This window comes from Corynebacterium mucifaciens (assembly GCF_012396315.1).
GTDB lineage: Bacteria > Actinomycetota > Actinomycetes > Mycobacteriales > Mycobacteriaceae > Corynebacterium > Corynebacterium mucifaciens.
In genome coordinates this window covers 165480-223150 of sequence record NZ_JAAXPF010000001.1, presented here as the reverse complement: position 1 = coordinate 223150, position 57671 = coordinate 165480, and the positions used below count along the sequence as shown (strand labels likewise).

Here is a 57671-nt window from a genome sequence, read left to right as displayed (position 1 = left end):
CTCGGCTGGATGGTGGAGACGGGAATCTCCATGATTGTGGGGTTGATCGTGGGCTTCATCGTCCTCGGCGTAGTGCAGCTGGTGAAGAAGCTGCGTTAGCAGCTGCTTACAATTCGCCCTATGGCAGCCAAGCAGTATCCCCTCGCTCCGTCCACGTGGGGCGCCGGCGTGGAAGTCCCCGTGGACCACGTCTCGCAGGCCGCCCTTTTCGCGGATCTCGCCGGGCTGCGGGGCACCATCTACGTCGACGTGGTGCTGGAGGCCAACCCCCTGAACCGCTCGTGGCGCGTGCGCCGCGGCGGCACCGGCGACCTGCCTGGCCCGGTGCTCGGTGAGATCGCACCCGAGTGGCGCTCCCACTTCCCCGACGTTGAGCGCGTCCACTCCTCGTTTCTGCAGCCGACCACCGTAGCGGCGGTGCAACTGGACCGCGAAGCCGAGCGCTTCGACGTCCGCGTGGTCTTGCCCGAGCCGCAGCTCGCCGTTCCCCGCAACAACGCCCCCGAAGCGGCTGCCGTGCTGCGCCCCGGGGACATGCTGGTCCTGGACACCTCAGTGGGCGAGTTCAGCGCCGCCGAGCTCGAGGCATGCTCCCCCGGCCAGTGGTTTGTGGGGCTCGTGCCTCTCGACGGCGCTACGCTGGCCACCCTCGGCGGGCGCGTCCTGGGCGCGATAGCCGGGGACGACGCTGTTGCAGCCCGCTCCTGGTTCGACGGGATCGCACCGGGTGGTCTGTGGGCCCGCGCAGTCATTTTGAACGGCATGGCCGCCTTGGACGCTGCCGGCCCGGACGAGGGCACCGAACGAGTCCCCGCGTTAGCCGTGGCGCCCGCGCGCCGCTCGGAGCCGTGGCAGCTCATCGAGTTCCCCAGCGGGGACTGGGGTGTGACGGTCGAGCGCGACTTTGCCACCGACCCGGACGACGAGGTCAAGCCGCGGCACACCGCCCGCTACGTGTCGCTGCACGGCAACGGGCGCCCGGAGGCGCTGGGTGCGCCGACCGAGATGTTCGGCCGTGTCGACGAGCTGGCGGAACCGCTGCAGCGGCCCGCACTGACGCCGGTGGCGGCGCAGCACGCCGACGGGGGTTACCTCACCGAGGTTGAAAAGGTGCAGCTCAGGCGGAAGCATCGGGGGCGGAAGCGGGGCGGACGCCACCGTCGATAAGCAAAAGCCCCTAGGCTCGGTGGTGGACCAACCCCATCGACCGAGGAGGCGTTATGGCTGACAACGGACCGAACCCGTACGTAGTGGACATTGAGCGCGCGACGCTCGACAACGAGGCGTTCCGCGACACGCTGTGGACCGGCAAGAACCTGCAGCTGACCGTGATGACTATTCCGGCCGGCGGCGAGATCGGCGCCGAAATCCACGACGACCACGACCAGTTCCTCCGCCTGGAAGAAGGCGAGCTGCGCGCGAAGATCGGCCCGTCCGAGGACGAGCTGGACGTCGACGAGGTCATCACCGCGGACTGGGCGGCGTTCGTGCCGGCCGGCAAGTGGCACAACTTTGTCAACGAGTCCGACGCGCCAGCGAAGCTGTATTCCATCTACGCCCCGCCGGAGCACGAGCCGGGCACCCGCCACGAAACGAAGGCTGACGCGGACAACGACCCGCACGAGACTGACGGCGTGTAACACCTGCGATTCGCTTTCGGCCCGGGAACGATGCCCCGTTCCCGGGCCTTTCCTATTGCCGGTCACGCCATGTGGCAGGTGCTACAGTGCTCGCTGGCTTGCACCTGCCGCACCACTACTGACCTCGAAGGCGACCGCCATGCGCACCCCATCCATTCCATCTTCGCCCGTTGGCGCTGGCATCGCCGGCGCACTTATGCTTACCGCGGCCTCTGTTCCTGCGGCGCACGCGCAAACGGATCCGAGCCCCTGGCCCCTGTCGTCTGTGGGTACGCCAGCGACAAAGGCCGCGGCAACACCCTGGGTGCCAGAGGAACCGCCGTCAAAGCACGCGTCCGACCCAGTGCGGCTGTCAAACGGCGTCACCGTCCAGATCATGGACGATGTCCTCGGTCCGTACTCCGCGCACACCGGCTTCCGCTCGGGCGACCTCGGCGCCATGGCGCCGATCAACAACGACGGCGAGTTCGCGATGATCTTCGGGGACTCGTTCCGCGGCGACTTCGGCGACGGATGGATGAGCCCGGTCGGCGTGGTGGCTTCGATGAGCGACGACGGCTTTCTCACCGTGGACCGGCCGATCGATGGCACCTCGCAGGTCAACAGCATGATGTCCTACGACCGGGTGAATAGCAAAACACTAATCCCCTCCGACGTGATCAATATCGACGGGGTGCTCTACATGCACGGCACGTGGCACGAACCATTCGGCACCGTGACCTCAGCCCAGGTGTGGCGGTCCTACGACCAGGGCAAGACGTGGAAGGCAATCGGTCGCATTCCGGGCAACGACCACAACGGGATGACGCAGCTGCTCAGCTGGGACAAGGGCCCGGACGGCTACGTCTATGCCGTGTCCACCAAGTTCGGGCGCGACTCGCCCGTGTACATGTTCCGCTTCAAACCTGAACACATTGCCACGCCAGGCAACTGGGAGAGCTACAGCTCGCAGGGCTGGGGCACCGACGCCGAGCCGATCCTGGCTGAGAAGGTCAAGGCCGGCGAGCTCAACTTGCGCTACATTGACGGCCACTGGGTGCTGGTGATGTTTAACCTGGCCACCGAGGCGGTGGAGGTGCGGATCTCCGACAAACTGGAGACCGATTGGGAGCAGGTTTCTGTCGCCACAATCGCGAAGAACGGGCCGTGGGCGGACCCGCAGACCCCGATGAACTGGTCCCAGCCATACGGCGGTTACATCGTGCCCGGCTCGCACCTGGACAACATGGACGTCGTCATCTCCCAGTGGAATACCGGCGACAACAGCCGTTATATGTCTACGCAGTTCAACGTGAAAGGCCTGGATGAGCTGTACGACATCGACGTGGATCAGGTCCGCCAGGACATCGAGGTCACGGTGCTGGACCCGGAGACCGCCCAGAGGCTTGCGGCAGAAGACGCCGCGAGCGAGACCAACACGGCAGGAGGTGCGGCAGGGGGCGCGGCGGGCGGCCTTGCCAGCGCGCTGGCGTTCGTGGTCAGCGCGCTGGCGGTCCTCGGTGCCGTCGGGCTCGCGGCGCTGCCCCTGTTCCGCGACATGCTGCCGCCACAGATCCAGGCATTGCTCCCGTAATAGCCCCTCCCTAGCACTGTCGTTGAAGCGCAGTATCATTTCCCCGGTGCAGCAAACTTCAACGCGCTCGCCGTGGCCAGCCCTCTGGTCGATGATGCTGGGCTTTTTCATGATTTTGGTGGATTCCACCATCGTCTCGGTGGCCATCCCCGCCATTTCTGAGGGGCTGGGCGCCTCGTACAACGAGGTTATCTGGGTCAACTCCGCCTACCTCTTGGCGTACGCGGTGCCTCTGCTGATCACAGGGCGCCTCGGTGACCGCTTCGGCCCCCGCACGATCTACCTCATCGGGTTGGCCCTCTTTACCGCTTCGTCGCTCGCGTGCGGCCTGGCCAGCTCCTCCACCGCGCTCATTACCGCGCGTGCCTTCCAGGGGCTGGGCGGGGCGATGGTCACCCCGCAGACGATGTCGGTGATGATCCGCACGTTCTCCCCGAAGGAGCGCGGCGGCGCCATGGGTGTCTGGGGTGCCACTGCCGGCCTCGCCACGGTCACCGGCCCGCTGTTGGGCGGCGTGCTTGTCGACGCCTCCGGGTGGCCCTGGATCTTCTTTGTCAACGTGCCCGTCGGTGTCCTCGGCCTGATCTTGGCCTGGATCTATGTGCCGCGTTTGGAGAAGACGAACCGCCACTTCGACTGGGTTGGTGTTGTTCTGAGCTCGGTGAGCATGTTCTGCCTCGTCTTCGGCATCCAGGAGGCGCAGCATTTCGGCTGGGATTGGCGCGTGTGGGCCCTGCTGGTGGTCGGCGCCGTCACCATGGCGTTGTTCTTCCGCTGGCAATCGCGGCAGGGCGACCGTGCGCTCGTGCCGGTGGCCCTGTTCTATGACCGCAACTTCTCGCTCGCCGGCGCCACCATTTCCACCGTGGGGTTTGCTATTTCCACCTACATCATCCCGTGGATGATCTACGTGCAGACGGTGCAGGGCTTCTCCCCCACCAAAGCTGCGCTGCTCGTGCTGCCGTCTGGCCTGATCTCCGGGTTCCTCTCCCCGTACATTGGCAAGCTGACCAACACGCATGACCCGAAGCCCTTCGCCATTGCCGGGCTCACGCTCGCGGCGGTATCCATGGCCGCTTCCGCGTTGATCACCACTCCGGATGTGGACCCGCAGTGGATGTACGCCGTCTCGGCCCTCTACGGCGTGGCCAACTCTATGATGTGGGGCCCGCTTTCCATGATTGCCACACGCAACCTGGACCCGCGGCTCGCCGGCGCGGGCTCGAGCGTGTACAACACCACCCGCCAGATCGGCGCCGTGATCGGCTCGGCGGCCATCGCTGCGATGATGTCGTCCCAGCTGGCCGCAAAGCTCGGCGGCGATGCCGGTGAGATGGCCACCGCCGGTCAGACCACCGGCGTGCTACCCGCCCCGCTGCACGAGCCCTTCGCCCAGGCGATGAGCAATTCGATCTGGCTGCCCAGCGCCGTGATTGCGGCGGGCGCCGTCGCGGCCTGCTTCTTTGCCAAGACGAAGTCCTGGAGCGACTAAGGGTTCACCGTGTCCCGCACCCGGAAACCCCGCGCCCCGAAACGGCGCATCGAGGGCACCTACTCCATCGACACCGGCACCGCGGCCATCGTCGCGGACCCCGACCGCGACGGAGCGTTCGTGCTTGAGGTGAACCGGGTGCCGTCCTCCTACGTGGTGCCCGGCGCGCCCGAGGTGCTGGAGTACGAGTACATGCAGTGGATCGCAGAGTTCATCGCGGCCGCTGAGCTGGCGCAGCCGTTCACCGCGGTGCACCTGGGCGCGGCCGGGTGCGCGCTGCCGAGCTACGTCCACCACCGGTGGGGCAGCCACAACATCGCCGTGGAGTTGGACCGTGGGCTGGCGCGCCTCGTGCGCGACACCTTCGACCCACCGGTGGAGATCGCCGTGGCCGAAGCCCGCGCGTTCACGCACGCGCTTGCGCCCGGTTCTGTGGACGTGATTGTCCGCGACGTCTTCGCGGGCCCGGACACGCCCCGCCCGCTCACCACCGTGGAATTCTTCCGCGCCGCGCACCGGGCGCTGTCCCCCGGCGGGTTGTTCGTGGCCAACATCGGGGACCGCGAAGGTCTACCGCGCAGCCGCGCCGAGCTCGCCGGGCTGCAACAGGTGTTTTCGCACACCGCCGCGATATTCGCCGGCCGCGGCTACGGCAACGTCGTCGTCGCGGCCTCCGACCGCCCGCTCCGCACAGGGTCGCAGCTGCCTCTCGACGCCGCTTCGCCCCTGCACGACCGAGCCGTTTAAAGCACCAACTCGGTGCCCAAGCTCGGCTGGTAGAACGCCGCCGAGGCGGCCATGAGCTCGGTCAGGTGCGGGGACGTGACCTCCGCAAGTGCCGCGATATAGTCCGGCACAACCGCCTTGGGCAGCCGCAGGCCCATGGTTACGTGCGGGACCCAGCGCTCCCCGCGCCCTTCCGGGTTGGATGCGCTGACGGCGCGCGCAGCCCGCTCAAGGTCCTCCGGCACCTCGAGCAACCAGGCCACCGTCTGTTTGGACTTCGTGCCAAAGACGACCACGCCCGACCGGCGCAGGGTGGCGGGCAACAGCGGCGGCAGAAGGTCCGCGGCCGCCGCAATCGCGCGGCGGTGCATTGCCGGGGCGAAGGTGACGGAGATGTGCGGGCGCTGGTGCTGGGGCGGGAAGCCCCGCTGAGCGAGCGCCGCGTAGATCTCCCGGACAGTCTGCTCCTGGGCTTCGGGCAAGCGCAGCAGAATGTTCTCGGGCGACACCGGATCGAGCGTACCCGGCTTTGGGCGTACCATCGTGGCAATACGCTATCGACGAAAGGAAGCGACCCATGCAGAACGACCCCGCGAAGCCCGGCTACACCACCCAGGGCAGCACGAACAAGCCGGTCGACCACGACGACGACCAGTTTGCGCAGGACACCGGCTCCGCACTCGGCTACGGCGAGGAGGCGGAGAACTCCACCGAGGAGGCGCAGCTGGAGTACAACGTCTCCGAGCGCGACGAGGCGGAAGATCCAACACTGGAGGATTAGCAGCTAGACCTCCCAGCGCACCTCGCTGGGATCTTTCTCCTCGCGCCAGCCTCGCCACGAGGCCTGGCGCACTTTTTTCTCCGCGGTGGCCCCTGCGAGCCGCACTTCCGCCACGTACTTCGGCGTGACCCACCATGCGTCGCGCGCATCCTCGGCGGGCACGTCCACTGGCGGCGTCGCGCGCTGGATGCGGCGCAGCTTCGCCCCGATGTCGGCGAGCTGCGCGTTGGAAAAGCCCGTGCCCACGCGGCCGGCGTAGCGCAGCTCGCCTTCGTCGTCGGGCACCGCGACGAGCAGGGATGCGATGTCGCGCTTGCCCGTGCGCACGCCGACAACCACCACCTCTTGGTGCAGTGCCCGTTTGATCTTCAACCACGCGCTGCTGCGCTCCCCCGGCGCGTACGCCGAGTCGGTGCGTTTGGCCACCACTCCCTCCAGCCCCAGCTCTTCGGCGGCGCGCCACGCGTGGTCGAAGCTGCCGGTGTACGCGGGCGGGATCACCACGTGCTCGGTGTCGCCCATTTGGTCCAGCAGCTCGCGCCGGGTGGACCACGGCTCCGCGGTCAGGTCGCGGTCCCCCAGGCGGAGGAGATCGAAGACCATGTACCGCAGGTGCGCTCGCGCGCCGTTGCGGTCGGCCTTATGCAGCAGCGAGAAGTCGGGCCGTCCGTCGGGCCCGAGGGCGACCAGTTCGCCGTCGACGCAGCCGCCGTCGGCAAGCATCTGCGTAAGCTCGCTCGCGTGCGGGAAGAGGTGGGTGTAGTCCTTGCCGCCGCGGCTGACTAGGCGGACGTTGCGGCCGACGTCCGCGAGGATCCGGTAGCCGTCCCACTTCATTTCGAACGCGAACGTGGCGCCCTCGTGTTGGCCGAGCGTGATGTCGCCGCGTGTGGCCATGGTGGGAAGCATGGGAGCAAGCGGGCGCGCGGGCAAAGGCTGGTCGCGCATGAGCTTGAGCAGCCAGTTCTTTCCTTCGGTGCGAATGAGCGCGTAGCGGCGCGGGATGCCGCCCAGGCCCCCATCGCCGCGGCCGTGCAGCACGACGATGATCTCGTTTGCGCGCCACTTTTCAACCTCGCACGTGCCGATGTCCCAGATTTTCACCGTGCCGGCGCCGTACTGGCCCTTCGGGATGGTGCCTTCGAATTCGGCGTACTCAATCGGGTGGTCCTCGGTCTGCACGGCGAGGCGGTTCTTGTCGGGCTCCAGCGGCGGACCCTTCGGCACGGCCCAGGAGACGAGCACGCCGTCGTGCTCCAGCCGGAAATCCCAGTGCAGGTGCGAGGCGTCGTGCTCTCCGATGACGAAGATGGGTTCGCCCTCGCGTGGCTGCGGCGCGGCGTCGGGCACCGGCTCGCCGGTCTTACGCTTGTCGCGCATGGAGCGGTACGTGGCCAGCTTGTCGTCCCGGTGGGTACCGAGGTCCGCCATCGGATCGAGCCCGTCCGCGACCCGTTCCATGACCTCCTCGAACTCGAGTTGGCGCACCTGCGGGTCTTCAATTTCGTCCCACCTCCGGGGCGCGGCGACGGTGGGCCGCTGCCGCCCCCGCAGCGAGTACGGGCAGATGGTGGTCTTCTTCCCGTTGTTTTGGCTCCAGTCCAAAAAGACTTTCCCTTTGCGCCGCGCTTTCGACATGTCGGCGGTCACCCGGTCTGGGTGGGTGCGCTCAAGATGCTGCGCCAGCGTCTTTGCCACCTTGGACACGGCGTCTGCCTCGCTTGCCCCGTCTAGGCCCGCGTAGAGGTGAATGCCCTTGGACCCGGACGTCACCGGGACGCAGGTCAGTCCCATGTCCTCGAGGATCTCGCGGCACCACAGTGCTACCTCGGCGGTGTCGCGCAGCTCTACGCCAGGCCCGGGGTCGAGGTCCAGCACCAGCCGGTCCGGGTTGCGGGGTGCCCCGTCCTCGCCGAAGCGCCACTGCGGGGTGTGCAGCTCTAGGGCGGCGACTTGGGCCAGCCAGGCGAGGGTGGCGGAGCCGTCGATAAGCGGGTACGCGTTGACGCTCGTGGTGTGCTGGATGGTGCCGGTGGCTATCCACTCGGGCGCGGAATCTTCGAGGTCTTTGCGGAAGAAGCTTTGCTTCTCGACGCCTTCGGGCCACCGCTTCCGGGTCACCGGCCGCCGCCACACCTGCGCGACTAGCGGGTCGGCGACGGCCTGGTAGTACCGCATCACGTCGGCCTTGGTCATGCCCGTCGCCGGGTAAAGCACCTTGTCGAGGTTGCTCACTGTGAGCTCGCGGCCGCCGACGCGGACCTTCTGGTCGTTCGCCATGGTCCCACTGTAGATGCGTGCGTAGAGTGTGGCCCATGCGCGCAACTTGGTCCGGCTCTGTCACCTTCGGCCTCGTCAACGTCCCCGTGAAGGCCTACGGGGCCACCGAGGACCACGACCTGTCGTTCCACCAAGTCCACGACAAGGACGGTGGACGCATCCGCTACGAGCGGCGCTGCGAGGTGTGCGGAGAAAAAGTGGAGTACAAGCACATCGCCAAGGCCTTCGAGGAGGACGGCGACACAGTCGTGCTCACCGACGACGACTTCGACTCCCTGCCCGAGGCGGACAACGACGAAATTGAGGTCGTGCAGTTCGTGCCCGCGGACCAGATTGATCCGCTCATGCTGGAAAAGTCCTACTACCTCGCACCGGAAGGCAAGACACCGAAGTCGTACCTGCTGCTGCGACAGACACTGCAGGATTCGGACCTGATCGCGGTGGTGCGCTTTGCGCTGCGGCAAAAGACCCGGTTGGGGGTGCTTCGCGTAGTAAACAAGGTCATCGTGCTGCAGGGGCTGATGTGGGCCGACGAGGTGCGGGAGCTCGACTTCGCCGGCGAGTTCAAGGGCACAAAGTCCCGGGCGAAGATCGGCGAAAAGGAGCTGAAGCTGTCGAAGCAACTGGTGGAGTCCTACGCCTCCGACTTCACACCGGAAGAGTTCGAGGACGACTACCAGGCGGAGCTTCGCAAACTCATCGACGCCAAATTCGAAGAGGGCGACACGCTCGACACCGACGCCACCTTCGGCGAGCAACCGGATGACGACGATGCAGACGACGACAACGTGGTCGACCTCATGGCCGCGCTGAAGGCGTCGTTGGACAAGCGCGGCAAGAGCGCCTAGCCGGCGGAGTGCTTAGTTGCCGGTGAGCTTTTTCAGCCGGTCGATGTGCTCGGAGGCCTGGGCCTTGGTCAAGTTCGCAGGGATCTGTTCCCCCGCCTGCTTGGCCAGCGAGTCAATGTAGGACTTCTGCGCCTCGGTGGCAGGGTCGTCCCCGGAGACCCAGTCGGACGGGTCTTTTTCCAGGTTGCCGTCCTGGGCGTCGCCGGTCGCGCCGAGCATTTCCTGCCCGTCGCCTTGCGGGGCCTGCTCGTTGACGGGCGGCGCTTGGTCGTACTCCGGGTCGAACGGTGGCTCCTGCGCAACCTGGTTGCGGGGATCATTCTCTGGAGTGGTCATGGTTTCCTCCTATTGTGTCGGCGTCCGCGTCGGCGTCCGCATGGACGTCCGCGAGCGCGGGACGCGAAAGTGACGCCATCGTACCCAAAAACCGGGGCCACCCTTCGGCCGATACGCGCTGCGTGCGACGTGGTCCCTCCACCCCCACCGCAACCCCTTCTTGACTGCAGCTTAGGCTTACCTTACATTCCCAGTCGTTCCTATAACTTAGCTCAGGCTAACACGATGAATAAAGGGGAAAGTGGTGAAGCTTTCACACCGCATAGGCGTCTTCGGCGTCGCGGTTGCAACCGCGCTTGGACTGACCGCGTGCGCTGACAACGGCAGCGAAGCCGACACGACACACGCGGGCACCTCCGAAACGGCGTCCGCGCAGTCCGGGACCTCTCAGGCGCGGACCGCAGAAGGTGCAGTCACCGTAACCGACGCCGCTGGGCGCACGCTGCAGTTCAACGAGCTGCCGGAGCGCATCGTGCTGGCGGAGGGGCGCGCCGCCTACGCCACTGCCCTGCTGCAGGACGAGCCGCTGCACAACGTCGTGGCGTACGGCCAGGACTTGGAAAAGGCCGCAGGCGCGTTCCGCGACAAACTCTTCGAGCTGCAGCCCGAGGCCAAGGACATGCCCACCATCGGCATGATCCAAAAGGGTGACGTCACGGTGGAGAACCTGCTGGCGCAGAAGCCGGACGTGGTGATCATGACGCTGGACCAGAAGAAGGCGGTGGAGGAAAGCGGGTTCCTCTCCGATATGGACGCCGCAGGACTGAAGTACGCATTCATCGACTTCCGCCAGAAGCCGCTGGAAAACACCACCGTTTCCATGCAGCTCTTGGGCGACCTGCTGGGGCAAAGCGAGCGCGCCGAGAAGTACAACGAGTTCTACAACGCCAAGGTCAAGGAGATCACCGACCGGGTCGCCGAAACCGCCGACCGGCCCGGCGTGCTCATCTGGATGGCCGCCGGATTCAACGACTGCTGCGCCGTCGCGGGCGATTCCAACCTGGGCACGCTGGTCACCGCCGCCGGTGGGCACAACCTCGGCCCCGAGGTACTCGGTGCGGACAGCACGACCATCACGGCGGAAAAGCTCATCGAGCTCAACCCGGACAAGCTCATCGTCACCGGCGGCGAGTGGGCGCGCGACCCGAACCGCACGGACGCCATCCGCCACGTGGAGCTGGGGTACCAGTCCAGCCCAGAGCTGGCGTTACAGACCTGCGACGGCCCGCTCAGCCAAGCTGGCATGGATCAGCTCGACGCAACCAAGAACGGCAACTACTTCGCGGTCTACCACCAGTTCTACGACAACCCCTACAACGTGTTCGCGCTCGAAGCGTTTGCGAAGTGGATCCACCCGGAGCAGTTCGCAGACCTCAACCCCACCCAGGACTTCAAGGACTTTCACAAGGAATGGCTGCCCTTTGAGTACAGCGGCGCGTTCTTCATCGACCCGGCCAACCCGGAGGAAAACTAGACCATGACAACCAAGGTATCCGCGGAAGCTGGAGTGGCTGTGGATGCTCGCCAAGCCGCAATCGACAGCTACCGCCGGCGTGGGCGCAAGAAGGCGTTCGCGATCGTCGGGCTCACCGCCGCGGCTGCCGCAAGCTTTCTCATCGCGGTCATCGTCGGCCCGCTCGACATCTCGGTCGCCGATGTTGTGAACGCAGTGTTCCGCCCGGAGCAGGTGGACGAAGAGACCCGCGTGGTGATCCGGAATCTGCGCCTCCCGGCGGCCGTCATGGCGGTGCTGTGCGGCGCGGCCCTCGGCCTGGCCGGCGGGCAAATGCAGACCATTTTGGACAACCCGCTGGCCGAGCCATTCACGCTCGGGATCTCGGCCGCCGCCGCGTTCGGCGCGGCCGTGTCCATCGTCATGGGCTGGACGCTCATTGCCAACCCGCAATTCAACCTCGCGCTCATGGCCGCGCTGGCCGCGCTCATCGCGGTGGGCATCGTCGCCGGCGCGTCAGTGTGGCGTGGCGCCACCGCGGAATCGATGATCCTGCTCGGCATCGCGCTGTCCTTCTTCTTCCAGGCCCTGCTGTCGCTGCTGCAGTACGGCGCCAACGTGGAGGCCCTCCAGCAGATCGTCTTCTGGACCATGGGTTCCATGCAACGCGCGAACTGGACTGCCAACATCATCCTGGCCGTCGTGCTGGCGGCCGCGGTGCCGTTCTGCATCGCCAACGTCTGGCGGCTCACCGCGTTGCGCCTCGGCGACGACCGCGCGGCCGCCCTTGGCATCGACGTCAAGCGCCTGCGGCTGTCTACCCTGCTGGTCGCGTCGTTCCTCGCAGCCGCCTCTGTGGCGTTCACCGGCATTATCGGGTTCATCGGGCTCGTCGGCCCCCACATCGCGCGGATACTGGTCGGCGAGGACCAGAAGTTCTTCCTCCCCGCCGCCGCAGCCGCGGGAGCCATGCTGCTGAGCATGGCCTACGCGGTGTCCCTGTCCATCATCCCCGGTGTGGCGATCCCGATCGGCATCATCACCTCGCTGGTCGGCGTACCGTTCTTCGTCTTCCTCATCTTCACCCGGGCCCGCCGAAGGAGTGCGTAAACCATGGCAATTCGCGCCGAAAACCTCACCGTTTCCTACGGCCGGACCACCATTTTGCACTCGCTGTCGTTCGGCCCCCTCGAGCCAGGAAAAGTCGTCGGCCTCATCGGGCCGAACGCGGCCGGCAAGTCTACGTTGGTGAAAACCATCGCAGGGATCAAGGAACCCGCTGAGGGGTCGGTGACGCTCAGCGTCGATGGCGCGGAGCTCGTCGGCAAGCAGAAGGTGCAAGCCGTCGGCTACGTCCCCCAGGATCTGCTCAGCAGCGCGTCGCTGACAGCGTTTGAATCCATCATGGTGTCTGCCCGCCGCCGCGGGGACGCGACGTGGAATCCGCTAGACCGCAGTGCGGCCGTGATGGAGCGGCTGGGCATCGGGCACCTCGCGGACCGTCTCGTGTCCGACATGTCCGGCGGGCAGCGTCAGCTCGTCGCCATGGCGCAGATGCTCGTGCGCGAGCCCGACATCATGCTTCTCGACGAGCCCACTTCCGCCCTCGACCTGCGCCACCAAGTGGAACTGCTGCAGATCGTTTGCGAAGAGGTGCACGGCTCGAACCTGCTGGCCCTCGTAGCCATCCACGACTTGAATCTGGCCGCCCGCTACTGCGACGAGCTGCTCGTGGTCAAGGCTGGCCGCGTGGTCGCCCACGACACACCGCACGCGGTGCTGCAGCCCGACCTTCTGGAGGAGGTCTACGGCATCCGCGCACGCGTGCTCGACGACGGCGGCGTGCCGGTGGTGTGCCCGGTGTAACTGCGGGCGAGGGTGGCACAATTACACCCATGGATGACCGGATGGAAGACACTGTCGCTCAGTCACGTCCCGCTGAAGACCTCGAGATGGCCCAGCAAGTTCGGCCGATCATTGAGCAGATGCTTGGCGACGGCCATTCGGTCATCGAGCCAGCTGCGAAAATTTGGACCGTGCAGGCGACGGAGGAACTGCGCCACCGGATAGCAGACAACCCGCTGGAGGGCAGCGAAACCCAGTGGTCGAAGCTGGAGAAGCAGCTCGCAGGTGCGCCCCGGGAGGTGATCCTGCTCGCAGCCGAAATGGTGCTCCTGCGGGAACACCCCATTTACATGGCCAAGCCCGAGACGCGGCGCGGGCACCTCGAACAGGTGCTGGCCATCATGCCGGATCCCCCCACGATCCCGGGTGAGGTGCTCGGCTGGATGAGCACGCAAAGCTCCGCCGGGTTCAAGCCGGGCCAGGGCTACAACAGCGGACTCTGGCGCCACCTTGTGTGGCTCGCGCAGTTTGTGAAGCACTGGCGCACACTCCCCGAACAGGAGCGAGCAGCGGCGCGGCAGGATCCGTGGCTGCTGCAACGGGTCATGTTGGCATCCGGCGAGGACCGCGCTGACATCCGCAATGCTCTGCAATTCCTCATCCGCCCGGACGTCTTCGAGCCGATTTCGTCTGCGAAGATGAAGACGGCCATTGTGAAGGGCCTGGCGGATCATCTAGAAGGGGACGCCGGGCAAGAACCGGAGGACGTCGATAGACAGTTGCTGGCAGTCCGTCGCTCGTTGGCTCAGGAACGTGAGGAGCCGTTCCATTTCTGGATAGCCGGCGTGGCTGAGCTGTGGGGGTCCACCCCGACGCGCGCCGAGGGCGACTCGGAGCCGCGCGGGGTGCGCTACTGGATCTTTGCGCCTGGCCCTGGCGCTGAAGACTGGGACAACCAGCGCGAAGCAGGGGTCATGGCGTTAGGCTGGGACGAAATCGGCGACTACGCAGCGTACGCCTCCCGCCCCGAGATTCGCGAGGCGCTTGACGTTGACAAGACTGGAAAGTCTTTCAGCAACGACACCCTGGCAATTTGGCAGTTCCAACATGAGATCCAGCCTGGCGACATCGTGATAGCAAAACGAGGGCGGAGTGAGATTATCGGTCGTGGTGAGGTGATATCTGGACCCCGTTTTGAGGCTGAGCGCCCGTCATACCGAAACATGCGCTCGGTTAGGTGGACCCATGAAGGTAGTTGGGAGATTCCAGACAAGAAGACTGTAGTGAAAACCCTTACCGAGGTCACCCGCTACTCAAGGTACGTCGAGCTTGTCGAAGGACTCTTTGACAACGTCCCAGAGACCGAGTCCACCCCGCCGAACCCTACTGGTTACACAAAGGAAAACTTCCTGGCGGATGTCTACCTCTCCCCCGGGCGCTACGACCGGCTGCGATCGCTGCTGCTGCGCAAGAAGAATGTGATTTTGGCGGGCCCTCCTGGTGTGGGCAAGACGTACGCGGCAAAGCGCCTTGCGTATTCGATCATGGGTGAGAAGGACACGTCGCGGATCCAGGCGGTGCAGTTCCACCAGAGCTACTCCTACGAGGACTTCATCATGGGTTACCGCCCAAACGCTGATGGCGGGTTCGACCTGGTGGAGGGCCCCTTCTACTCGTTCTGCGAGCGAGCGCGCGAGGACGCGGAGCGCGACTATTTCTTCATCATCGACGAGATTAACCGCGGAAACATCTCCAAGATTTTCGGCGAGCTGCTCATGCTCATCGAGGCCGATAAACGCGGCGGCCAAGGCCTGCGGATGCTGTACAACAACGAGGTCTTTTCCGTGCCGGAAAACGTGCACATCATCGGCATGATGAACACTGCGGACCGCAGCCTCGCCGTGCTGGACTACGCATTACGCCGCCGCTTCGGCTTCTTTGAGATGGGCCCCGGCTTCACCACCGAGCAGTTCGGCCGGTTCATGGAGGGCGAGGACAGCCCGGCGTTGGAATCGCTCGTGCGCACGATTGTGGCGTTGAATCAGGACATCGCATCGGATCCCGGGCTCGGCCGCGGGTTTGAGGTTGGCCACAGTTACCTTTCCGCCGAAGAAGCGAGCCGGGAGGACGACCTGTGGTTGGTTTCCGTGGTCGAGGACGAGCTCGTGCCGCTGCTAGAGGAGTATTGGTTCGACCAGCCTGAGCGAGCGGAGCAGTGGTCCGCTGCCCTGCGTGGGGCGCTTAATGCCTAGCTCTTCGGTGCTAGTGGGCAACGTCTACGTGATGATGGCGTACGCCTTCCGCATGCTTTCGCCTATCGGCGGCGTTCCGCACGCCACCACCGAGTTTGACCACATCCACGACCTGTTGGCCGACATCGTCGCACGAGAAACAACGAAGCAGGTCAAGCGAGGCCTGGATCACGACTACCGCCAGGAAACACGGGAGCTGCCCACGGTGCGCGGCCGCGTTGACCTGCAGGCGTCGATACGCGAACGCTCCTTCGTCCGAGGCGGCTTAGTGTGCTGTTTCGACGAGTACGTGGCAGACACACCGATCAATCGGGCGGTACGCGCGACGGTACTCATGCTGGCACGTAGCGACCGAGTTGCGGAGCCTCGACGGGACGCGCTTGCCCGCCTGCTGCCGTTTTTCGACAATGTCAAGCCTGTGCCGCCGCGCGCCATCCGCTGGGCGGACCTGCGGCTCCACCGGGCAAACGCGTCCTATCGCTGGCTCCTTGGCGCGTGCGAATTGGCAGTGAAAGGTTTGCTCCCGGCAGACGGCACCGGCGACGCACTCCTGCCCTGGCTCAGCGACGACGCCATGAGCTCCCTGTTCGAGCGGTTTGTTAAGGAGTACTTCCGTTTCCACCACCCGGAGCTGCGCGCCCGCGCTGCGCTAGTGCCTTGGGACGTAGATGATCCAGGTGCGACCGGTGCCATTCATCTTCCGGCAATGCGCACCGACATTACCCTGCAGCGAGACAGCGGCATATTGATCATCGACACGAAGTACTACAGTGCATCCATGCAGGTCAGCCAATTTGGCACCCGTACGTTCCACTCGGGCAACCTGTATCAAATCAGCACCTACGTGCAGCACGCCGCCGCAACGCACGATGATGTTGCAGGGTTGTTGCTCTATGCACGGACGAGCGGCCCGGTGCAGCCGGAGCTAGACACCGTTTTAGCTGGCCACCGCATCGGCGCCACGACGTTGGACCTCACCAAACCGTGGCCATTGCTCCAGCAGGAGCTGGAAGGGCTATTGCTCCGTTTCTAGTCCCACCGCGGGTTGTCAACGTCTACGCCCTCAGCTGCAGCATGGGCTGTGACCAGCTCCAGTAGATATTCCTGGGCGCCGCTGTACGCCTCGTGGAAACGGGGGTCGCCGACGTACATGCGCGCGAGGATGAGCTGGCGCGCCGGGGTCACGTCGTACCACTGGGCGATGCTCGCGCGGTGGCGCTCCACCAATTCAGTGGCCTCCTTGGAGCCGGGTTCCACACCGGCGTCGCGGGCGTGAACCAGGTCTGCGGCGAACACCTCCTGCTCTTCCCGAAGGCGTTTGAAATCGCCTTCGCCCATCTGCGCGAGATTCTCCTGAGACTGCGCCCACTCCGGGGTCTCACCCCAGCGGTCCCCGGCTTCTCCTTGGTAGGCGGGCATCTCTTTGCCGAGGTATTTCTTCATCGCGTCCACGTCGATAGATCCTTTCGTTGCTTTGTCAATGAGGTGCTGGACAGATGCGAGTTGGGCGTCGAGCGTGCGCCGTCGAGAAGCGAGTGCTTTCTGGTGGTGCTTGAGGGCGCGGGTGAGGGTGGGACCGGAGGCGTCAAGAAGCTGCTCGATCTGCGCAAGGGGCACACCGACGCCCCGGTAGAGGGCGATGGCCGCGCCGCGCTCGAGGTCCGCCTCGCTGTAGACGCGGTGGCCGGCCCACGTGCGCGCGGGCGTGATGAGGCCGAGCGCCTCCCAGTGGCGCAGCGCCTTGCCGGAAACGCCGAGCGCATCCGCAGCTTCGCCGATCGTGTACTCGTTACCATCTGTCATGATTGCGATTGAACAGCTTGCCGCAGGGGCAAGCACAAGTTGGGAGCTGCGATGGACGAGATTCGCGTGGGCGATGCCGAGCGTTCGGACGCGCTGGACCGGCTGGGCACGCTGTTCGCGGACGGCTACCTGGACGTGGGAGAGTTCGAAGAACGCACAGGTCAGGCCGCGGTAGCGCGCACACGCGGGGAGCTTTCCGTGCTTTTCGACGACCTCCCGGCCGAACCGGCCGCATTGGAGAAGCGGGCACCGTCCGAGGTCGAGCTGGATGAGAAACTCGCGGCGAAGCGGAAGCTGGACACCGCGATCTACACCAGCATCATAGGCGGCTTGGCGGTCTTTTTCGTGCTGCAGTTTGGGCTCGATTTGGACTACGCCTGGGTGGTGTGGCCGGTGGTGGGCATGCTCACTGTCGCTTGGTACACCGTCTTTGACATCTCCGACGAGGAAGACGAGATTCTCGAGGAACTGTTAGAGAAGGAACGTTCCGATCGCGCCGAGCGGTTAAAACTCGCCGCAGAGCGACGCAAGGAGCTTGGGAAGTAGCCGGGAATTCCTGTGCGCTCCGATTAGAGTGGGGGCATGCGTTGTCGTCGTGCACTCGCGCGTTGTAGCTGGGCCTGTTGGGGTGGTTTCGGGGTGCGCCAGAGGTGGCACGCCCGAGACCGTGGTGGTCACGTCCACACAGTGGGTGGGCCCGGATTCGGGTGCAGTTGTGGAGCCTGCAGAGCCTGCGGAGGCTGATGGGGCCGCGGAGCCTGAGGCACCGGCTGATGAATCTGCAGCCCCCACAGATACTGCGGAAGACGCGCCGGTAGTCGTCGACTCGAACGGTGATCTGCTCGTCACCGGCAACGTGGAGGTGTGGTCGACCGAACAGGCCCGGAAGGGCCGCCCTGCTCCGGCCAACGAAGACACGGACAACGTGTATTACGTGCTGGTCTTCGACTCCCCTGTCAACATCACGGCAATTAAGGCGAGAAGTCAGGTTGCCCAAGAAAGCCCCTTCGCCCGCCTCGGGTCCGTGCAGCACTGGGATTTCGGGACTTCAGATCACATCAACGGCTGGGACGAATACGTAGGAAAGCGAGTGCGGCTGCGGGTTCCGCCTAACCATTTCTCGTACTCGTCCGACATGAGCCTGCCCTTCGGCAGCCAGCTCATGCTCAACGACAACGCCGAAGTGAGCATTGAAGTGCTAAATTAATCCCCCTTTTCGAACTGCTGTTCTATTTTCGAATAGCCGTGTCGGGCGCGTTGTTAGATTGAGTTCATCACTTTCGCCGTAATAGCGACTCGGACAGAGGGGAGGGCTCATGACCAGCACGATCACTCAGTGTGTCAACGAGATTTCATCTGCGCTTCGCACGCTCAGCCAGCTGTTCGAAGACCCCTCCTCCCTCGTATTCGAGGACGTCCGGCACGACATGGAGCGCTTCGAGGAGCAATTTAAGAAGAAGGCGTCTATCGACGCAGCATTCGCCTTCATCGCCGACAGGGACGATGCCGGGCGCGTCGTCGGAGCCAATTACCCGAACGCGTACCTGCAGCAGTGCCTCGACCTTTCCAAGGGCGAGGCCTACAACCGGCTCGAACGCGGCCGGCTACTCTACGGCGCGCCGCCAGAGCCTACCCCTCCCCCGGCAAACGAGGCAGAGGATCTTTTCGACGCGGCCTCGGACGATGCCGCCTCCGCCGCCGAGGAGGACCGCGCGCGCCAGGAGGATGCCCGGAAGAACTCGTCGCGTGTGAGTGCTGAGAAGCAGGACATCATCCGGCGCGAGCTGGACAAACTGCTCAAGGCCGCGTCGAGCGAACGAGCCCGCATCCACGCCGAGGCCATGGAAGAAGCCCTGCACCGCAGCCCGGAGGACCTGCGTCTGTTTGTGCGCAAGGCTGTCGACGCCGCGAATCGCAAGCACGCTCCCCACTCCAACCCGAACGCCGGGTTTGAGAAGCGGAGTGTGACCTTTGGCCGTCGTAAAGCGGATGGCACCGTAGACATCCACATCAATGCCACCGCCGGCCACGCGGCGCTGATGAAGGCGCACATGGACAAAGGGCTGGCGCCGAATTCGAACCTTCCGGAAGAGTTGCAGGGCGAGGTGGATCCGCGCACCCCGCAGCAGCGCCGATTCGACCAGTTCTTCGCCATCTTCGAGCAGTACGAGCAGGAATGCCAGAAGGCTAATGGCGGCGCGGCCTCCGTGGTATTGGCACTGACTCTCGACGATCTCGCGGACGGCGACGCCGCCATGCTCTACGACACCAACACCGGGATCGAGGTGGACTGCTTCGACCTGGTTCGCCTGGGTATGGACGGCACCACCGATTTCCTGCTCCAGGTCGACGGCGTCACCTCGGTGCCGCTGTGGATGGGGCGTACGAGCAGGCTAGCGTCGGTCGCGCAGCGCATCGCGATGTTCGCAGTCCAGGGCGTGTGCTCCTGGCTCGGGTGCACCGCGGCGATGTCGGAATGCGAGGCCCACCACATCCTCGCGTGGATCAAAGGTGGCAGCACCGACATCGAAAACCTCACCGGCCTGTGTCGCGAGCACCACAGGTGCAACAACGACCACAGAGACGGCTCCTTTAACAAGGGGTACATGGATTTCGACCCGCAAACTGGCAGAGCAGGCTTCCGCAGGCGCCCGAGCGAGCCGCTGAAATTCAATCAGTCGGTGCCGGCAAGACACTCGGCGGTGAGCAGGATTTTCGCGGCCAAGGGGAGGTGCGAGTGCGCGAACCACACCGGGCGCGACCCCGCTTTCTACCCGCCTGGCCACCCACCCATGAAAGATGCGTTCGTGCCCATGCGAGTGTGAGAGCGAGACGCGTAGCGTCGTGGTCATGCGCATTTACACCGTGGGTCACTCCAACCTGGACTTCGAAGACTTCACCGCAATGGTCACCGCCGCCGGGGTGGAGTCGATCGTGGACGTGCGCAAGCTGCCCGGTTCGAGGAAGTACCCGTGGTTCAACGACGACCACCTCGCCGCGCACCTGCCCGACTACGGCATCGCGTACAGCCGGAGCGAGGGCCTCACAGGGCGGCGCACGGTATCGCACACCGTGCCATTCGAGGTCAACGGGAACTGGCGCAACCGCAGCTTCCACAACTACGCAGACCACGCGCTCGGCGACGAGTTCGCGGAAGCGCTTGCTGAGCTGCGCAACCACGCGGCTACAACCCCTACCGCCATCATGTGCTCGGAGGCGGTCTGGTGGCGGTGCCACCGGCGGATCATCGCCGACCACCTGCTCGCCCACGGGGACGAGGTTGGTCACATTATGGGGATGGGGGCCGAAGGGGCGTCGATAAGCGAGGCGACCCTCAACGAGGGCGCCGTGGTCGGCGACGACGGCCTCGTGCGCTACCCCGCCGCCTGACGCACCCAAAATTCATCTGCGGGCAACCTCGAAGAAATACAGCCTTCCTACAGTCTTCGTCGTTCACCCAGTCCTCACGAAAGGCCCTCCCGTGTCTTCCCGCGTCCCCACCCAGTTGATCTCAGTTGCCACCGCCGCAGCGCTTGCCGCCACCCTCGCCCCGGCGGCGATGGCCGACACCACCTCCGAGTTCACCATCTCCAACATCACCGACTTCCACGGGTACTGGGAGCAGACGAAGAACGCACCCGGCGCCGCCCACCTCAAGTGCGCGGTGGATAGAGCAGCCGAGGGCAAGACCCACATTTTCACCTCCGCCGGCGACAACATCGGGGCCTCCCCCTTCGCATCGAAGCTGCTTGACGACGTCCCCACCCTGGAGATCCTCAACCTGATGAACCTGCAGGTCTCGGCGCTGGGCAATCACGAACTCGATGACGGCGCCGACGAATTTTCCACCCGCGTCACCGCCACGGCGAAGTTCGACTACCTGGCCGCCAACGCCAAGACCGTGGAAAACACGAAGGACTACGTGGTCAAGAACCTCGACGGCGCAAAGGTAGCCTTCATCGGCACCGTCACCGACGACATGCCAAACCTGGTCAACCCGAAATCCATCGCGGGCATCACGTGGAACGACCCGGTGGCAACCACCAATGAGCTTGCAACGCGGTTGAAGAACGACGGCGAGGCCGACGTGGTGGTCGCGCTCGTGCACGAAGGCGGCATCAAGACCGACCAGTTCTCGGACGCCGTCGACGTCGCGTTCCTGGGCCACTCCCACCAGGTAATCGCGCCAACGGGCGCCACACCGCTGCTCATGCAGGCGGGATACTACGGCAACAACCTGGCCAACGTGGATCTGAGCTTCGACCGCGCGAGTAAGACGCTGACCGTGAAGAAGGCAGAGCTCCTCGACGCCGACGCGATCCGCGCCTGCGAGACGCCGCAGCCCGAAATCAACAAAGTGATCGAGGACGCGCTGGCGAAGGCCGGCTCCGAGGGCAAGAAGGTTGTCGGCCGCGCCGCCGCGCACATGTATAAAGCGGGCGACAGGGAGTCCCAGCTGAACAACTACATCGCAGAGGCCACCCGCCAGGGCGTGTCCAACAACTCCTCGGTCACCGCAGACATCGGTGTGATGAACGCCGGCGGGGTCCGCGCCGAAATCGAGGCAGGCGACGTGACATACGAGCAGGCCTTTTCGGTGCAGCCGTTCGGCGGCGAGAACACCTACGTCGAGTTGAAGGGCTCCGACGTCGTAGCCGCGCTGGAGGAGCAGTGGCGCGACGACCCGGACCGCCCCATGTTCCCGCTGGGCATCTCCGACAACGTCTCCTACACCTACGACCCGGCCGCGCCGGTCGGGTCGAAGATCACCTCCGTGACCATCGACGGCGCCCCGATCGACCCGGAGAAGACCTACGTGGTCGCCGGCTCGACCTTCCTGCTCGCCGGCGGCGACAACTTCAAGGCCTTCACCCGCGGCACCGCACCGGCGAGCCTGGGGTACGTGGACCTCAACGCGCTCGTGGAGGCGCTCGACGCCGGCCAGAAGCAGCGCACCAGCCAGTCCAACGTCGGCGTCCACCTTCCCGCCCCGCTCACGGCCGGCGAGGAAGCGACCATCGAACTCAGCTCCCTCCTCTACGGCCAGGGTGAAAGCGCCACGAACGTCACCGCAACGCTTGGCAGCGCCACCGCCGACGCCACGATCTCCCCCGATACCGCGGGCATGACCGCCAACGAGTACGGCACCGCGACCGTAAAGCTCACCGTGCCAGCCGACCTGTCCGGCACCCAGCAGCTGCGCATTACCACCGACGCTGGCACCGACGTGACCGTCCCGGTCGATGTCGCTCCCGCGCCTGCGCCGGAAACCGCCACCCCTTCGTTCGTTGCGGACCTCGTGGGCAAACTCGGCTGGATCCTCCCGCTGGGGTTGGCCGCCCTCGTCGGCATGGCGAGCCTCATCGCCCTGCTCTTCCCGTTCGAGGTGGACAGGGTGCTGGGCCCCATCGCGACGCGCTGACCAGGCTGCCGGCCACTACACCAGCGGCCAGGGAAACTGGTAGTGCGAGCGCGGCTCCGGCAACCAAGGCAGCCGCACGATCCGCGAGGCCCGCGCGCGCAACGCGGCGACCTCCGGCTCAGTGAGCAGCGAGGCGATCTCGTCCGGCACCGCATCCACGAGGGGCTCGAGCGTATCGACGAGCGCCGCCTCCACCTCCTCGTGGGCAAAATCCCAAATCACGGTGCGCAGCTTCGGGTCCTGGTGGAAGCACAGGCCGTGGTCGATGCCCCACACCTGCTCGTCTGATCCGGTGCCCGGCAGGTTCCCGAGCAGCACATGGCCGGACTTGCGGTCCGTGTTGTTGGCCAACAGGTCGAACACGGCCATGCGCCGGAATTGGGGGTGCAGGTCCGACCGGGTCTCCAGCAACGGAAAGTAGTGGGAGCCGTCGTTGTCGACGTAGGCCTGCAACGACCCGACACCAAATGGCTCCACCTCCCGCACGACGGTTGGCGGCACGATGCCCCAGCCCAACCACTCGCTGAGCAGGTAGGCGGCGCGCTCCCGGCGCCAAAGGCCCGGTTCGAAGTCGTGCAGGGGCTGCTCCCCCGCCTCAGGTTTGAAGATCGCCCAGCAGGTGTCGTCGCCGCGGCTCACCTCCACCAGAAAGGTCGCGTTGGAGGATTCTGTGAGCGCGCCGAGCACGCGGACGTCGCCACGCTCCAACAGCCCCAACACCTCCGGCTTCCCCGTCACAGCTGCACCCTGGTCACCGAGCCGGGGGCCGCCTTCGCCTGCTGGAACTCGTCCAGCGGCTTGCCCGCGTAGTGGGTCAGCGCCACCTTGATGGGGTCCGCGTGGGAGAAGCACACCACAGTCTCACCCGGGTGGCGCCGCGCAATCTCCTCCAGGGCGCCCACCACCCGCGCCTGCATTTCCGCGAAGGATTCGCCGCCGGGGAAGCGGAACTCCGACGGGCGCTGCTGCACCACCTTCCACTCCGGCAACGCAGAGAGCTCCTGCAACGAGGCGCCGGTCCAGGACCCGAAGTCGGCTTCCAGGATGCCGTCGCAAAGCACGGGCTCCAACCCGAACTTTTCGCACAGCGGTGCCGCGGTTTCTCGGGTGCGCTCCAGCGGCGAGCAGTACACGGCGTGGACGTCCGAAAATTGCGCGGCGACCTCCTTGGCCTGCTCGCGCCCCCGCGCAGACAGGTGCAGCCCCGGAGCCCGCCCGGGCAGGACCTTCCCGGTGGTGGGCGTCTCGCCGTGGCGGACGAGGTAGACGTTGGCGTGAACCATGCCGACCATCCTATGTCGGACACTGGCGTACCCTGGCCGGCATGACGCAAGCCCCAGCAATTTCCACCCTCGGCGAGCTCAAGACCGCCGGCTACGTATACAAGACCGTGCGCGAGGAGCTGCGCGACAACCTGCTAGCCAAGCTTAAGGCTGGCGAGAACCCCTGGCCGGGCCTGCACGGCCTCGAGCACACCGTGCTGCCCCAGGTCGAGCGCGCGATCATCGCGGGCCACGACATCGTGCTGCTCGGCGAGCGTGGCCAAGGCAAGACCCGCCTGCTGCGAACCTTGCCGCAGCTCCTCGACGATTACGTGCCCGCCATCGCCGACTCCGAGCTGCGCGAACACCCCCTGCGCCCCATCACGGAGGCAGCGAAGCGCCGCATCGCGGAAGAAGGCGACGCGCTGCCGGTTGTCTGGATCCCGCGCGAGGCCCGCTACTCCGAGAAACTGGCCACCCCGGACACCTCCGTGGCGGACCTCATCGGCGACGTGGACCCGATGCGCGTGGCCGAGGGCCGCCGCCTCGGCGACCCGGAGACCATCCACTACGGCCTCATACCGCGCTCGAACCGCGGCATCGTGGCCATCAACGAGCTGCCCGACCTGGCCGAGCGCATCCAGGTGGCCATGCTCAACGTCATGGAGGAAGCGGACATTCAGATCCGCGGATACATGCTGCGCCTGCCTCTCGACGTCCTCGTGGTCGCCTCCGCCAACCCTGAGGACTACACCAACCGCGGGCGCATCATCACCCCGCTGAAAGACCGCTTCGGCGCCGAGGTGCGCACCCACTACCCCGTCGAGCTGGACGACGAGATCGCGGTGATCCGCCAGGAATCCCAGCTCACTGCCGAGGTGCCGGACGTGGTCATGGAGATCCTCGCCCGCTTCACTAGGGCCCTGCGCGAGTCCGACGCCGTGAACCAGCGCGCCGGCGTGTCGGCCCGCTTCGCCATCGCAGGCGCCGAGACCATCGCCGCTGCAGCCGCGCGCCGTGCCGCAGTACGCGGGGAGGACACCGCCGTGGCCCGCCTAGTGGACGTGGAGGCCGCCGTGGACGTGCTCGGCGGCAAGGTGGAGTTTGAGCACGGCGAAGAAGGCCGCGAGTGGGACATCCTCGAGTACCTGCTGCGCAACGCCGTCGCTCAGGCACTTCGCCCCCGCATTCGTGAGCTCGACTTCACCCCGCTGATCGAGGCGCTCGACGGCACCACCACCATCACCGACGGCGCGAACGTCACCGCCCGCGAGTTCCTCGACGGCCTGCCGGTGCTCGAGGCGCCGCTCTACGACGACATTGCCCGCGCCTTCCACGCCGAGAGCGACGGCGAACGCGCCGCCGCGATCGAGCTCGCAGCAGAGGCGCTGTACTTGACGCAGAAGATCTCGAAGGACTCCGGAGAGGGCGAGACCATCTATGGTTAACCCCCGCTACCTGCACTACCGCAAGTACACCCCGGGCCCGGACCCGCTCGCGCCCCCGCCGGATCTCACCGAGGCGGTGCGTGCCATCGCCGACGACGTCATGTACGGCTATTCCGCCGAGCAGGCCCTGCGCGAGTACCTGCGCAGAGGCACTGAGGGCGCTGAGGGATACGACGAGCTCGCCGCCCGCATCGCCGAGCGGCGTCAGGAACTGCTGCAGAAGGGCAACTTGCAGGGCACGCTGAACGAGGTGCGCAAGCTTCTCGACGACGCCGTGCTCGCCGAGCGCGGGCAGCTCGCCCGCGACGTGGACATGGACGACCTGGACCGCTCCATGCGCGAGATGACGTTGGAGAACCTGCCCGCCTCCCCCGCCGCCGCGGTGACCGAACTCGACGGCTACGACTGGGCATCCAACGAGGCGCGCGAGAAGTACAACCAGATTCGCGACCTGGTTGGCCGGGAGCTGCTGGACCAGCGCTTCGAAGGCATGAAGGGCATGCTGGAAAACGCCACCGCCGAAGACCGGGCCGCCGTTGCCGAGATGCTTCGCGACCTCAACGTGCTGCTGGGCAAGCACCGCGCCGGCATGGCCACCGAGCAGGACTTCACCGAGTTCATGGCCAAGCACGGCGACCAGTTCCCCGAGCAGCCCAGGAACATCGACGAGCTGGTGGAGCTGCTCGCCCAGCGCTCCGCGGCCGCCCAGCGCCTGCTCAACTCGATGACGCCGGAGCAGCGCCAGGAGCTCATGGCGCTATCCGCCCAGGCATTCGGTTCCGAGGAACTGATGAACCTCATGGGCGAGCTGGACGCGAACCTGCGCGGCATCCGCCCCGACCTGGACTGGTACGGGTCCGAATCGTTCGAGGGCGACGGCGACGGCATGGGGCTCGGCGAGGCCACGCGGGCCATGCGCGACCTGGGCCGCCTGGATGAGCTGGCGGAGGCGATGAACGCGGCCCGCCCCGACGTCGACCTCGACGAGGTCGCCGACCTGCTTGGCAAGGACGCGGCAACCAGCGCAAAGGCGCTGCGCGACCTGGAAAGGGCACTGCGCGAATCGGGGATGCTGAAGTCAGACCCCAACTCCGGTACCGGAAAACTGCAGCTGTCCCCCAAAGCCATGCGCCTGCTGGGCAAGGAGCTGCTGCGCGACGTCTCCACGCACCTTTCCTCCCCCGGCGCGCGCGATTCCCGCCTCGCCGGGCGCACCGGCGAACCCACCGGCGGCACCCGCCCCTGGGAGTTCGGCGACACCGCCGCGTGGGACACCACCCGCACCATCACCAACGCGATCCAGCGCACGGCGGCTGCCGGCGAGCGGACCGAAGGCGCGTCGATACGCATCCAGCTCGGCGACATCGAGGTGGTGGAGACCGAGGCGCGCACCCGCAACGCGGTGGCGCTGTTGGTGGACACCAGTTTCTCCATGGCGATGGAGGGCCGCTGGGCGCCGATGAAGCAGACTGCGCTGGCGCTGCACCACCTCATCTCCACCCAGTTCCGCGGCGACGAGCTCACGCTCATCGGGTTTGGGCTGTACGCGCAGACGATGTCCATCGAGGAACTGACAGGTCTGCCGCCGATCCAGGAGAAAGGCACGAACCTCCAGCACGCCCTGCTGCTCGCGGATCAGTTCTTCGCCCGCCACCCCAACCACGAGCCAACCCTGCTGGTGGTTACCGACGGCGAGCCGACGTCCATGATCACCGACTGGGGCCAGCCCTACTTCAACTGGCCCACCGACCGAATCACGCTGGCCAAGACCGTGCAGGCGCTCGACCAGGTGACCAAGCGGGGCGTGAGCCCGACGTTCTTCCGCCTCGGCGACGACCCCGGGCTGGTCAACCTACTGAACGCCATGGCGAGCCGCTCCGGCGGGCGCGTAGTGGCCCCGGACCTCGGCGAGCTCGGCGGCGCGGTGGTCGGCGAGTACCTGCGCGGGTGGTTCTAAGACTGCGGCCTGCGCCGAAGGCGGGTTCGTCGTGAAGCTACTGCTCCCGGCGTAGCGCGCCCTCGTATCGCGCCTGCGCCGCCGTGACGTCCTCCGCGTTGTGGGAAGTGGGTACGTCCGCTCGGTCCGGGAAGACCGCCTTGCCCTGCGGCAGATTGATCGCCGGCTGATTCGGCTGCTCGTCCGCGTCCGGGCGCAGGTGTCGGTGCGCGTAGTCGACGCAGTGGTCCAGGAACACGCGCGGCGGCGCGAAGAAGTTGCAGCCGGTCAGCGCCTCGGAGAAATCCAGGATGCGGTCGTGGTTGCCCTCCGGCTCGCCGATGAACATGCGGCGCAACATCACCTCGGTGATGCGCGGGTCGCGGGCGTAGCTCATGAAGAAGGTGCCCTGCTTGCCCAGCGCGTCGCCGAACGAGAGGTTGTTGCGCACGATCTCCAGCCCGTTGCCGTCCTCGTCTTCTACCTGGTTGACGGCCACGTGGCTGTTCGGCGCCTTCTCATCCAGCTCGATGTCGGAGTGCTTCGTGCGGCCGATGACCTGCTCCTGCTCCTCCACCGTGATGTCGTTCCACGCCTTGAGGTTGTGCACGTACTTCTGCTCGACGATGTAGCTGCCGCCCTCCCAGATGCCGTCGCGGATAATGGCCACCTCGACGCCTTCCTGGCCGCGCGGGCTCTCGGTGCCGTCGACGAAGCCGAGCGGGTCGCGGAAATCCTGGTACTGGAAGGCGTGAACCTCGTCGTGGTAGTCGATGTGGTCCTCCACGATCGCGTTGATGCGGCGGGCGAGCTCGAAGGCGACGTCGAATTCGTCGGACCGGATATGGAAGAACAGGTCGCCCGGCGTGGACGGCGCGTGGTGCTTCACGCCGTGGAGCTCGACGAACTCGTGCAGGTGCTCCGGTTTGTCCAGTGCAAAGAGCCGGTCCCACATTGTCGCGCCGATGCCGGCCACCGCGGTCAAGTGCGCCTTCGGGTACCGGAAGCCCACGCCGTTGGTGAGGCTGGACAGGCTGGAAAGCGCCTCGAGCGCGGCCTCCTCGCCGCCTTCCTTGAAGCCGAGGGTGATAAACAGCGCGTCCCGCGACTGCGGGAGAATCACGGTCTGGGTAACTTCTGCCTGGTTCCTGCTTGTCATGGGGAGTAAGTATTCCCTATCGGCGTGAGTTGCGCCCGCATCACAGCATCACCCACCCGACAAGCGCCGCACCGATCACCACCGCCCACGCCGGGACTTTGAAGCTGCGCAGCGCCACGAACGCCCCCGCCGCCACCGCCATCGTGGCAGGACCGTGGATGCCGGAGGTGAACACCGGCGTGTACAGTGCTGCGGCCAGGATGCCCACCACCGCGGCGTTTGCACCCGCGAGCGCGTGTGCGGCGCGCGGATGGGCGCGCAGCTGGTCCCAAAACGGCAGGACACCAATGACCAGCAGCGCCGCTGGCAGGAAGATCGCCACCGTAGCAAGGGTCGCGCCCCACAGCCAGTGCACCCCCTGCGCCGAGGCGCCCAAGAACGAAGCGAACGTGAACAGGGGGCCGGGCACCGCCTGGGCGGCGCCGTATCCGGCGAGGAAGGCATCGGCGTCAACGAGCCCGGCCGCGACCGTGGCCTGCTCCAGCAGCGGGAGCACCACGTGCCCGCCACCGAAGACGAGCGCGCCGGAGCGGTAGAAGCTGTCGAAGATGCCAAGGCCTGTATTCATGTGCCCCACCAGCGGCAGCAGCGCCAACAGTGCTGCGAACACCCCCAGCGCCGCCAACCCCACGGTGCAGGTTGCTGTGGGGGTGCGGGCGGGGGCCGAAGGGGCGTCGATAGGCGACAATGCGACTGTGGCCGCGACCATGCCCGCGGCGATCGCGCCGACCTGGGCCGCGGGGTGAGGGACGAGGAGCACGATAAGGAACGCCGCGAGCGCGACGGCCGCGCGGAGCCTGTCGGTGACGATGCTTGTCGCCATGCCCATGACCGCCTGCGCGACGACCGCGACCGCCGCTGCCTTGAGCCCCGCGAGCCAACCCGCGTCCGAGATGTCGCCGAGGTGCGCCACCCCGAGCGCGAACGCGACCATGAGCACCACACTCGGCAGCGTGAAGCCCACCCAGGCGGCCAGCATGCCGGCGTACCCGGCGCGCTTGAGCCCGATCGCCATGCCGACTTGGCTCGACGCGGGGCCCGGCATGAACTGACACAGGGCGACGAGGTCGGCGTACGCATCGTCGGTGAGCCACTTTCGCTTCCCGACGAACTCCTCCCGGAAATACCCCAAATGCGCCGTCGGCCCGCCGAACGACGTCAGACCGAGGCGGGTGAATATGTGTAATAACTCAAGCACAAGATGTGATGCTAGCGGGCGACGCCACGCTGAGCAGGTGTCCGAGCGCGACTCGACGCAGCGCGGGGTAGCACTGCAAGCACCACGGCGGAAGCCGCCGCAACAGCCGCAAATGCCGCCACGAGGCCCGCAGCCGAGTTCGGGATTCCCACGGCTTGGACCGAGCCGAAGGTGTTCCACGCCGCGTGCACCGCAACCGCGACCCAGAGACTGTTGAACGCGCACACCAAAAGCGCGTAGAGCAGCGCGTCAAGGAAATAATGGGCGAAGGCGACCGGTGAGCCGTACGCCTGCGGGTGCATCGCCACGAACGGGATCGCGGCGAGCACCGCGCCCACGGCCGGGCGCTTGGTCCACGCCGTGAACGCCTGGAAGAACACGCCGCGAAACGCCATCTCCTCCGCAAGCGCGGCGAGCACAATAACGACGAGCCCCAACGGAAGATCGCTCCGGATATCTCCGATAACTTGATCCCAGGACGCGCCGTAACCGACCACGCCGACCGCGCCCATAACAGCGGCGATGACCACAAACGCCAACGCGTACGCGGCGAACGGCACCCAGGGTTTCGTTCCTGTTCGCGCTGTGAACACCGACGCAACCGGCCTGCACCCGATGAACCGGACCGCGGCGAGCACCGCCAGGATCTCCACAACCACGGAGCCGTACCCGAAGTACTTGTCCGCCGCGCCGCTCGTCGTATCCACTCCTGCGGCTTCGAGGGAAACACCAATCACCGCGACGAACGCGACGGTGAGCACGGCGACCGCGACGATTTCGGCGAGCGGCCTCCACCAGGCGTAGTTGGATTGGTTTCTCGACGCGAACGCATACTCCCCCGCGTGTGACACTGTGACGAAACTCCTTCCCGCGGTTACAACAACCGGGCCATCATATGCCTGACTGTTGATATGTGCATGGGACGATCAGCGCCGCGCCCGCGCTAGACTCTGCCCGCGGACAACCACGAGCACGGATCGCGTATGGGAGGTTCCCGGTTGCACCACTTCAGCCCGCTGTTTGAGATGGGCCCTGCCCGGCGCGACCACATCCCCGCCTTCCGTACCGCCCTCGGCGTTGCGATCCCGATGTTCACGCTGCTCGCGCTGGGCCGCATGGATCTGGCCATCTACGCCAACTTCGGCGCATTTACCGGCGTGTACGGCAGGCACATGACGCGCCGGGTGCGGCTGAAGCACCACGTACTGGCAGGTATCGCACTGACCTCTGCGGTGACCGTGGGCGCGGTCATGGCGTGGCTGGACCTCAGCCCGTGGGCGCTAATGACCGTCACCGCGCTGGTGTCCTCGGTGTGGGCGACCATTGCGCTGGCCGCGGACATGAAACCGACCGGGTCGGTGTTTGTGATCTTCTCCGTGGCTGCCGTCGGGTCCCTCAACGACCCGGTCCACCCGGTGCTCGCCTTCGCCATCCCCGGCACCGCCGCACTGTTGTGTCTCGCGCTTGGCCAGCTCTCCCACCTCATCGGCGAAGGCCCCGGCGGCGATGCGAAGGAACCCGAGCACCCAGCCCGCGCCCCCGGGGCGGGCCGGGTGCCGTGGCGGCGTCTGCGGGTCGAAGCCAGCCGGTTTTTCTTCTCCCCGTTGCTCGCCGGCGTGCTGGGGCTGATTTCCGTGACTATTTTCGACCCGCTGACCCACTCCTACTGGGCCATGGTCGCCGCCGTCGCGCCGCTGGTGAACTCCCGGTTCAAGGTGCAGTATTACCGCGCCATCGAACGCGTCCTGGGCACCCTCACCGGCATCGCGGCGGCAGGCTTTTTGCTGTCCCACCCGATGCAGGGCTGGCAGATCGTCGTGTGGATTGTGATTCTGCAGTACCTCACCGAGATGTACGTGACCCGCAACTACACCATCGCCGCCAGCTTCATCACCCCGACCGCCCTGCTGATGGTGCAGACGGTCGAGGCCTCCCCCGTCTGGCCGATGCTGCTCGCCCGCACCGCGGAGACCGTCATCGGCGCGTTCGCGGCGCTCGTCGTCATCGCATTCGGCTACGTGCGCAAGTACCCCGAGGTCGTGCTGCCGCGGCGCTAGGAGCAGTTGCTTTGCAACGGGCTCCCGCTCTACCGCCCCCCGTCCCACAGGTTCAGCGCATACGACCTGCATACGTAAGGTGGGCGGCATGCACGACTTGACCATTGCACCTGGCCCGGGGATCCCGGGTGGCCTCGTCGTCGCCGCCGCGGATCTGACGGAGCGGTTCGCGAAAGCGTCAGGCCCGGGCGGTCAGGGCGTCAACACGACGGACAGCAAGGTGCAGCTCTCCATCGACATTGCGACGTGCGCATCACTTTCCGACGCCCAACGCCGCCGCGCCCTGCGCAACCTAGAACAGCGCCTGGACGGCACGGTGCTCACCGTCAGCGCGTCGACGCAGCGCTCACAGGTCCGCAACCGCGCCGAGGCGCGAGAACGCATGGCTGCCCTGTTGCGCGAGGCACTCGCCCCGCCACCTCCCCCGCGACGCAAGACGAAGCCGACGCGCGGCTCGGTGCGGCGCCGTCTCGAAGCAAAGAAGCGACGCTCGGAGCTGAAGTCGACGAGGCGCCGGCCCCGGTTGCCGTAACACCGCTCCTGCAGGCTCATCCCAAAGAACCTCAACAGCCGAAAAGCCGTGTCCCCAGCTCAGATGCCTGAGGGGAGAACGAGCGGCGGCTCGGGGCATCCCACGCATCCTCGAAGAAGACAAAGCGAGACGTGGAGTGCGAAGCACGGGTACGGCGCGGACGATGCGTGACTCAACTTTCGCTATCCGCCAGATAACCTTCGACTGCAACGATCCCTCTCGGCTCGCTGAATTCTGGTCCTCCGCGACAGGGTGCGAGATTGTCGCCGACTACGGAGACTTTGTCATGGTCGGCTCCACCCCGGTACTAGGTTTTCAGCGCGTTGCCGACCCCACCTCCGGTAAAAACCGCGTTCACATCGACGGATGTTGGGTGCCACTGAACTCGGCAGTCATGAGGCACCGGGACTCGTTTGGACCGTTATGCAGGATCCAGAAGGCAACGAGTTTTGCGTGGGCAGCCCCGAAGCGTAACTACACGTCGAACTTGAACTCGACGGCGTGTCGGCGCAAAGAAACCTTTTCATTCGTGAATAGCAGCTAAAACCACCACGCCCGGCTATGTGCGGCAAAGGTAGGGGTGGCGCTGCCACCGGCGTATCATCGCCGGCCACCTCATCGCCCACGGTGACGAGGTTGGCCACATTATGGGCCTGGGTGCAGCCGGGGCGAAGGTGAGCGAGGCAACGCTCAACGACGGCGCAGTCATCGGCAACGATCTCCTCGTGCGCTACCCCGAGCGGGGCTAGCGCGTACACCAGAGGCCAGGGGGTGCGGAAACTCGGACTACGACTCAGTCAGCCACGGCATCCTCCTCGGCCTGACCTCAGGCGCGACCTACGCCTTGTATTCATGGAGCGCCCGCCACCTTATGAGCAGCAGCATCGGAGGCACACCAGCGGATAGCACGCTCAAACGAGCTTTAGGTTAGGAAATCTGAACCGCTCAATCTAAGAAGACCACCGGTAGCCCTGGTAGTGCCCCAAAGCGGCGAATCGAAAACCGTGCTACCGACTTGCCACGGCCCTAGACGTTGAACTTGAAGTCCACCACATTCCATATCCTTATAACGTCTCGAGCGATGTGCATACATACTCCAGTTCACCGTGTCCTGCAAACTCGCTGTGTGACGCGATTTATGTCGCTCAGTGCAGCCCACGCCGGAAACGTTCTGCGTCCTCCTCGTTCCATCGTGCGTCGTTTTCGTACGAGACAGCGATTCTCCTAAACAAAGCAGCCACTCGAGGCGCGATGTCGGCGAATGCTTGGGCCTTGACTCGATAGTCCGCAGCAAGCCTGAGCTCTTGCTCGCCGCCGTCTTCCAAGCCGCGACTAGTAACTCCACGACTATTATAGATATAGAGGTACAAGCCGGTCTCAATCTGGTCAAGCTGCACTTCTTCAATGAGATCCCGCACGACGTTGCCCGGCCAGGTGCCGTCAGCGTCTGGTGGGGTGTGGCCGAGAACCTGGCCAATCTGCTGCAGGCCGACCTCGGTCCGGCCTCGTTCAGCCAGGAGCTCCATAGCTCGATCAAGCCAGGCTCGAAGCACCTCGGCATTCATGACGCCATCGACGAGGCCGGGCGGTGTGTCCCATGCATTGAGTAAGCGGTACGCATTGGTTGCCAGGGAAGCGTCGTGTTGTTCTTCGCCAGCCGGGTCCTCGGCGCCTTCTTCGTCCTCACCGCTCGGCCGGGCACGGTAAACAGTGCACACGATCTCGACGAATTTTGCCGGGTCGGCAGCTAAACTTTCGGATAGCGCTTGGACTCTCGCGTCATAGCCGAGCGCCGGAAGGTACGACCACTGTAGTCGAACAAGGCAGCCAGGCTCAAGGTGCTCGCGCATAGCTTCGAGGTAAGCGAATAGCCGCTGAAAATCATAGGACGATAGATCACGAGCAGCGGCAGATGGAGTTTGATCTGCCAGGAGCCCGTCCAGTGCTCGCACAATGAGTTTCGCTACCTGGGGACGCGGACCGTCCTTGTCGATGTGGGTGTACATGCTCATGAGATGTACAACGTCGGCGTGGCGGCCAACTTGGATCAAGTGCTCAGCAATTTCGTCGATCTTGTCAATGTTTCGCCCTAAGCCGATTGTCTGGAATGCCCTCCAGTACCGGGCCTCAAGATCCGGGTCCGTATCAACCAGAGCCCATACCTCCGCGAGGTTGTCGCGCGCGACAAGCAGGAGTCGAACACGTTGATCGACCGTAAGATCGCTCTGTTCAAGGAAGTCTGTGATCAGAGCGAAACCTTCTAGGGAATAGCGAGTCGAGAAATACGACATCGCGGTGCTGGCGAGATCCTGGTCGGCAGACGTCAACCAACCGAGCAACTCATCATCGTGCGACGAGCCGATTTTCGCCAAGGCGATACCAACGGCCCCCGGCACCGACGCGTCTCGTGCCAGTCTCGTGATGGCGTCAAAACCGCCCTCGGCCTCGATCTCCTCTACGGCTTGGACGCGTCGGCGCCCGAGCTCACGTTCAAAGGCTTCATAATCATCTTGTTTGTGAGCGCCGATATACGGAGTCCATGATTGAAAGAGCCCGATCAGTCGGACATACGCAGACCTCGGCTGGTAGCGCGCTGCCAGTGCGTCGAGCTTGCCGAGTTCCTCGTCGGGAAGTGTCCAGGCAGCATCCGGAAACTCGCGATGACGGCCGATGAGGTCCACCAGGGTTCGCCACACCGCTTCTCGAAAGTCAGCCGTAAACTGCGGCTGGTCGGCCATCGATTCGAGAGCATCCACCACTCGCGCTCGGTCTGCTGGTGGTAACTCTGCCGTGTGAGAAAGGATCGTTGACCAGCGCTGTGCATCCTGACCAGCATCTTCGATGCAACGCTCTACCGCAGCGGTCGTAATCTTCCAGAATTCGCCGTATGTCACAGATAGTTTGTCCGGCCTCCAAGTTCGGAACGCAGGTGTACTAATCGGGAAATGTGTCCCGTGCCCCTCAGGAAGCATGCTGCACTCCAACTTCCAGGCGACGCCAGGGCGTCTTCGGCGCAACGTGTCGAGGACAATAAGTCGCCGGTCAGGATCGACAGAGCTATCTGGATGCCACGGGCGGAATATTGCAGCCAAAGAGGCCGCGGGACGGTTAGCCAGCCGACCACCCGGATCGATCTCGTCAAGGCGTGCCAGGAGATCGACAGCACGTCCGAAATGATCAGAGGACCAGGACACGCACTCGAGCGCCCACAGCAGATTGCTGTGGGGAGTTCCGCCCGAGAAGATTCCCGATTCGTCGGCGTCCTGGAACATGGTGGCCAATAGAGGGGCATCGCCCGCTGTTGCTGCACTGACCGCATCGAGGAAAGCGTCCGGCCCGGCCTCAGCGAGGAGAGGCAAGATGTCAGCTAGTGATTGCCACGCTCGCCCGGTATCATCTGTCGACGCCCATTCGAGTAGCTTCCCAACCAGATAGTTTGCGAAGTCTGACCCTGATACTCCCCCCGACAAGACGACAGTTTCGCCGTACATTCCCAATAGAGCGAGCGACTGAGCGAGGCCGCGGCGGAGGTCACCGGAGTAGCGACGGGTTTTGCCATCAATCGATGCTCTCCACCGTTGATCCCGCGGTAGGTCGAGGGCCGGATCGTCCTCTGCAAAGACCCTCTCGACGATGGTCTCGAACCGCTTCATGTCATCGTGAGTCAGCTTCTGCACCAACAGCATCCAAGCATCCACCGGTGAGACAAGATGCCAAGCTTCGCCAGTGCGGATTACCAGAGGATCGGTAGGATTGTCGGCTATTCCTGTGACCGCCTCTCTAAACGACTCGTAGTCGGTTCCCGTGAGCGCCTCGAGGATCGAACGATCCCCTTCTGCATCGTCTCCCCAGGAGCCAACCAACAGGATTGATCGGAAGTTTCGGGACGGACTCGCATCAGCCCAGGTCGGTCGATGCAGGACGGCCTTTAAAGCCAAGTTTCGCCGCAGACCGGTCAAGCTTCGCCGTGCGAGCCTACCGAGCTCATCGGCCCTATCTCTATCTGTGACTCCGGCGCTCGTCAGCGCGACTGCTGCCTCAGCAGCATCCAACGCTGGAAGTGTGACGTCGGCACCTTCGTTGGAGACAACCGGCACACAAAAGTTGTGCACAGTACCTGCGGGGATCTCGCTTGCCAACTCGGGCGTGCGAGGGACCAAGACGAGCGGTTGGGACGAGGTTGTCAACTGCCTCCACGTGGATATGTCGTCGACGAATGCGAGCCGTGCGAGCATCTGGCCGCTGCCCTGGTCATCAAGGTTGACGGCGATTGCAGCGATGAAGGCACATACTTCCTCCATCGAGGCGCCAGCAATCGTAGTGACGGAGCCGGATGAACCAAGCCGGTCTTCAAGATCCTTGACAGCGTCAGTTCGACCGGCGAGCACAACTTTCGGTATCAATGTCGGATTCGTTTGTGCTGCCCAATCTCGCCACCAGGTCAGACCGGTGCGAAGGCCGTATGGAGAAAGCCCCAGTTCTTCCGACAGCCACGCCCATGTAATTGGGGCGGCCTCAAGCCAGGTCTCGATATCATCAAGCCCGAAAGCCTTGACGTCTCTCCAGACCTGGTCGTTTCGCTTATTTGTAGCCCACTTGTCCCGTGCTGTCCAAGTGCGCAGGATCACTTCGATATAGGTGCATTCAGCAGTCCGTGTGCCGTCTGGAGTGTCTGTTCGCTTAGAATAGTCCTCATCGGCCTTCTTGTTAGGTCTGGAATTAACCGACAGCTCCCATACCGACAAACCATCTGGAGTCCAAGCCGTCGCTTCGGTTGCCCGAACAGAACCGTCCCAATCGCCTGCTGCCACACCGTCGCCTGCGGGCATCCCTAGCTGGACCAACCCCGGTGTCGTTTCAAGGATGAGACGACGAACCAGACGCGGGAGTTCAGACTCCGAATTACGAGTGTCGGCCCAGTTCTTCAGCTTACTTCGGTCAATGTAGCCTGCTCTAGTCCTCACGGGATACGCCTCCAGTCGCGCAAGTTACTCCCCATAAACTAGGTCGCTCCAGATCCAGCTTGAGAGAGTTTAATGGATAAACGATTCCTCATACCTGAACGCGCAGCCCCAAATTGATCAATATTAGAAGAGTAATTACGGCAGCGCACTATATGTTGAACTGGACCACCGCGTTTCACATAACTATAACTTCACAGCGCTCAGTCACGCTCTGGGCCGCCCATCCGTGTTATTCTGGCGTCACGTTGTGCTGGTGTGACTATCCTTCATCTACAGCATGATGGGAGTAATTGCCTGGGGCGTCATTGGATTGGACGTCTGGCAACAATGGTCGCCGCTGGCCCGCGCGACGGAACGGGCTCGCCGAACACGCCTGAGGGGATGGGCCCCGGGCCGGAGCGCCGATTGGCTCCGGTAGCGCCTTCTTGACGGAAGGAGAAACGCTACCGGGAGTTTCCATGGGCGCATTCGCCTTACCGTCACTAGAAGACGAGAAAACACTTCTTAGTCTGCAGGATGCGGTGGCCGAAGGTTTCGGCGGCTACTCCACCCTCCGCAAGTACATCTACGAGGGGTATCTGCGCGCCAGCAGAATCGGTGGGCGCATCAAGATCGAGAGGGCTGACCTCGAGGCCCTCAAACGCCCCACCGGCCACCAGCCGACACTTGAGGATATCGAGTCGGCCGTGAGCCGCATCACCGCCGCTGCTCCCCCGCTGAATGATCAGCAGATCCACCGTCTCGCTCGGCTCCTGGGCGGCGGCCAGCAATGAGCACAAATAAAAACCCCGCCAGCCTGGGTGAACTGCTCCCCATTAGTTGGACTGAGAAATCAGCTACCGACTAGTGGGGAGCAGTTTTCATTGAGAGCACGAAGTTCGCTGAGCGAATATCAGCGCGAGCAGCTGGTGGAGAAGCGTCATAAACGCCCGGCGTTACACGTTAAATTTGAACTCGACGGAGTGTCGTCGATAAATAACCATTTGATGCGCGCGTGCGGAATTAACAACGAAATACCGCTAAAACAGACAACATATGGGGTGCACAGAAACACATATAAGTTCTGCGGAAAACCTATAGGGTGCGTCGCTAAAAACCGCTGTGCGCGAAAAACATAAAGGGTTTACGGACCCGGTCCCAGACCCCTCAATACTCTGAGCCGGAAGAATGGAAAGTGGAAGGTTGATGTATCCCCACTATCTATTTTTTCCGTTTTTCGGAGTACATCGGGAGCTACAACTGCGGACCAGCTCTGTGTGAACTAGATGAGAAGGCGCAGCAGCGAATCATCGACGCTGGACAGTTGGTGCTGCGGGCACGCGAGCGGCACCCCCAGCGGTCACTCGCGGAGCACTACAACCCGTTATCGATGGACCCAATTCTGCTCAAGGCCCACAACAACTTGGACCGGGAAGTCGATAAGGCTTTCGATGTGGCACGCAAACTCACCAACGAGCGCCAGCGCCAGGAGCTACTGTTCGCCAGCTACGGGGAGTTGGCGAGGGGCTATGTCTCCTCGCTTTCATCAAAATCGAAACCACCAGCAGGGTCGTTCCCCGTGCGGGTGATTTTGATCGGTCCCGCTGCTGGGTGTAGAACCCTGTCGCTGGCAACGCCGGGAACTATGACTGTGCCCGACGAGAACACGTCACTGCCATAACGCGGCTCACGGTAGACGAACATGGGTCGTTCACTACTACTGGTGGATTTCGGTTTTGGTGGTGGGGGGATTACCGCCGCCGGCCTCGATTTTTCCGTTGAGGAGGGCGTTGACTACTTCCCGATTGTGAAATGGGCCGATGGCGCGGTGAAGAGGAACCAGTCACCTGGAAGAGATCGATCCAGTCGCTGGTGTGCAATCTGGGAGGTAGGGTTGCGGGGTCGATTCCTCGCGAGCGCAACCATGATTGTGTCTCTGAACGTGATGAAAACAACCCTGCCCTTCGGAGAATTTCCCCTATCCCGCGTCCCCGGGCGGTGAAAACGGTGTGCACCATCGCCTGAAAGGCTTTGCGTTGCTCTATCGGGATCTTCGGGTCACCCACCCGGCGGATCACTAAGATCCCCCCGTCAACGTTTGGCTGTGGCCGGAAAGCAGACCTTGGTACTCGGGAACCAAGGTGAAACGTGAACCATGGGGACCACTGAGCTGTCATCATCGTGCTTGCACCTACCCCGGCCCGGCGGCGAGCGACTTCCCACTGCATGAGGAGTACAGCGGCAGTCCATGCCGGCGCATGCAACAACTTTCGAAGAATGGCAGTGGTGAGGTGAAAGGGAATGTTTCCCACAATGACGCAGGGAGTGGCGGGTAACGGGAAGTTGAGGAAATCATCATGGACCACTTCGACCGACGCCGAGGCGGTCTTTTTTGTGAGTTTGGCAGCTAGTTTTGCGTCTACCTCAACTGCCGTTATTGCCCTCCCCAAGTGGGATATCGGGTGAGTGAGGGCACCGCTTCCTGGCCCGATCTCAATGATGGGGCCGGAGGTTTGTTTTACAAGATCGACGATGGAGTTGATGATCTTGTGGTCTGTGAGAAAATTTTGGCCATGTTCGTGACGGCCGTATCCGTATGTAGACATCAGGTGTGCTCCGTGGAGTTGAAACGGAGCCGGGCATGGCAAATGGCCGCCCGGCTAAAGGACCGGAGCGGTTTCTAACCTGCGGGAGGGAGAAAACCGCCTTAGCGGCTGGTGAGCGGCCGCATGAAAACGGAACCTGAAATCAACATGGGCCTATCGTATCCAATTAATTTCGCAGGGTCCAATACGGTGAGAAAGAAGACAACCGCACCGCAACAGTGCAAGACCTCTCTGGATTGGAATTTAATTGAACATGGGTTTGGGGTACGACGCGCCCTACTCGGAGTGGCACGGACACTACGGCTGCGCGCCCACACACAACAGTAAAGAGCTCGGCAATGCACAGACACGTAACGAGAGCGCCACAAATGTATGTACGTTTAAGTTACAGCATCGACACTGACGCTCCACATGGAGGGACGGCCGCAGCCCTGCAGCAAGTACACGGCAGGGTGTCTGCTTCGGGCGACGTGAAATTACGCAGAAAAATACGAAACACATCACCGCAGGTCACGGTAGGTATTTGCGGGTCATTTCGTAATCTCGTAAACGAAAAGAACAAAACTACGAAACACAAAAACATACGTTGAGCAGCGTAAATGGTTTTCGTTTCGTAATTTTTCCACTTTTTGAAGAAAATCTAAAAAAGAAGAGACACCTTGATTGCGATTGTGTCCCGTGTCACATAGCTGCAACCCCTGCAGCGTGCCCTCAACGAGGACGCCCTGTGTCGTAGACATGTGCCTGCAATGCGTGTCTGTGTCTCTCTCTTAAAAGGTTTGGGTCGAAATACCGCAAAATTACGAAACACCGCCGAAATGTGACGTGTCTATGCAGGTCACAGCGTTATCGCGTGTTTCGTAGTTTTGTTCTTTTCGTTTGCGGAAATCACGAAACCGCAGGTAGAGCGTTTCGTAATTTTTTCGTATTTTGATCGGCAAATTACGAAACGAGGTCAAAACTACGAAACGAGCGCGCTACAGACGTGTCACAGGTCATAAAAAGGCGCGCCCCTTGCGTGTCACCGTGACGCAGCATCCCGGCCGTGTCACATAGCTACAACCCCTGCAGCGTGCCCTCAATGAGGACGGTCTATGTCGTAGACATGTGCCCGTAATGTGTGTCTGTGTCTCTCCCTTAAAAGGTTTGGGTCGAAATGCCGCAAAATTACGAAACATCCCCGAAATGTGACGTGTCTGTGCAGGTCACAGCGTTATCGCGTGTTTCGTAATTTGGTTTTCCGATTTTCGTAGTTCTACGAAACCGCAGGTAGAGCGTTTCGTAATTTTTTCGTATTTTGATCGGCAAATTACGAAACGAGGTCAAAACTACGAAACGAGCACACTATAGACGTGTCACAGGTCACAAAAAGGCGCGCCCCTTGCGTGTCACCATGCCGCCACACAACAGCTGCCCCACCACAACACCCCAGCCGTGCCACGTGGCGTGTAGAAACGTGCTCGGTTCGATTCGTAAAGATTAGGTCGCAGGCTATTGTGCGCGACGCATAAGTTCCGTACGATGGCCCCCAGACCGTATGTGGCGTTTTAATTCGTTTTTGGTTTAGCCAGCCGCATACGGGGGATAACCCCGAGGATAATTCATAAAGAGACAGCCTCTCGACCGTGATAGGCGCGGTTCCTCCGACGAGATAGACCGGTCGGCAACGGCATTGCCAACCACAAAAGCGGTCAGGTAGGGAGTAAGCGCTCCCGTAAAGCGATGGGACGGCAGACCACCGTTCTAGCGAGTTGAGCACGGCACTCCAAGCCGCCTGAATAGCAAGCCGGTAAAGCACCCCGCTCCGGGACAGATCAATCTGCCCAGGAGCGTTTTTCTATGTCCGAAAAGGACACGACTACCGCCGTCGCGCCACGCTTTTACACGCTGCAGGAACTCGCCGATCTCGGCGTCGGCTCCGAGTCCACGTTGCGAAAAGCTATTAAAGAGGGCCGTCTTTCATTCCACCGTTTCGGCACCGCCTATCGGATTCGCCAAGACGATCTCGACGCCTACCTCGCGGCCGCACGCCGCCCTGCCCCGCAGCTATTCGACGGCTTCGTCGATGCCGTCGTGAATGCAGCGCCCCAACTGACAGATGAGCAGCGCCAGCAGCTCGTCACGGTGCTGGGCGGTGTGAAGCACTAATGCGGACAAACCCGCCTACGACGAGATCCCGCCGCTTAGCTCAGCTAGTCAGGCTGGGTCTTGAACTGAGTGCGAGGGCTGATGGGTGATGGCCGTGCTACTACACACGCGCGCTCCACCGTCGTGCCCCGAGTCCAAATAAACAGTTCATTCAACCAAGGAGAACAAACCATGTCTTTCAGAGACGATTACGCAGCAGCGCTGCGCGATGAGCAGCAAGCAAAAGATACCGTGAACGAGGCGCGCCGTGCACACAAAGCGACAAAGGAGCGCCTTGCGCAGTTGCGCAAGTATGCCGAAGAGTTCGAGGTGAATCTCGACGGTGACAAGTCCGCCAGCACCGAAGGGGACAGCGATACACCTGAGAACGGTGACGGCGACACGCCTGAGAGCACCGAGGGCAGTAAGCCGAAGCGGCATCTAGAAGTTGTACCCGACTAACCCTTTAGCCGTACACGCAATCACCTCATGTGTGTACGGCCACGCGGCGTGACGACGTACAGCCGTCACGTTTGATGTCGCCACACACCCCGCTCGCAAGGGCGGGGTTTTCGCGTGTGTGCGGGTGGCTGCGGCACCGCTACACGTGACACTGTCACGATGCTTGCGCCGGTATCGGCGACGGGGCATATAAGCACCTGCCCCGTCGCCTGGATCATCCGCCACATGGCTGGCGGTATGTCGCGCTGCTGTGATGCGCGGCCGCAGCAGGCATGGTGTCGTGCGCGACGAGATATGCCGGTAGCTGTGGCCGTGGGTGCAGCAAAGACAGCAGCGTGGACAGAGCAGATTTCAGCAGCTGTGCTGCTGAAGTTGTGACCGCGACGGCAAGTGATATGCGGCGGACGCCGCATACTGCCGCGTCGTGAGATACGCCAATATCCATCACGGCAGGCTTGCCGTGATGGAGCGTTTCGTGATGACCCAAACACGACACATCGATGCTGGCATATCCGAATACATATCGACGGGATATATCGGATTGCCAGCAGTGTCGTGACGTAAAGCATGGGTCATCACACAAGGTGCAGCGCCAGCTGCACTATTGGGCACCTTGACCGGAGCGCAGCGGAGGGAAAGGTAGACCCAGCCAGACCGAGCGAGCGAGGTCTGAGTCTGGGGCTGTAAGGGGCGGCGCGTCAGCGCCGGGCACCGGGTTATGCGAGCGCCAGCGAGCAGTAATACCCGGTGCAGTGCCTCGGCTATGCCGAGCGCCGGAGCGCAGCGGAGGCGTCGCACCCCCTTATGCCCTTTTCCCCCTTCTACCCCTATAACGACAAACATATAGGGGTTTTGACACAGAAGGGGGCTGCGACCTGCGTGTTTCGGGTTGTAACGTGGTCTTCGACCCTTACCCGAAACGGCCCGTTGATGCGCGAAGCGCACATGGTGCCTACGCAAAACCTGCAGGTCGCCTCGCTGTGCGCACCACATGTGGCTACGTCCGTTGTATGTCGGTCTTAAAGTAAGGGCCGATGACGGGTGGAAACGCCGCTTGCGGCGTCTTCCCGCGTCATCGAGACACCTGCAGCGAGCCTGCGAGCAAAAGGTGTCTAACCGCACGGCAAGACCGACATCGTTTACGTGGTGCGCACAGCCACACCCTGCACTCTGGCACCGCCGTCAGGCGGTCATTGCAGGGTGGTGAAAATCCCGCAGCGAGCTATCCGCCACAAGGCGGTGTTGATGCTGCTGCGGGGGTCAACGACACGGGCTGAGTAACACACTCCATATCGGCCCGTGCCACAAGCACACTATCGGTGCAGACGCATCACGCTCGCGGCGGACATATGCGCGCAAGCGCATGTAATGAGCACCGCCAGCGACGTGTGTTTCGCGAGCGCCCGCTCGCAGCAGATCCAGCGGCAGCTGCTGACACAGATACATAGCGCCGCGACTCGATTGGTTCATCTTTGTGGCAGCGGCTGTACGGCCCTGTGGCGGCCGTAGACGCCTCGGATGGACGGAGTGCGCGTGCAGAAGAACAGTTTCGAGACGTCGCTGTTCGTCGTGTATCTGCCGAAGTCGATGTGCAAGGAGATCCCCGACTACTACACCAGTGAGGGGGGACGGGCGCGAAGTGAAACGTCCGCGCTATGTCGCCCGCGACTACGAAGAAGCAAAGAAGTACCCCGAAGAGTCAATGCGCTGGCTTGCAGAAAACTTCATCCCCGGCGGTATCGACGCAGTCGCTGGCGGTGATATGAACTTTGACGAATCAACGCCACACATCCAGTTCCAGGCGGATACGTTCTCACCGAAGCCCGAAGATCCCGACAAGCTCCGTTGCCGCCCCGGCATCGCGTACAACACTGACACCTCAGTGCGGTACACATCCGGCCCGAAGAAGGGCAAGCAGATCTCGGGTAACCAGAAGTTCATCGACGCGCAACGGGGCCTGCGCGAACACATGCACTCGCTCGGCTATCCGGTGGAACTAGAAGTCTCCGAACGTCATGACGAGTCACTCAACCTCGACCGCTACACCGAGCAACAAGACCGGGAGCGCGATCTCGCCAAGCGCGAGGATGATGTGGAAGTCAAGAAGCGATCCGTGCAGCGCGACATGGACGCAATTGATCGTGACCGCGAGCAGGCTGCTAAGGAACTTGAACAGGCGCAAGAAGCCCGCGAAGCAGCCCAGCGCGTACAGGAGAATGCTGAAGCACAGGCTCGCGAGGTTGCCGAGCGTGTGCTCAAGGAAGCACGCGAGAAGGCCGAGCAAGAAGCCGAAGAGATCCGCAGCGAAGCACGCAAGGATGCTGAGCAGGAGTTGGGCCTGGCCGAAGCGCAAGCAGACGAGCTGCTCGAACGAGCCGAAGAGACTGCGCGGGCCAAGGCGGGCGATATTACAGCCGCAGCTCGCAGCGAAGCAGAGACGATCACTCGCAAGACCGACGAGGCCCGTAAGCAGGCTGAGCGCGACGCCGAGACGATCCGCAGCAAAGCACGAGATGAGGCCACGAGCATCCGCGACGAGGCCACACGCGACGCTGCAGTAACGCGCAAGGATGCCCGCGATGAGGCTGATCAGATCCGCCGCAACGCGCACACGGACGCCGAAGATGAAGCCGCCATCATCATCGAAGAAGCGGTGAAGTCAGGACAACAGTTGGAGCACTTGGATAAGAAGTTCCTGGTGCAAGAACTGCATCGCAGCCCAGAGTTGCTTGAGCGTTACACGCTGTTCAGGCAGTCGCAGACCTCAGGCAAGAAGGGCGGGGCGCAGCAGCGTGCACGCGAGCGCATCGAGAAGCGCCGCCAGCAGCAACAGCAGCGTGATCGTGATGGCGGTATGGAGTTGTAGCACTGCTCTCCCCTGCCCTGTACGGCCTTCTGCGGGCCTAACAGGGGGCCGTCGGCGTCGTAGGTCATTGGCGGCGGGTAAACGGCTGATATTCAGCGAAAATCGAAGAAATCTCGGCTAGGCGGGGCCGGTGTCACTACGTTGCGCAGTGAATTGGCCTGTTGAGTGGCGGAGATAGTGCGCAGCACGTCGGTGTGTACGACGGGGCATGTGCTGCGCAGAAGAGATGTCCGTAGAAGGGCCGACAGAATGTCGTTGTCATTCTGTTGCGTAGTAAAGGTGTCAATAGGATGACAAACCACTTCACTGCCCAATTCACATGTCATTAAAGTGACAGGGCATTTGATTGCGCAGTAAACGTGTCGATGAAATGGGTGCCCAATACACAGTGCAACCTACGTGTTAATGAAATGTCACAGACACTACATAGTGCAGTGAGTTGCGCAGCAGAAACGCCAGTAAAAGCACCGCACCACTGCACCGTAAAACTGCACAAGTGATTCGCAGCAAATTGGCGTGTGAAATGGTTGAAAAAATAACCCCGCAGGTTTCCCTGCGGGGTTTCGTAGTTAGAACGGTACTTCTTCGCCCTCAGCGCCAGCCAGGGCGGCGGTCGCCGCCTCGCCTCCGCGACGGGCAGCGCGAGCAGCGGACTCCTTCTTGGAATCGATCAGCTGCACCGTGTCGATGCGCGCCACCAGCGGGTACTGCTTCACACCGTCCTTGTCGGTGTAGACGTCGGTCTTGAGCGAGTAGCTCACCGCAACGCGATCGCCGGAGCCGATGCAGCCGAACACACCGGGGTTCGCGGCGTCCTGGACGTAGCCGGTCAGCTCCACGATCTCGCTTTCCACCTTGCCGGTGGACTTGTTCTTGAAGGTGTTGCGCGCATAGACGCTGAGCTTCACCGTCGCGCCGCCGTTTGCGTGCTCGAACAGCTTGGGTGCGCGAGCTGCGTTGCCGACGATGGTGCCGTTGTTGAAGGGGTTGGACATGATGGTTCTCCTTACGTGAGTGGGTGTGATTTGCCGTGCAATTTGGGTACTTAGGCAGCGGCTTTGCCGCTGCGGGGGTTGAGCTGTCGTTACAGCACTGCCCAAGGCAGCGGTGTGCCTGCCGCCTCTAGGTCGCGCAGTTCTTGTGCTGCGCCCGGATCGGCGTCCTCGCCGTCGATGCCGTCGGCGAGCTGGTAGAGCAGTTCCAGGTCGGTGTGGATGAAGTCGCGCATCAGGTGCCTCCTTGTTCGGATTGATGGTCAATCCGTCTGTTGGAGACAGCTCTGCTGTCTAGGGGGTTCTCCCCCGCCCCGCTAGGTGTGCATCTCTGCAGGCCACGGCCCCGCGAGAAAAAGAAACCCCGTTGCATCGCTGCAACGGGGTGTGTGGTGCTACTCGGTGAACAAGATCGTGCGGGTCTTCTCGGCGCCCTCGCGGACGAGTTCAACCATCCTCTCGCCTTGGCCGATGTCTGTCAGCTTCGCGACCAGCGACGGGAAGTTCTCGTCTGGCCCGATCTCGGTGGCTCGCTGCGCAGCCACGCCAGCTAGCCCCGGCTGGCCTGTGGCGTGCGCAAGCACGGCAACAGTGGCGGTGAGCTGCGCGCGCATCCCTGGCCAGCTGGTCGGGACAGCACGCATAACCTTCTCTATGAACGCAAGGCCCGCCTGCGGGTCATCGAGCAGTGCGGCAAGCAGCGTGTCTCGCAAGCGCGGTGTGGTGAAGCATTTCAACGCAGACCGAACAGCGCGAGTGCTCGGCTGGGTCATCCCTGCCGCCGCCTGTTCGTATTCACGCTGCAGCATGTCGGAGAACATGGGCGGGATATAGGCCAGCGCATCTTCGATGATGTCGGCGTGCTCTGCAGCGTCGATGCCGTGGTCGGTGCTGTTCAACCGTGCCTCAATGTCGTCCTTGCTCGGCTCCGGCAGCTCGCCGGTGTCCGCAAGCATCTGCTTAAGCGCCGCCGATGCGGCGACCTCGCCGACAACACCGTGGCGAGGCTCGTCGATGAGCGGATGCTGGTACACAGACCACCACGCAGCCCCGGTGACGATCTCGGGCACCTGCACCACCCCAAGCAGCGGCGGTAGGTGCACCGCCCCGCTCGTGAGATACGTGGCGGTTTCGTCGAAGACTGGTTGCGCAATGTCGTCGCTGATCATGTACGCGATAACAGCGTCGAGTTCCAGGTGGTCGACCCACGCTGCGAACCGCTCGCGGCTCTCGGTGAGCTTCTCCACTGCTTCGTCCAGGTCGAACCGTGCGACCGGGCCGAGTCGGACGGTGTCGACGCCCTCGTCGTCGACGAAGAACGCGAGGATCAGCGAGTTGTTCGGGTAAAACCCGAGGATGCCGGGGAGGTTCGCGAGGATCTCACCGTGGGATGCAAGCGTGTGGGAATGAGTGGACATGGCAGTGCTCCTTTGCACGAATACGGGGTGTACGTGGTCAATCCCGTATTCGGTCCGGCTCTGCCGGTCGCGCCCTGCCACGGCACCACCGCACCTGAAGCGTGCTGAGCGTCGCTAGCGCAGCCTGATGCTCGCTCGCTGGGTGCGAGCGCTAGCGACGCAGCCTGTGTCTAAGCGTCGGCTTCGATGCGCTTGAGAGCGCGATAGATCGTCGGCCGGGAGACGTTGAATGTCCTGGCTACTGCACTGACGGACTTGCCGCCCTCAATAAGCTCCTTGGCGATCTGGGCTTGTTCTTGGTCGAGCTTCGGTTTGGGGCCGGCGACCCTGCCCTGGGCGCGGGCGTGCGCCACGCCCTCACGGGTGCGCTGGACAAGAAGGTCACGCTGAGTGTCGAGCTACTGTCTCTGCTTGGAGGTTGGAACGTAGGCGTAACCGATGAGCGTTAGACACCCACCTCACCAGTGATCGCGGCAGAAAACGGTAATCCTTGCATAAAGCCTTCCATGTAATCCCAGTCAGGCTTCCCGGTTGGTGCAGCTGGCAACCGAAGTGTCATCTTCCTCATTCGAGCCAAATTCCACTTATACCCATACGTGAATCGGTCCTTCTCGTGACGAATCATGGTTGAGATGAACAGCATTGCCCAGTAGGACACTTCTTGTTTAGGGATTAACACCTGAATGTCGTCTGAGGCGAAGTACGGTTGATCCTGGTAGAAGGAATAACCAACCGATCCGTTGTAGGGAACTGTGATGGTCCCTGCGGGGAAGAGTGGTTCAAGCGCGCTCCAATCGGTAATCCCATTGTTACTGTCCGAAGCACCTATGAAACGTGTTGTTCCCGGTTGCCTATTTGCTTTGGTGACTCGCTTACCCTTCTTGATCTCAAATAGCTGTTCTATCGGGAAATCGCACCAGCCACTGGGGTCGGTCAAAGCCACGGGATCGCCTGTAGCTGCCCGAAGCCCCTCATGAGTCGGAACCTCACTAATTTCGACCCAATCGGGTATCTCGGTGGGAACCTCAATAGTCGCTAGAGTGCGGTTTGCTTCCCTTCCGAAAGCGCTATAACGAAAGGCGTTCTTGCGAATACACATCGCGTAGAAGAGACGCTCGTTGAGACTCATGGTGTCTCGCTTTGGACGAAGGACTGCCACGTTCTGAGCTGTATAGAACGGGCGCTGCTGAACATAGGAAGACAGCAGTCGCGACCCTCCGAGGGCAACTGTGATTAAACCTGTGGGATAAGGGGTCAGGTCAGGTAGTGCCTCGACGTACCCGGAGACACCTGATTTTCCGTTCAGGCCACCCACTCGTCCTACAAATGCGATGCCTGTCCGTGGATCGGTTGGTGTCATCTTGTTCATGTCGAGTTTGTTTCCGTACTCAACATGAAATAGGTCACCTAAAGGTTGGCGAGTCACGCGTCCCCGCCTTCTTCGATATCGACCCCGCGCAAGGTGAACAGTGCGTAGTCGAGAAGGACCTTCTCGAAGTCCGACTGGGTAAGAGTCGAGTAGTCCGTTTCCATGTAAGCTTCCGCGACCCATTCATCCTCGGCATCCACCTTTTGCATGACAGATTCACCAGGCTTGACTTCTCGATTACGGAACATCTCAACCCAGTGGTCGCGTATCTCTGGCCAGGTTCCATTTCGATCGACGCGGCCGAGATTCTTAATTTTGACGAACCCGTCTTCGCGCCAATAACCAAACCAGCTTTTCCGGTCAGATCTTTCATGTGGAATGTGTGCAGTAAACACCATCACACAAGTGACGACACCAACCGGGTAAAAGACTTCCGGTGGCATTGACATGACTGCTTCCAGTGTGTGGTTCTTCAGGAGGCTGCGCTTGCGGATGCTAGGCGCAGTTGCGCACGAGATAGGGACAATGGCAATACCGATCGCCCCGGGAGTGAGACAATCAAGCATGTGTTCCACGAATCGCAGCTCGTGCAGGTCTTCCTTAGTTTTGGCGTAAGGCGGGTTAATCAAACCAACTGTCGCTTTGTGGGACTTGACGCCTTTGGTGATGGCGGTGTCAAAACAAGACCCTTGGTAGAGGTTGGCCTTCCCGTCACCGCGCAGGATCATGTTTGAAGCCGCTAGGGCGTACATGCTCGGGTTTTGTTCGACGCCGATCAGTTGGTTTTTCTTGATCGACTCAATCTCGTCTTGCGTGATCGCAGTACGGACCATCTGGTTCATTGCCGAGATTAGGAAGCCTCCAGTACCAGCGCAGGTGTCAAGCACGATGCTGTCCTTATCGACGTTGGCAAGCAGGCTAAACAGCTCAGTGATGTGCTTCGGCGTGAGTACAATCCCCAACCCTTTGCCGTCACCGCCTGTGTACTTCAGGAACTCACCGTAGAAAGCTCCCACAACGTCGAAGTCGTGATAAACGGTGATAAAGGGCAGCACCTTCTCCGCAAGCAGGGTCACGATTTCGTGTAACAAGCCCTGCGGATAGGCTTTGGTAGCTTTACCCAGCTCTGGGTGCACTTGGATGCCAGTAAACGGCTGGGTCATGTTCGTTATCTTGGCGAACGGGATTTGCGCAGACCCGATGACTTTCTGGATCGTTTGCATCCAGAAGTCGGGCAAGTCTTTCGCACCATATGCTTCGTAGGTCTTTGCAAAGACAGGGTCGTTGAGCGCGATTAGGCTACCCGCGACGGCGAGAGGCTTCTCTTTCTCTTCTAGCTCCGCTTCATCCCTCATGAAAGCGTGCATTTCCTGAGAGAACGAAATGAGGTCTTTTGTTCGCTTTGCCTGAACAGAAGGATCGAACGATGCGGCGGTAATGAGGTCATCAAGGCTGACAAGTTCGGTAATCGCTGCACCGCTCGGGGCCTTAAGCGGGCGTGCTTCCTTCTCTCCTTTGGTGGTGACAAAGAAGGACCATTCACTATGTGCAGGCGTGCCCGAGACTGCAATCGAGATCACGGTGTATTTGTGTGTCAGAAAACTTGCGTAGTGCAGAACACCGTCAACCGCGAAGTCTTTAGGGCGATCACGATTTTCCGACTCGTGCCAACGTGTCTCTGCCTTGCACTCGATAACCACGATCATGTCGGGGGTGTCGGGGGCAGTGATGATGAACTCCGGGAAACCACCACCGCCGCCGCCAGTTTTCGACGCCTTCGACAAAGACTTGCGAACCAGCTCAATGGCGGATTGCTGCTTCTCAACGATGATCTTCTCTGCATCCTCGTAATATCCGAGGTTGCGGAGCTTTTCATCGACTAAGTCTTCTGTAATCCGCTCGTTTGCCATGCGGGCACTCCCTATCCAAGTCTGGCCGATCCTCCACATCTCGCCCCTGAGATGTAACGATGTACACATGGCAGGATGCGAAGCCGCCCGGGATCGTTGCGTGAAACGCGGCGTGTAACAAAAACGCAAATTACCGCTACCGTACAACCCGGGTTCTTGCTTTCGGCGCTCGACATGCGGGGTGGAAACAGTCGTGTAATACTTTCCCCGAACGCCACGGTTGAGCAGTGTCACCCCCGATACACGAAGGCAGATCTCCCCCGAACTGCCGGCTCCGTGGCGTTCCTTCGTAGGAGCGTCGCGCGTCGCAGCACATGCGCGCGATTGTTGACGTGTCACACACTGCAACCTAGTTCCACACGATCTGGACTGATTCGGGGTTAAAGGTCTTGCTTCCGCGCACGCCACGGCGCAGGCGCACCTGGCACAGGGTGTTGATGACACGGCGCTGCACGGCAAGCTCTGCGTTGTCGAAGGCGTCCACGGGCGAGGCGTAGCCGGTTGTGTCGAGCAGCGCCGATGCGCCAGCAAGGCGGGCACGGCGCGTTTCGAGTTTCTCGATCTGCGGCTCATAACGGTTTCGCGCGCGCTTGAGGTCACGGGCCTCGATAAGCTCCTCGTCGTAGTCAGCCTGGACGCGGGCGAGCTTTGCGCGAAGCTCAGCGAGTTCGTCGTCGATGGCGTCGACCTCGTCGTCATCCGCAGTCGGCAACAGGTCTGCTAGGTCGTCACGACCAAGGCGGGCGCGGATCACGGCGAGCACAAAATCATCGACGCTATGCGTGCGCACTAAGCCACAGGCGGCGCAGCGGTAGCGGTCGGCATGCGTGCGCACGGGATTGCCACACTCGTCGCAGACATACAGACCCGAGCCAAGATGGCGGCGAGTATTACGCCGCTCCTTGTTGGTCAGCCGGTCGGGATCATCGAGCACGTTCTGCACGCGCCACCACAGATCGGGTGTGACGATCGGCTCCCACTGCCCTTTCACCGGCTCGCCGGTATCGGGGTCGCGGACGATATGCGTGACACGGCGGTATTTGTTCTTCACGCCTTTGCGCTTGGCCTTCTTATAAGTGGAGTAACCCGCATACACGGGGTTGCGCAGGATCGAGTGCAACGACGTGTAGGCCCACGGCTGCGCGTCGGGAACCGGCTTTTCTTCCTGGCCTTCAGCGCGGCGTCGAGCGTTGCGCTCTGTGACCACGGTGTACATATGGCGCGGCGTGGTCGGGATATCCGGCAAGCCCGGTTGATCGACCCCAGATAAGGCGCGCGCAATGTCGCGCATGGAGTTGCCCCTCTCGACAGCGCGGAACATACCGAGCACGGCGGCGGCTTCGGATGGAATGATCTCGCCGGTGAAGGTGTAGCCGATAGGGCGCACACCGCCGGAGTACCAGCGGCCCTGCTCGGCGCGTTGCTGTTGCGCACGAGACTGGCGCATGCTCTTTCGCTCGATCTCGCCGCGTGCCACGGCTGCTTTGATGCGCGCGTACATTCTGCCGCCGTCGGTGGCAAGGTCAGCATCACCGTTCGCAGTGACGAGTTTCAGCCCCTGCTCCTCTGCCCTGTCGATCCACTCTTCGAGCTGCCAGGGCTGTCGTGTGAGGCGGTCGAGGTCCCAGCAAATGATCGCGTCGATCTCGCCGCGCTCAAAGGACGCCACCATCGCGTCGTAGTCGGGGCGGTCGACATCCTTCTTCGACGCGGAGATCGACTGATCGACGTAGGTATGCACGACGTCCCAGCCGCGTTGCTCGGCAAGAGCTTCGCAGTCCTGACGCTGCCGGTCGATGGCGAGGCCGTCCATGGCAGCATCTAGCGAGATACGGAGGTAAATAGCGGCGCGTGTAGTCATACGCTATTCATAGCGCATTTAGGTTACATTGAAACGAAACTCCACCACGTCGCCGTCGGCCATGACGTAGTCCTTGCCTTCTTGGCGCACCTTGCCGTGGGCACGGGCCTCCGCCATCGAGCCGAGCTCATTCAAGTCGTCGAACGCGACGATCTCCGCCTTGATAAAGCCCTTCTCAAAGTCGGAGTGGATCACGCCGGCGGCCTTCGGGGCGGTGTCGCCCTTGCGGATCGTCCAGGCGCGGGCTTCCTTGGGCCCGGCGGTGAGGTAGGTCTGCAGGCCGAGGGTGTCAAAGCCGGCCTTCGCCAGGGTCTGCAGACCCGGCTCGTCTTGGCCCACGGCGGCGAGCAGCTCGGCCGCGTCCTCGTCGTCAAGCTCAAGGAGCTCAGTCTCGGTCTGCGCATCCAGGAACACAGCCTCCGCGGGCGCGACGAGGTCGCGCAGCTCCTGCTTGCGCGCGCCGTCGGTGAGCACGTCTTCGTCGGAGTTGAACACATAGAGGAACGGCTTGGCCGTCATCAGGTGCAAGTGGTGCAGCAACGCAAGGTCCACCTCGCCGGACTTCGATGCGGCGAAAAGCGTACGGCCATCTTCGAGGATGCCCTGCGCCTTCTTGGCCTCTGCAGCCTGCGCAGCGATGTCCTTATCCTTGCGGCCGTCTTTTTCTAGGCGCGGCAGGGCCTTCTCAATGGTCTGCAGGTCGGCGAGGATCAGCTCGGTGTTGATGACCTCGATGTCGGAGGACGGATTGACCTGGCCATCCACGTGGATGACATTGTCGTCGGCGAACGCGCGCACGACCTGGCAGATTGCGTCGGCCTCACGGATGTTGGCAAGAAAGGCGTTGCCCATGCCTTCGCCTTCGGATGCACCCTTGACAATGCCAGCGATATCAACGAACGAGACGGTCGCAGGCAGCACGCGCTCCGAGTCGAAGATTTCCGCCAGGCGGTCCAGGCGGGGATCCGGCAGCTCCACCAGCCCGACGTTCGGCTCGATCGTTGCGAACGGGTAGTTCGCGGCAAGCACCTCGTTGCGCGTCAGGGCGTTAAACAGGGTGGACTTGCCAACGTTGGGCAGACCGACAATTCCAAGAGTAAGGCTCACGACGCAATATCCTAGCGGACCCTTTCGCCCGATTCGGAGCGGGCCGTGAGGTGGGCCGTCGCAAAGCAATATGCGATGGTGCACAATAGTCCGCGTGAGCGAACCGATCCAGACAACCGGCCAAGACCACGAGGACCGAGTTGACCGCAACGTCGTATTCAACGACTGGCTCGCATCATCAGCGAAGTTCACGCTGCGGATCCTGGTCATCGCCGTATTTTTGTACGCTGTTGGCCAACTCATCGGGGCGTTCTGGGCGGGAATTCTTCCCGTCGTGCTCGCGCTCATCGTGTGCACGGTTCTCGCGCCCATCGCTGCTGCCCTGCGGCGTCACAAGGTCCCCGCCGCCCTCGCGGCCTTCTTGACGATGCTGTTGTTCTTCGGCGTGCTCGCGGCGCTCATCATGATCATCGCGCCAAACCTTGTGGGCCAGACCCGCCTGCTGTACATCCAGGCGCTTGAGGGCTTGCAGCGGCTGCAGCTCTGGGCGCAGGGACCGCCGCTGAACTTGGACCCCGAGAGCTTGAACGAAGGCGTTGACGAGATCACGCTGTGGATACAAAACCAGGCGGGCGCGATCGCCGGCGGCGTGTTCTCCGGCATCAACACCGCCGCGGGCCTGTCCGTGACGTTGATGGTTCTGGTTGTGCTGACCTTCTTCTTTCTTAAGGACGGCCACAGGTTCCTGCCGTGGCTGCGCAGCGCAACCGGCGGACGCACCGGCCTGTACCTCACCGAGCTGCTCACGCGGGCCTGGAACACCCTGTCCGGTTTCATCCGCGCGCAAGCGGTGTGCTCCCTGGTGGACGCGATTGTCATCGGCACCGGTATCGCCATCGTGGGTGTGCCGATGGCGTTTACCCTTGCGCTGATCACCTTTGTGGCGGGGTTCATCCCCATCGTCGGCGCCGTCGTCGCGGGCGCCCTGGCGGTCCTGATCGCGTTGGTCACCCTCGGCTTCACCAAAGCCCTGATCGTGCTGGGCATCGTGCTGGCTACGCAGCAGCTCGAGGGCAACGTGCTCTCGCCGTTGCTGCAGTCCCGCGCGATGAACCTGCACCCCGTGATCGTGCTGGTCTCCGTCACCGTCGGCGGTGCCCTGTTCGGCCTCATCGGCGGCTTCCTCGCGGTGCCTACCGCTGCGATGATCGCAGTGGTGTACCGCTACGCGCTGGAAATCCTGCGCATCAACGCCGGCGAGATCGGTGCTAAGGACATCGACCTTGCCACCCACGAGGGCGAGATTATCGCCGAGATCGTGGAGGCGGAATCCGTGCACAAGCGCGAGGAATGGCGTGGCGAGCGCGAGTGGGTCAACGCCCCCGCACCCGAAGACCAGGCGGATGATGCGAAGCGCGAGCGCTTCGGCACCACGAGTTTGAAGAAACTGCGTGTGACAACTGAGCGCATCGGGCGCTTGCGCGGAAAGGCAGCAGCAAGCCCGCAGTCACACTCAGCCGAGCGGACACAAAGCGAACACACGGTCGAACCCGAACGGTAGCGTGCCGTCGCGGTGTGGTTGACTGCCAGCCATGTCCACCGCCACCGTGCTTCTCATCCTCTCCACCGGTCTGCTCGCCGGGTTCATCGCGGGTGCTTTCGCCGGGGCATCCTGGCTGCGGCGTTCCACGCCGGAACCCGCTCCCCCGCAGGACCTGCGGCCCGTAGCGCGCGCGTTGAAAGACATGCGCGACCAGTTGGACTCGATGGACAAGCAGCAGGCGGTGACCGCGTCGTCGCTAGCCGGGCAGGTACAGGCGATTGGCAGAACCTCCGCGCGTCTGGGCGACCGCACCGATCAGCTCATCACCGCGCTCCGCTCGCCGCAAACGCGCGGCCGCTGGGGCGAGATGCAACTTGAACGGGTGGTGGAGCTCGGCGGCATGCTTGAACACGTCGACTTTGACACCCAGGCCCACATGCGCATCGACGACGCCAACGTCCGCCCCGACATGATCATCCGTTTGACCGAGGGCAGAAACATCGTCGTCGACGCCAAAGTGCCCTTCCAGGCGTATCTCGACGCGATCGGGACCGAGGACCCCGAGGAGCGCCAGGCGTTCATGCGGCGCCACGCCCACCTCCTGCGCGCCCACGTGGACACGCTGTCGGCGAAGTCGTACATCGACGCCTTCCAACCCACCCCGGAGTTTGTGGTGCTCTTCGTACCGGCAGACCCATTTCTCGACGCAGCCCTGAGCACCGACCCGGAGCTTCTGGACTACGCCTTCGCCCGCGACGTTGTCGTCGCCACGCCCACCACCTTGTTCGCGCTGCTGCGCACCGTGGCACTGGGCTGGCGGCATGCCTCGCTTGACGAGGCCGCACGGGAAATCCAACGCCTAGGCGGGCAGCTGCACCAGCGCCTTTCCACCATGGCGGAACACTACAACCGGGTCGGCGCCTCCCTGGACAAGGCGGTGGAGGCATACAACGCCACCTTGGCATCGATGGATTCGCGGGTGATGGTGACCGCGCGCAGGCTGGAAGAGGCCCAGGTGCCGTCACGTCGCGGCGTAGCGCCCGCACTCAAACCCGTGTCCACGCGTGCCCGCCACGCTGCCGGGGAGACCGACGGGTAAACTCGTCTGGCGTGTCGCACGTCTCGAGCCGGAATTCACCCTCCCCGTCCGCAACCTTTGTCGGGTTGCCCACGGGATCCGGCATCAGCATCATCTTCGCGGCGCTGTTCACGGGAGCGCTTATCTCCCTCTCGACCGCGCTCATCGGCTGGCCGTTTCTCACGCTGTACGCCGTCGCGGTGATTGCCGTGGTGACCCTGGTCAACCCGAAAGGGCTCTTTCTCAGTGTCGCCAGCGCACCGATCTTGTTCGTTGGCGCCGTCCTCTTCACAGGCTGGGTGATGGCACGCGGGGATATCGCCGCCGGGAGCGCGTCCGGCAAGGCCGCTCTCTTGTTGGTGTTTTACCCGGTGACCGAAATGTTCCCGCTGTTATTCGCGGTGACGCTCGGTTCGTTGGTTATTGCCTCGGTGCGTATCGGGCTGATCAAGCGGTACAACGCGCAACTGCGCAGGCGCGAATCCGCGGAGCGCGCCAGGGTGCACCGCAGCAACCGCCGCACCAACGCTGAAGGCCAGCGTGCACGGGAGCGCGCCGCGTCTGTTTCCGTGCAGGAGCTGCTGCGACGCGCCGATTCTGAGCGCACGACCAAAAGGCCCCCGCGAACCGGCTCCTCCAGAATTACGGACCGGCTCGGCGAGGACCTCTACAAGGGCTAACTAGCCTTGCGCCACCGCCGGGTTGTTGCGGCGCGGCAGGCGCAGGTCGCGCGGGAGGGCAAAGGTAATGGTCTCGACCGTGGTGGTCACTTCCTCCACGTCCGTGTAGCCGCGGCGCGCGAGTTCTTCCATCAGTTCCTTCACCAGAATTTCCGGCACGGAAGCGCCGGAGGACACACCCACGGTTTCCACGCCCTCAAACCAGGCGTCCTCGATCTGCGAGGCGTAATCCACCAAGTACGACGCCGGGGTCCCGGCCTCTAGCGCAACCTCGACGAGGCGGCGGGAGTTCGACGAGTTCTTAGAGCCAACAACAATGACCAAGTCGCACCGAGGGGCGATCTCTTTCACCGCCGCTTGGCGGTTTTGGGTGGCGTAGCAGATGTCGTCGCTCGGCGGGTTTTCCAGATTCGGGTACCGCTCGTGGAGCTTGTCCACAATCATCATGGTCTCGTCCACCGACAACGTGGTCTGGGACAGCCACACGAGTTTTTGATCTTCGGGGAAGTCAGGCAGGCGGTCGACGCCGTCGACACCGTCAACGAGGTGGGTGATCTCCGGGGCCTCGCCGGCGGTGCCCTCGACCTCTTCATGGCCCTGGTGGCCGACAAGCAGGATGTGGTAGCCGTCGCGCGCGAAACGCCGTGCCTCGTTGTGCACCTTGGTGACCAGGGGGCACGACGCGTCCAGTGTGAGCAAGTTGCGCTGCGCGGCGGATTCGCGCAC

General features: G+C 63.1%; 50 protein-coding genes and 1 pseudogene (2 of these 51 cut by a window edge). 31 read left to right on the top strand and 20 right to left on the bottom strand.

Annotated features, from left to right (window positions below):
- From HF989_RS01120 to HF989_RS01095, 6 genes are all read left to right on the top strand, one after another.
- Positions 1-99: the 3' portion of a DUF808 domain-containing protein gene (locus HF989_RS01120; protein WP_168683524.1), read on the top strand. The gene continues 810 nt to the left of window position 1, outside the view; 99 of the gene's 909 nt are visible here — the last part of the coding sequence; the start codon falls outside the window, past its left edge; its stop codon occupies positions 97-99.
- A gap of 21 nt (positions 100-120) precedes the next feature.
- Positions 121-1167 carry a hypothetical protein gene (locus HF989_RS01115; RefSeq protein WP_168683523.1) on the top strand — a complete coding sequence of 349 codons (1047 nt, stop codon included), beginning with the start codon at positions 121-123 and terminating at the stop codon, positions 1165-1167.
- Positions 1168-1220: 53 nt separating this feature from the next.
- Positions 1221-1640: a cupin domain-containing protein gene (locus HF989_RS01110; protein ID WP_168683522.1), complete on the top strand. Its 420-nt coding sequence runs from the start codon at positions 1221-1223 to the stop codon at positions 1638-1640.
- Positions 1641-1779: 139 nt separating this feature from the next.
- Positions 1780-3213 (top strand): DUF4185 domain-containing protein, encoded by a 1434-nt coding sequence (locus HF989_RS01105; RefSeq protein WP_168683521.1) that lies wholly within the window; start codon positions 1780-1782, stop codon positions 3211-3213.
- A 46-nt stretch (positions 3214-3259) separates the two neighbouring features.
- On the top strand, positions 3260-4705 hold the full coding sequence (locus tag HF989_RS01100) for a DHA2 family efflux MFS transporter permease subunit (protein ID WP_343033505.1): 1446 nt from the start codon (positions 3260-3262) through the stop codon (positions 4703-4705).
- 9 nt (positions 4706-4714) lie between these two features.
- Entirely contained in the window at positions 4715-5452 is a 738-nt protein-coding gene (locus tag HF989_RS01095; RefSeq protein ID WP_168683520.1) for a fused MFS/spermidine synthase, read from the top strand.
- On the opposite strand, the gene HF989_RS01090 is transcribed toward HF989_RS01095, so the two are convergent.
- Positions 5449-5973, bottom strand: a complete 525-nt coding sequence (locus HF989_RS01090) for a 2'-5' RNA ligase (RefSeq protein ID WP_168683519.1) — start codon at positions 5971-5973, stop codon at positions 5449-5451. The two genes, HF989_RS01095 and HF989_RS01090, sit on opposite strands and share 4 nt — an antisense overlap.
- Positions 5974-6008: 35 nt before the next feature.
- Between HF989_RS01090 and HF989_RS01085 the strand changes: the two genes are divergently transcribed.
- Positions 6009-6212 carry a hypothetical protein gene (locus tag HF989_RS01085; RefSeq protein ID WP_168683518.1) on the top strand — a complete coding sequence of 68 codons (204 nt, stop codon included), beginning with the start codon at positions 6009-6011 and terminating at the stop codon, positions 6210-6212.
- Between the two features lie 3 nt (positions 6213-6215).
- On the opposite strand, the gene HF989_RS01080 is transcribed toward HF989_RS01085, so the two are convergent.
- Positions 6216-8492 carry an ATP-dependent DNA ligase gene (locus tag HF989_RS01080; protein WP_168683517.1) on the bottom strand — a complete coding sequence of 759 codons (2277 nt, stop codon included), beginning with the start codon at positions 8490-8492 and terminating at the stop codon, positions 6216-6218.
- Between the two features lie 35 nt (positions 8493-8527).
- On the opposite strand from HF989_RS01080, the gene ku reads away from it, so the two are divergent.
- Positions 8528-9340 carry a non-homologous end joining protein Ku gene (gene ku, locus HF989_RS01075; RefSeq protein WP_168683516.1) on the top strand — a complete coding sequence of 271 codons (813 nt, stop codon included), beginning with the start codon at positions 8528-8530 and terminating at the stop codon, positions 9338-9340.
- 12 nt (positions 9341-9352) lie between these two features.
- On the opposite strand, the gene HF989_RS10920 is transcribed toward ku, so the two are convergent.
- A complete protein-coding gene (locus HF989_RS10920; RefSeq protein WP_168683515.1) occupies positions 9353-9676 on the bottom strand; it encodes a DUF3072 domain-containing protein in 324 nt (107 codons plus the stop codon).
- A 244-nt stretch (positions 9677-9920) separates the two neighbouring features.
- Here HF989_RS10920 and HF989_RS01065 point away from each other — a divergent pair, with 244 nt between their 5' ends.
- Genes HF989_RS01065 through HF989_RS01045 form a run of 5 tightly spaced genes read left to right on the top strand, consistent with a single transcriptional unit; the run spans position 9921 to position 16259 of the window.
- Positions 9921-11150 (top strand): ABC transporter substrate-binding protein, encoded by a 1230-nt coding sequence (locus HF989_RS01065; RefSeq protein ID WP_168683514.1) that lies wholly within the window; start codon positions 9921-9923, stop codon positions 11148-11150.
- A gap of 3 nt (positions 11151-11153) precedes the next feature.
- Complete coding sequence (locus HF989_RS01060; protein WP_168683513.1) at positions 11154-12239, top strand: FecCD family ABC transporter permease; 1086 nt, start codon at positions 11154-11156, stop codon at positions 12237-12239.
- A 3-nt stretch (positions 12240-12242) separates the two neighbouring features.
- Positions 12243-12995, top strand: coding sequence for an ABC transporter ATP-binding protein (locus tag HF989_RS01055; protein WP_168683512.1), 753 nt, complete (start codon positions 12243-12245; stop codon positions 12993-12995).
- A 29-nt stretch (positions 12996-13024) separates the two neighbouring features.
- Positions 13025-15226 (top strand): AAA family ATPase, encoded by a 2202-nt coding sequence (locus HF989_RS01050; protein ID WP_168683511.1) that lies wholly within the window; start codon positions 13025-13027, stop codon positions 15224-15226.
- On the top strand, positions 15219-16259 hold the full coding sequence (locus HF989_RS01045) for a 5-methylcytosine restriction system specificity protein McrC (protein WP_168683510.1): 1041 nt from the start codon (positions 15219-15221) through the stop codon (positions 16257-16259). The genes HF989_RS01050 and HF989_RS01045 overlap by 8 nt, the downstream gene beginning before the upstream one ends.
- Here HF989_RS01045 and HF989_RS01040 read toward each other — a convergent pair.
- Positions 16256-17029 (bottom strand): MerR family transcriptional regulator, encoded by a 774-nt coding sequence (locus HF989_RS01040; RefSeq protein WP_168683509.1) that lies wholly within the window; start codon positions 17027-17029, stop codon positions 16256-16258. The two genes, HF989_RS01045 and HF989_RS01040, sit on opposite strands and share 4 nt — an antisense overlap.
- 51 nt (positions 17030-17080) lie before the next feature.
- Between HF989_RS01040 and HF989_RS01035 the strand changes: the two genes are divergently transcribed.
- From HF989_RS01035 to HF989_RS01015, 5 genes are all read left to right on the top strand, one after another.
- On the top strand, positions 17081-17575 hold the full coding sequence (locus HF989_RS01035; protein ID WP_168683508.1) for a DUF1707 SHOCT-like domain-containing protein: 495 nt from the start codon (positions 17081-17083) through the stop codon (positions 17573-17575).
- Between the two features lie 121 nt (positions 17576-17696).
- A complete protein-coding gene (locus tag HF989_RS01030; protein WP_168683507.1) occupies positions 17697-18236 on the top strand; it encodes a hypothetical protein in 540 nt (179 codons plus the stop codon).
- A 109-nt stretch (positions 18237-18345) separates the two neighbouring features.
- Entirely contained in the window at positions 18346-19854 is a 1509-nt protein-coding gene (locus HF989_RS01025; protein WP_168683506.1) for an HNH endonuclease signature motif containing protein, read from the top strand.
- A 25-nt stretch (positions 19855-19879) separates the two neighbouring features.
- Positions 19880-20419 carry a DUF488 domain-containing protein gene (locus HF989_RS01020; RefSeq protein ID WP_168683505.1) on the top strand — a complete coding sequence of 180 codons (540 nt, stop codon included), beginning with the start codon at positions 19880-19882 and terminating at the stop codon, positions 20417-20419.
- A gap of 91 nt (positions 20420-20510) precedes the next feature.
- Complete coding sequence (locus HF989_RS01015; protein WP_343033504.1) at positions 20511-22451, top strand: bifunctional metallophosphatase/5'-nucleotidase; 1941 nt, start codon at positions 20511-20513, stop codon at positions 22449-22451.
- Positions 22452-22466: 15 nt separating this feature from the next.
- Here HF989_RS01015 and HF989_RS01010 read toward each other — a convergent pair whose 3' ends face one another.
- Positions 22467-23189 (bottom strand): SCO1664 family protein, encoded by a 723-nt coding sequence (locus HF989_RS01010; RefSeq protein ID WP_168683504.1) that lies wholly within the window; start codon positions 23187-23189, stop codon positions 22467-22469.
- Entirely contained in the window at positions 23186-23734 is a 549-nt protein-coding gene (locus HF989_RS01005; RefSeq protein ID WP_210728883.1) for a histidine phosphatase family protein, read from the bottom strand. Before HF989_RS01005 ends, HF989_RS01010 begins: the two co-directional genes overlap by 4 nt.
- A 41-nt stretch (positions 23735-23775) precedes the next feature.
- Here HF989_RS01005 and HF989_RS01000 point away from each other — a divergent pair, with 41 nt between their 5' ends.
- Complete coding sequence (locus HF989_RS01000) at positions 23776-25161, top strand: magnesium chelatase ATPase subunit I (protein WP_168683502.1); 1386 nt, start codon at positions 23776-23778, stop codon at positions 25159-25161.
- On the top strand, positions 25154-27118 hold the full coding sequence (locus tag HF989_RS00995; RefSeq protein WP_168683501.1) for a vWA domain-containing protein: 1965 nt from the start codon (positions 25154-25156) through the stop codon (positions 27116-27118). Before HF989_RS01000 ends, HF989_RS00995 begins: the two co-directional genes overlap by 8 nt.
- A 37-nt stretch (positions 27119-27155) precedes the next feature.
- Here the strand turns inward: HF989_RS00995 and HF989_RS00990 are convergent, their stop codons facing one another.
- The 3 genes from HF989_RS00990 to HF989_RS10865 are packed head-to-tail and all read right to left on the bottom strand — an operon-like array spanning position 27156 to position 30305.
- Positions 27156-28256 carry a Dyp-type peroxidase gene (locus HF989_RS00990; RefSeq protein WP_168683500.1) on the bottom strand — a complete coding sequence of 367 codons (1101 nt, stop codon included), beginning with the start codon at positions 28254-28256 and terminating at the stop codon, positions 27156-27158.
- Between the two features lie 40 nt (positions 28257-28296).
- The gene (chrA, locus tag HF989_RS00985; RefSeq protein WP_168683499.1) at positions 28297-29454 is read right to left on the bottom strand and encodes a chromate efflux transporter; all 1158 of its coding nucleotides are present in this window, start codon (positions 29452-29454) and stop codon (positions 28297-28299) included.
- Between the two features lie 11 nt (positions 29455-29465).
- A complete protein-coding gene (locus HF989_RS10865; protein WP_168683498.1) occupies positions 29466-30305 on the bottom strand; it encodes a CPBP family glutamic-type intramembrane protease in 840 nt (279 codons plus the stop codon).
- Positions 30306-30452: 147 nt separating this feature from the next.
- Between HF989_RS10865 and HF989_RS00975 the strand changes: the two genes are divergently transcribed.
- The 3 genes and pseudogenes from HF989_RS00975 to HF989_RS00965 all read left to right on the top strand — a co-directional run bounded on the left by HF989_RS00975 (position 30453) and on the right by HF989_RS00965 (position 32517).
- The gene (locus tag HF989_RS00975) at positions 30453-31511 is read left to right on the top strand and encodes an FUSC family protein (protein WP_168683497.1); all 1059 of its coding nucleotides are present in this window, start codon (positions 30453-30455) and stop codon (positions 31509-31511) included.
- A gap of 88 nt (positions 31512-31599) precedes the next feature.
- Positions 31600-32043 carry an alternative ribosome rescue aminoacyl-tRNA hydrolase ArfB gene (gene arfB / locus HF989_RS00970; protein WP_168683496.1) on the top strand — a complete coding sequence of 148 codons (444 nt, stop codon included), beginning with the start codon at positions 31600-31602 and terminating at the stop codon, positions 32041-32043.
- Between the two features lie 163 nt (positions 32044-32206).
- A pseudogene (locus HF989_RS00965) lies at positions 32207-32517 on the top strand (VOC family protein).
- Between the two features lie 671 nt (positions 32518-33188).
- Here the strand turns inward: HF989_RS00965 and HF989_RS00960 are convergent.
- Positions 33189-36854, bottom strand: a complete 3666-nt coding sequence (locus HF989_RS00960; protein ID WP_168683495.1) for a hypothetical protein — start codon at positions 36852-36854, stop codon at positions 33189-33191.
- Between the two features lie 674 nt (positions 36855-37528).
- Between HF989_RS00960 and HF989_RS00955 the strand changes: the two genes are divergently transcribed.
- Positions 37529-37780 carry a helix-turn-helix domain-containing protein gene (locus HF989_RS00955; RefSeq protein WP_246233726.1) on the top strand — a complete coding sequence of 84 codons (252 nt, stop codon included), beginning with the start codon at positions 37529-37531 and terminating at the stop codon, positions 37778-37780.
- A gap of 533 nt (positions 37781-38313) precedes the next feature.
- A complete protein-coding gene (locus tag HF989_RS10720) occupies positions 38314-38667 on the top strand; it encodes a type IIL restriction-modification enzyme MmeI (RefSeq protein ID WP_016423158.1) in 354 nt (117 codons plus the stop codon).
- A gap of 70 nt (positions 38668-38737) precedes the next feature.
- Here HF989_RS10720 and erm read toward each other — a convergent pair whose 3' ends face one another.
- Positions 38738-39592, bottom strand: a complete 855-nt coding sequence (erm, locus tag HF989_RS00945; RefSeq protein ID WP_016456425.1) for a 23S ribosomal RNA methyltransferase Erm — start codon at positions 39590-39592, stop codon at positions 38738-38740.
- A gap of 1839 nt (positions 39593-41431) precedes the next feature.
- On the opposite strand from erm, the gene HF989_RS00940 reads away from it, so the two are divergent.
- From HF989_RS00940 to HF989_RS00930, 3 genes are all read left to right on the top strand, one after another.
- Complete coding sequence (locus tag HF989_RS00940) at positions 41432-41740, top strand: helix-turn-helix domain-containing protein (protein WP_024058948.1); 309 nt, start codon at positions 41432-41434, stop codon at positions 41738-41740.
- Positions 41741-41911: 171 nt separating this feature from the next.
- Complete coding sequence (locus tag HF989_RS00935) at positions 41912-42181, top strand: hypothetical protein (protein ID WP_049181627.1); 270 nt, start codon at positions 41912-41914, stop codon at positions 42179-42181.
- Between the two features lie 1639 nt (positions 42182-43820).
- Positions 43821-45047: a coiled-coil domain-containing protein gene (locus HF989_RS00930; RefSeq protein ID WP_210728882.1), complete on the top strand. Its 1227-nt coding sequence runs from the start codon at positions 43821-43823 to the stop codon at positions 45045-45047.
- Between the two features lie 569 nt (positions 45048-45616).
- Here HF989_RS00930 and HF989_RS00925 read toward each other — a convergent pair.
- The 8 genes from HF989_RS00925 to ychF all read right to left on the bottom strand — a co-directional run bounded on the left by HF989_RS00925 (position 45617) and on the right by ychF (position 53704).
- The gene (locus HF989_RS00925; RefSeq protein ID WP_016456430.1) at positions 45617-46042 is read right to left on the bottom strand and encodes a single-stranded DNA-binding protein; all 426 of its coding nucleotides are present in this window, start codon (positions 46040-46042) and stop codon (positions 45617-45619) included.
- An 89-nt stretch (positions 46043-46131) separates the two neighbouring features.
- The gene (locus tag HF989_RS00920) at positions 46132-46275 is read right to left on the bottom strand and encodes a hypothetical protein (protein ID WP_005291046.1); all 144 of its coding nucleotides are present in this window, start codon (positions 46273-46275) and stop codon (positions 46132-46134) included.
- A gap of 159 nt (positions 46276-46434) precedes the next feature.
- Positions 46435-47457, bottom strand: coding sequence for a DUF4192 domain-containing protein (locus HF989_RS00915; RefSeq protein ID WP_168683493.1), 1023 nt, complete (start codon positions 47455-47457; stop codon positions 46435-46437).
- Positions 47458-47627: 170 nt separating this feature from the next.
- Entirely contained in the window at positions 47628-47810 is a 183-nt protein-coding gene (locus HF989_RS10715) for a helix-turn-helix domain-containing protein (RefSeq protein WP_022865466.1), read from the bottom strand.
- Between the two features lie 92 nt (positions 47811-47902).
- Entirely contained in the window at positions 47903-48883 is a 981-nt protein-coding gene (locus HF989_RS00905) for a restriction endonuclease subunit S (protein ID WP_022865465.1), read from the bottom strand.
- The gene (locus HF989_RS00900; protein ID WP_024058955.1) at positions 48880-50736 is read right to left on the bottom strand and encodes an HsdM family class I SAM-dependent methyltransferase; all 1857 of its coding nucleotides are present in this window, start codon (positions 50734-50736) and stop codon (positions 48880-48882) included. The genes HF989_RS00905 and HF989_RS00900 overlap by 4 nt, the downstream gene beginning before the upstream one ends.
- 349 nt (positions 50737-51085) lie before the next feature.
- Positions 51086-52597, bottom strand: coding sequence for a recombinase family protein (locus HF989_RS00895; protein ID WP_168683492.1), 1512 nt, complete (start codon positions 52595-52597; stop codon positions 51086-51088).
- 18 nt (positions 52598-52615) lie between these two features.
- Complete coding sequence (gene ychF / locus HF989_RS00890) at positions 52616-53704, bottom strand: redox-regulated ATPase YchF (RefSeq protein ID WP_168683491.1); 1089 nt, start codon at positions 53702-53704, stop codon at positions 52616-52618.
- A gap of 70 nt (positions 53705-53774) precedes the next feature.
- Here ychF and HF989_RS00885 point away from each other — a divergent pair, with 70 nt between their 5' ends.
- The 3 genes from HF989_RS00885 to HF989_RS00875 are packed head-to-tail and all read left to right on the top strand — an operon-like array spanning position 53775 to position 56945.
- The gene (locus HF989_RS00885; RefSeq protein WP_168683490.1) at positions 53775-55205 is read left to right on the top strand and encodes an AI-2E family transporter; all 1431 of its coding nucleotides are present in this window, start codon (positions 53775-53777) and stop codon (positions 55203-55205) included.
- Positions 55206-55236: 31 nt separating this feature from the next.
- Complete coding sequence (locus tag HF989_RS00880; RefSeq protein ID WP_168683489.1) at positions 55237-56286, top strand: DNA recombination protein RmuC; 1050 nt, start codon at positions 55237-55239, stop codon at positions 56284-56286.
- An 11-nt stretch (positions 56287-56297) separates the two neighbouring features.
- Positions 56298-56945, top strand: coding sequence for a DUF6542 domain-containing protein (locus tag HF989_RS00875; protein WP_210728881.1), 648 nt, complete (start codon positions 56298-56300; stop codon positions 56943-56945).
- Here HF989_RS00875 and HF989_RS00870 read toward each other — a convergent pair whose 3' ends face one another.
- A protein-coding gene (locus HF989_RS00870) for a 4-hydroxy-3-methylbut-2-enyl diphosphate reductase (protein WP_168683488.1) crosses the window boundary here: on the bottom strand, positions 56946-57671 show its 3' portion. Its footprint extends 252 nt past the window's final position; the window shows 726 of its 978 coding nt (coding positions 253-978); its start codon lies off the right edge, out of view — the gene reads right to left on this strand; the stop codon is at positions 56946-56948.

Excerpts from the sequence above, each read along its gene's own strand:
- HF989_RS01025 (WP_168683506.1), top strand. The coding sequence starts at position 18,346 with ATGACCAGCACGATCACTCAGTGTGTCAACGAGATTTCATCTGCGCTT.
- HF989_RS00880 (WP_168683489.1), top strand. The coding sequence starts at position 55,237 with ATGTCCACCGCCACCGTGCTTCTCATCCTCTCCACCGGTCTGCTCGCC.
- HF989_RS00935 (WP_049181627.1), top strand. The coding sequence starts at position 41,912 with ATGTCTTTCAGAGACGATTACGCAGCAGCGCTGCGCGATGAGCAGCAA.
- HF989_RS01005 (WP_210728883.1), bottom strand. The coding sequence starts at position 23,734 with ATGGTTCACGCCAACGTCTACCTCGTCCGCCACGGCGAGACGCCCACC.
- ku (WP_168683516.1), top strand. The coding sequence starts at position 8,528 with ATGCGCGCAACTTGGTCCGGCTCTGTCACCTTCGGCCTCGTCAACGTC.
- HF989_RS10920 (WP_168683515.1), bottom strand. The coding sequence starts at position 9,676 with ATGACCACTCCAGAGAATGATCCCCGCAACCAGGTTGCGCAGGAGCCA.
- HF989_RS01000 (WP_168683502.1), top strand. The coding sequence starts at position 23,776 with ATGACGCAAGCCCCAGCAATTTCCACCCTCGGCGAGCTCAAGACCGCC.
- HF989_RS00885 (WP_168683490.1), top strand. The coding sequence starts at position 53,775 with ATGCGATGGTGCACAATAGTCCGCGTGAGCGAACCGATCCAGACAACC.
- HF989_RS01115 (WP_168683523.1), top strand. The coding sequence starts at position 121 with ATGGCAGCCAAGCAGTATCCCCTCGCTCCGTCCACGTGGGGCGCCGGC.
- HF989_RS01080 (WP_168683517.1), bottom strand. The coding sequence starts at position 8,492 with ATGGCGAACGACCAGAAGGTCCGCGTCGGCGGCCGCGAGCTCACAGTG.
- HF989_RS01085 (WP_168683518.1), top strand. The coding sequence starts at position 6,009 with ATGCAGAACGACCCCGCGAAGCCCGGCTACACCACCCAGGGCAGCACG.
- HF989_RS01090 (WP_168683519.1), bottom strand. The coding sequence starts at position 5,973 with ATGGTACGCCCAAAGCCGGGTACGCTCGATCCGGTGTCGCCCGAGAAC.
- HF989_RS01035 (WP_168683508.1), top strand. The coding sequence starts at position 17,081 with ATGGACGAGATTCGCGTGGGCGATGCCGAGCGTTCGGACGCGCTGGAC.
- erm (WP_016456425.1), bottom strand. The coding sequence starts at position 39,592 with ATGTCTACATACGGATACGGCCGTCACGAACATGGCCAAAATTTTCTC.
- HF989_RS01040 (WP_168683509.1), bottom strand. The coding sequence starts at position 17,029 with ATGACAGATGGTAACGAGTACACGATCGGCGAAGCTGCGGATGCGCTC.
- HF989_RS01020 (WP_168683505.1), top strand. The coding sequence starts at position 19,880 with ATGCGCATTTACACCGTGGGTCACTCCAACCTGGACTTCGAAGACTTC.
- HF989_RS01055 (WP_168683512.1), top strand. The coding sequence starts at position 12,243 with ATGGCAATTCGCGCCGAAAACCTCACCGTTTCCTACGGCCGGACCACC.
- HF989_RS00915 (WP_168683493.1), bottom strand. The coding sequence starts at position 47,457 with ATGTCCACTCATTCCCACACGCTTGCATCCCACGGTGAGATCCTCGCG.
- HF989_RS00895 (WP_168683492.1), bottom strand. The coding sequence starts at position 52,597 with ATGACTACACGCGCCGCTATTTACCTCCGTATCTCGCTAGATGCTGCC.
- HF989_RS01105 (WP_168683521.1), top strand. The coding sequence starts at position 1,780 with ATGCGCACCCCATCCATTCCATCTTCGCCCGTTGGCGCTGGCATCGCC.
- HF989_RS00900 (WP_024058955.1), bottom strand. The coding sequence starts at position 50,736 with ATGGCAAACGAGCGGATTACAGAAGACTTAGTCGATGAAAAGCTCCGC.
- HF989_RS00920 (WP_005291046.1), bottom strand. The coding sequence starts at position 46,275 with ATGCGCGACTTCATCCACACCGACCTGGAACTGCTCTACCAGCTCGCC.
- HF989_RS01110 (WP_168683522.1), top strand. The coding sequence starts at position 1,221 with ATGGCTGACAACGGACCGAACCCGTACGTAGTGGACATTGAGCGCGCG.
- HF989_RS00925 (WP_016456430.1), bottom strand. The coding sequence starts at position 46,042 with ATGTCCAACCCCTTCAACAACGGCACCATCGTCGGCAACGCAGCTCGC.
- HF989_RS01060 (WP_168683513.1), top strand. The coding sequence starts at position 11,154 with ATGACAACCAAGGTATCCGCGGAAGCTGGAGTGGCTGTGGATGCTCGC.
- HF989_RS00995 (WP_168683501.1), top strand. The coding sequence starts at position 25,154 with ATGGTTAACCCCCGCTACCTGCACTACCGCAAGTACACCCCGGGCCCG.
- HF989_RS01045 (WP_168683510.1), top strand. The coding sequence starts at position 15,219 with ATGCCTAGCTCTTCGGTGCTAGTGGGCAACGTCTACGTGATGATGGCG.
- arfB (WP_168683496.1), top strand. The coding sequence starts at position 31,600 with ATGCACGACTTGACCATTGCACCTGGCCCGGGGATCCCGGGTGGCCTC.
- HF989_RS01050 (WP_168683511.1), top strand. The coding sequence starts at position 13,025 with ATGGATGACCGGATGGAAGACACTGTCGCTCAGTCACGTCCCGCTGAA.
- HF989_RS00940 (WP_024058948.1), top strand. The coding sequence starts at position 41,432 with ATGTCCGAAAAGGACACGACTACCGCCGTCGCGCCACGCTTTTACACG.
- HF989_RS00990 (WP_168683500.1), bottom strand. The coding sequence starts at position 28,256 with ATGACAAGCAGGAACCAGGCAGAAGTTACCCAGACCGTGATTCTCCCG.